The following is a 56537-nucleotide window of genomic DNA, read 5'->3' as shown; positions in this document are numbered from 1 at the left end:
CTGGATTACTCCAGTTCGCTCCAAGACATAGTCATGTTTCTCGCGCTCCAACGAAGGTTGGCTTTTGACGAATTCAATGATCACATTGCGCATCAAACGAGATAGTCCTTGAAGGGTCAAAAACGTTACCCGTTCGTGCAATGCGGTCTCACTATAGCCATGACCAAGGACTACAACGTCCGGAAGCCGCTTGAGTTGGTGCACATACTTGGATCGTGATTGATAGGCCATTGCCAAGACCTCAGTGAGGTCTGAGCGCGCGAGAGACAGATTCATTTCGAGTGAAGATTCACGAAAGTAACTGGACGGCGTGTGCGATATAGCGAACTCGCGAAACCGGCGCGCTAGAGCCGTATGCTCCACCTTCAGCAGCGCTTCTCTGACCCGCTTCGCGAGCTTTTCCTCTGCACCGGACAACGCCTCATCAACTGCAAGCCGCTTACGCTCGTCATAGGACTCCCAGTCACTTTCATGTCCATCGAAGTCCTGGGCTAGCGATTCAACTGACGCGACTAAAAGGGTGTACGCCAGCTCCAAGTCATCGGCAATACGGTGCATACCGTTGATGTAAGTCCGGATCGCCCGCATGACGCAAAGAAATGTATTGCGAGGCAATCCAATCAGTTGAGTAGTGAACTCCTGCAGGAATGCCACTTCTTCAGGCTTGCACCAGAGGTCGGCATCGAAGAAACGACGGACAAATTCTCTCGGAGCCGCACGTGTAGATAACCCTTTTTCGCCACTCGTCAGGCGTCGTGCCAGATCAATGTCCGGTGTGCATACGCAATTCAAAGCAAATGAGGCCACAACGGCAAAATCATTTAAATACGGTTCGACACCTGAGGATACGAGTACGCCTGGTGCGCTCTCTTCGGCCTCCATTTGCTCCAGCAGTTCATAGACCAGTACACGCGGATGCGAATAGCTAGTCGAGGGCAGTAATTTACCCGCACCCGTTTCTACTACGTCTTTTCTGCCAAGGGTGGCATTGGTGTACAGGGTTCCGCGCAGCAGGTTCTCCCAACCAACTGGGCGGCTAAACAGCTTTCCGGTGGCAATCTGAAGCATACGATTTCCTTTTCTTACTGCTGGCGGTTCAGTGATTATGTAGGCACCGATCATGCAGGCATTCCCAACATGCTCGCAAACTCCACATTCCCTCAGAATGTTGAGTTAAACGGTTTTTCAATAGCTGTATTTCCCTGAATTACCGCTGCTAAGGGTGGAATGCAGCCCTTAGTGATAGGCAGAAATCGGCCAAAAGCAGTCATCGGGTGTCTAGGAAAGACCTCGGAGACTCGCTTGATTTTCGGTCATGAAGAAGTGCTGCTCACCGGTTGCTAACAGGTTAGAAAGTCTTTCGTGTAGTGACGTTACTTTGCATATCCACCGCTACCAGTCGTGATTGCTGCCCTATATAGCCATTGAACACAGCAACGGACGGGGCGATAACACTTGAATCTGACCGCCCGTTTGAATCATTCGTCGGTTATTAGCTGACCTTAAAACATTTTTTACTGCACGACGGGGCAGTCACCAAAAGTCCTACCGGAAGCCTCACTGATTATGGCGGCCAGGCGTTTTACATTGTCTTGATGAGCTATCACCAAGTCATCGATAGTGGGGCCGGATGGCGAGCGAAGGGTCGTTCGGCAAGTCACCAACGAGTTAACGGCTTCGCCTGTTGTGCGCAGTCGCCATTTCACGTCGAGCAAGGTGTACTGGTCGGGAATCGAGTCAAAACGCTGCACGTCCAGGCGCACCGACAGTTTGCGCTGGGGCGTGTTGTTGGTCATTTGATCGACCAGCGCACTGCGCAACTCATCCACCAGGCTCGCGGCCCACCATTGGGTTTCCAGAATGGCCAGGCCGCTGTTGCCCTGGCGGATGACAATCTGCGGACGATCGACCTGAGGCGGTACGCTGAGGCCCTCGATGTGAATATCCGCAGCGCTGGACCTTGAATTGCCGCTCGGTTGGGCCGGCATCAGGGTGTGAAATTGAATCGGATCACTGCGGCAAGCGGCGAGTAGTAACAGCGCGGCAACCAAGGTGGTCTTCAGCGGAAAAGCCATGGGGTGGTGCTCCTGTGGTCAGTTGCGCGGTGGCGCCATCAAATCTATTGGCGCGGCAGTGTCGGGACGACCACGAAGCAGCGACTCCGGATGCCGGCCCAGGTAATCTGAGAGTTCACGCAAGGAGCGCGACATGCGCCCGAGTTCATCCAGGGTCTGGGTCAACTGTTCCCGTTGCGGCGAGTCTTCAGCGAGGGTCGAACTGGCCGATTGCAAAGTCTTGCTGACGTCCGTCAGGGTGGTCTGCACGCCGGGCAGGGTCTTGGCATTGAATTGTGTCAGGCCTTTGCGCAGTTCGACGAGGTTGCTGTCGAGGTTGCCGGCAATGCGTTCGATTGGCAGCTGGTTGATCTTGTTGACCATGCCCTCCAGTTTTTCCTGCAACTGCTCGAGGCTGCCAGGAATGGTCGGAATAGTGACGGGACGGGCAGTTGGATCAAAAGCGACTTTCTCTGCTTTGGGGTAGAAGTCGAGCGCGATGTAAAGCTGACCGGTCAACAGATTGCCGCTACGGGCCTGGGCTCGCAGGCCGTTTTCGATGAAGGTGCCCATCAGCCTTATGCCAGCGGTTTCGTCATTGGGATCATGCTTCAACACCTTAAGCATTTTGCTGTGGGCCTGGCCGAGGCGTTGTGGGTAGATCACGATGCCGACATTGACCGGAAAGCTGCGTTTTTTCGCGTCGAAATCCAGATTGACCGACACGACTTTGCCAATTTCCACGCCGAGGAATTCCACCGGTGCATCGATCTTGAGCCCGCGCAAGGCCTGATCGAAACGCAGGCTCAAGTACTGCCCCTTACCGTTGGGCGGGGCGAGCGCGGTTTGCTGATCTTCGAACAGGTCGAAGGCTTTATCTTCGCTGGCCAACAGATCATTGGGACTGTATTCCGGCGCGCGAAATGCGATGCCACCCACCAGCAACGAAGACAGGGATTCGGTCTTCACCGCAAAACCATTGGCACCGACACTTACATCGATACCACTGGCGTTCCAGAACCGGGTGTTTTCAGTGACGTAGGCGTCGTTGGGCGAATGCACGAAAATTTCGATGTTCACCCCTTTGCCCTCGGCATCCAAGGCATAGGCCACCACTTGGCCGACTGGAATCTTGCGGTAGTAAACCGGAGAACCGATGTCCAGCGAGCCCAAGTCTTGGGTGCGCAGGGTGAAGCGCTTGCCCGGCTCGCCATAGGTAATGGGCGGCGGGTTTTCCAGGCCTGTGAAGTGCTTGGAGCGGGCATCAGCCTGACCGATGTCGGCGCCAATGTAATCCCCGGACAGCAGGGTATCGATGCCCGAGACGCCGCCGGCACCAATGCGTGGCCGCACGACCCAGAATTGTGAATCTTCACGGGTGAAGCTTTCAGCCTGTTTGTCGAGTTTGATCGTGGCGTTAACGCTTTTTTGATCGTCGCTCAGCTTTACTTCCGAGACATGGCCGATGACCACATTGCGGTATTTGACTTCGGTCTTGCTGGCGGTCAGACCACTGCCGGTCTTGAACGTAATGGTAATGCTCGGCCCTTCCTGCATGAGGCTGTGCACCACCAGGGAAATCCCCACCAACACCGCGATAATTGGCACGATCCACACCAGCGAAACGCTGAAACGGCGGGTCTTGATTGGGGCTTGCCCGGGGACTTGCGGCCTGTCAGTGACTTGCAGCGTCATTCGTTTGCTCCTTTTTTTGTGGGTTATCCCAGATCAGACGCGGGTCGAAACTCATGGCAGACAGCATGGTAAATATCACCACCAGACCAAAAAACAGAATGCCTGCGCGCGGTTCGATATCGCCCAGGGCCTGGAATTTCACTAGCGCTGCGACCAGCGCGACAACAATCACGTCGAGCATCGACCAGTAACCGATCAGCTCGACGAACCGGTAAAGCTTCGAACGTTCCTTGCGCGCCCATTGGCTGCCGCGTTGCACGGTCACCAGCAGCATCGTCAGGGCGACGAACTTGATGCCTGGCACTGCGATGCTGGCGATGAAGATAATGAGGGCGATGTCCCAGGCGCCGTGCTGCCAGAACTCCAGCACACCGCTCATGATGGTGCTGTCGGACCCGGAGCCGAGCATGGTGGTATTCATCACCGGCAACAGATTGGCCGGGATATAAAACACCAGTGAGGCCAAAAGGTAGGCCCAGGTCCGTGTCAGCGAGTTGGCTTTGCGCTGGTGCAATGGCGCGTCACAGCGTTCGCATTCGTGAGCGTTGTCCGTTATGTCGCAGGCCATGCCGCAGCTATGGCACAGGCACAGGTCGAGTTCGCTGGCGATCGGTGCTGTCTTCATGAAATGTCCCACAGCTCGCGGATATCGCGCCCGGCGATGCGGATCATCATCAAGCTGAGCACAGCCAGGGCAAACAGGCCGATGCCGGGCAGTACATCGAGTAAACCGGCGAGTTTGAACACCGCCACCATGGACCCCAGCAGACAGACTTCCAGCATGCTCCAGGGCCTGAGGCTCTCCAGCCAGCGCATGCACCATTTGAAGGCTGGCGAACGTCGCTTCATGAGGGCGAAACTCAAGACCCACACTAATAACATCAGCTGAAAAATGGGCGCGATGATCATGGCAATCGCGGCCACCAGCGCGATGAAGGTGATGGGGCCCACGCTGAGTGCCAGCACCGAATCCCATAACGTGGCACTACTATTCAAACCTTGCAGACTGATGCTCATGACCGGATAGAAGTTGGCGAAAATCCACAGCACTGCCGCGGTAAAAGTTAACGCCAGGCGCTGTTCCACCGACAGACCGTTAAAGCGCTGAAGGACGCCATCGCAACGTGAACAATAAGAGGTCTGATAGTTGACGAGCGTAACTTTTTCATACACGCAGTCGCAGTGCTCACAGATGACCAATTGGTCACGATTTGCCATGGATCTTACTCGTCAAGAAGTCGAAGAATACCGAAGGTGAGCCAATATAGAGATGTTGAGGAAATGAGCAAATTTTATCGAAGAAAATGACTAAACCTGTGAGCCGATTCAACACAGGTACCAGAAATTTTAGTATACACCTTGGCGCTCTAGTGCCTGATCATTAAAAATCGGGAGTGAGAAATACCTGCTTGCTTTTCATTTTTCAGGTTGACTGAGCGGCCATTGCCTCGCGACAGTCAAGGAGATTCAAAGAATGAGATTCGCGTTTTTGTTGAGTTCGCTCTGTGTTGTTTCCCTAACGATGACGGGGTGCGCGAGCAAGTTGAGTGAGCCTGATGAGTATTCCGGTTTTCTGAAGGACTACAGTCGACTAACCGAAGCTCAATCTGCATCCGGTGTGCCGGTTATGCGTTGGATTGATCCCAAGCTCGACCTGAATCGTTTCACCAGCTTTTATGTTGAGCCAAGCCAACTTTACCCTAAGCCGAAAGCGACCGAAAAGATACCGCAAAGCACTTTGCAGGGCATCACTTCTTATTATGATCAGGCACTCAAGCGTGAACTAGGGAAGTCGTTACCTGTGACGACATCGCCGGGTCCGAAAACGCTTATAGTTCGACCTGCCATTACTGCACTTAGTAGCAAAACGCAAGGATTACAATTTTACGAAGTGCTTCCGATTACCTTGGTAGCAGCTGCCGTCAGCACAGCCTCTGGCATCCGCGATCAAGAAACCAATATTGCGACTGAGGCTGTATTCCTTGACGGGGCGTCGAATCAGATCGTTGCGCAGGTGGTGCGTAAGGGCACGGGGGCGCCACTGGAAAATTCCAGTCAAGTCATGAAAGCGACGGATATGAAAAAGGTGCTTGATGGCTGGGCGAGCGATTTGAACCAGACTTATGTAAAGCTCAAAGGAAATTGATCCAGTAAAAAGAGGGAGGCGAATTTTCCTTGAGTCAGCACGTTTTTTTGTGGACTGATTCCGCTTCTCGCGAAATCCAGGCAACTTTTACGAGTTGCCTGGCTTGGTAAGTGTCAAGCTGACCAGTACAGAAATTCCTATTGCCAAGTCAAATCGCTTCTGTATTGCTAACCCGGGCGGTTCGAATAAATAACGCGCGCATTTTTTCCCAGAAATTACCCCCTAGTACGAAGAAACTGCCAATCAACATGGCATCGCCAAGCGCTTGAAGTTGCCAAAGGTTGGGTCTAAGACCAGGCCAAATGGTATCGATGTAGGGTTCAAGAAATGCGGAAATCAACGGCAAACAGAACATGACGATACCCACTCGGTGACGAACAGGACCTACGTCAAAATCGGCTTTTGGTGCAAGGTTGGAGACGTAACCGAACGCACTGCGTTTCAGTTGTTGGAAACCTGACTTGCCCAGGATGGCGATGACTAGTATCAGCAGGATTTTGTTACTGATAAACAAGATGCCCGTGAATGCTGCGATCTTGGATCCTGGTACCCCGCTCGCTGCAAGAATGGGCACCATCAACCAGGAACCTGCCATTAAACAAATAATCGCAACACCCAATTTGAAACGCCAGCCGGCAGAGTGAGGAGTCGCCGTGATCGGTGTGGAATTCATTAATGTTTTACCTTATTTATCATTTTTAGCGGATTTTACAGTGCCGAAGAGTAGCAGCGGGCACTCTAAAAAGAGTGCCTGATTACGTTTTTTTAGTAGCGCAGATTGATAACTCCACGTGGTGATGGACATTACTACACGCCCCAAACGGGCGGCTATGCACCACTGAACTTTTTATGGAAAAACCAATGCTTTCACGTGCAGCCATGTTGATACGCCCAAGCCAATTTCTCTTGATGGGGGCTCTAGGCCTCAGCGGCTGCGTACAGCTTGGACCGGATTTCCAGGCACCTGGAGAAGCATGGGTCGAACACTGGAGCTCACCCGCCCTTGAGCAATCCAGCCAACGCAGCCTGAACCCGGATCTGCGTCAGTGGTGGCAAGTCTTCGCCGATCCGGTCCTCAATCATTTGATAGCCGAGTCGGATGCCCGCAACTCCAGCCTCAAAATCGCTGGCCTGCGCGTCATGGAAGCCCGTGCCCAACTCGGCATTGCTCAAAGTGGTCTTTACCCGCAACTGCAGCAAGCCAGTGTCGACAGCCTTTACTTTAACCGCAGGCAATCCGGCGGGACCAACCCGCAAGACAGCCACTTCTGGCAACACAGCGCGGGGTTCGACGTGGGTTGGGAACTGGACTTCTGGGGCCGCTTCAGTCGCGCCATCGAGTCGTCCGACGCCAGTTACTTCGCCGCTCAGGCCAACTATGAAGACGTACTCGTCCTGCTGCGCGCGCAAGTGGCCGATACCTATTTCTCACTGCGCACCACCGAAGCCCGTTTACGCGTCGCCCGGGAAAACGCCAAACAGCAAAAGCGCAATTTCGAGATCACCGAAAAGCTCTTCAACAGTGGCCAAACTGCCGAGCTCGACCTGCAACAAGCCAGAACCCAGTACCTGGGTACGTTGAGCACCATCCCCAATTTTGAAGATCAGCTCCAGCGCACTCGCAATGCGTTGGCGGTATTGGTTGGTCAGCCGCCCGGCGCACTGCCGCAACTGGTCGAGAACGTGGGACTGATCCCGCTGGTCGACCGTGCCGTTTTGCAAGATGTACCGGCCAACCTGCTGCTGCGTCGGCCCGACGTGCGCGCCGCCGAGCTGAATGTCGCCGCCCAGTCAGCGCTGATCGGCGTGGCCGAGAGCGATTTCTATCCATCGCTGACCTTGCTGGGCAGCATCGTCTGGTCCACCGACACGCTCAGTGGCACGCCTCGGAGTCTGGATTTGATCGGTGGCCCCAGTCTGCGCTGGAATCTGTTCGATCACGGCCAGATCAGCAACAACGTGCGCGTGCAGGATGCGCGGTTGCAGCAGCTGATCGAGGCTTACCGCGACAAGGTTCGCCAGGCGGCGCGCGAGGCGGACGATGCGGCCTATGGCTTGATCAAATCCCTGGAGCGCGAAGGCATCCTGCGTGAGGCCGAAGTGGCCGCCAAACGCTCGCTGGTGCTGGCCAGCGCGCAGTATCGCGAAGGTTATTCGGACTTCCAGCGGGTGCTGGATGCGCAGCGTGCCCTGCTCGAACAACAGGACAATTATCTGGTCGCCCGCAGCAATGCCGTCAGTAATGTCATTGCCTTGTACAAAGCCGTGGGCGGTGGCTGGTACAGCGCCCAGCCGAAAGTTGATCCGACCACCCGCCAGCAAATGGAAAAACGTACTGACTGGGGCGATCTGCTGGAAGAGCCCAGCACTGCACAGCCTGCCATTCCAATGTCTTACAAGGTAAAAGACCAATGAGTGAAACCGCCAAGCCCGCGTCCGAGCCCCCAGTCGCCCAGGCACCAGCGCCGGCTGCCGACCCGGCGAAAAAAGGCATCAAGTGGGTGCTGTTAGTGATCCTCCTGAGCCTGGCCTGGTACCTGTTGGCGGATCGTTTCACCCCCTATACGCAACAGGCCCGGGTAGGTGCTTTTGTGATTCCGGTCGCCTCGGAAGTGGCAGGCCGCGTGATCCGGGTGAACGTGCGCAACAACCAGGACGTCAAGGCCGGCGAAATCCTTTTCGAGGTGGACCCTCAGCCGTACCAGATTGCCGTCGACCGAGCGCGCGCCGACCTTGAATCAACCCGCCGACAGATCGGTGCGAGCACCGCCGGGATCGCGTCGGCGCAGGCCAATCTGCGGGCGGCCCAGGCCAATGAACTCAAGACGCGCCAGGACAATCAGCGTCTTGAGGGTTTGTATCGCGAAGACCCCGGCACCATTTCCGTGCGCCTGCTCGAGGTGTCTCGCGCCAACCGCGAACAGGCGGTCAGCCAAGTGGCGGCTGCCCGCGCCGAAGTGCAGCGCGCGCGTGAGCAGGAAGGTGGCAGCGAGGAAGACAACGCCTTGCTGCGCAGTGCCGCCACGGCCTTGTCCAAAGCCGAACTGGATCTGTCCAATACTCAGATTCGCGCTCGCTCGGCCGGGCTGATTACGGATCTGCGTACCGACGCAGGGCAATTCGCCGCGGCCGGCAGCCCGGTCATGACCCTGATTGCCATTCATGATGTGTGGGTCAGCGCGGACATGACCGAGAACAACCTCGGTTTGGTGAGGCTCGACACGCCGGTTTCGATCGTTCTGGATGCTCTGCCGGGCGAGGTTTTCAAGGGGCGCGTGCGCAGCGTCGGTTACGGCGTCAGCGGGGGGCAGGCACCCGCGCCCGGCACCTTGCCCAGCGTGCAGAACAGCCGCGATTGGTTGCGTCCGGCCCAGCGTTTTCCGGTGATTATCGAGTTTTCGCCAGACTCATTGAACACGTTGCGTGACAGTCGGGGGATCCGTGCCGGTGGGCAGGCCGAAGTGATGGCCTTCCCCACCGAGGGCAATCCGCTGAACCCACTCGGCCACGTGTTTGTGGGGTTCATGAGCTGGCTGAGCTATGCCTATTAAGGGGCTGTCGACTCGGCGCACGCCGCGGGCTCAACGCGCACTGCGCCTGGCCACCGGCACGGCGTTGAGCCTCACCGCCAGTTTTGGCTTCGGCTTGCCGATTCCTTTTATGGCGCCGGTGCTTTGCCTGCTGTTGCTGGCCTCGGTCAATCGCCCGCTGCCGTTCAAGGCCGCACTGGTGCTCGCACTCGCCGCCATGTTGACCACCGGCATCGGCCTGCTATTGATCCCGGTCCTGCGTTATTACCCCGTCAGCGGCGTGCTATTGATCAGCGTCGGTCTGTTCCTGGCGTTCCGCTTTGGCCTGCGCGGCGGCAACACCTTGATCATGACCTTCCTGGTGATTGGCCTGACCATGATCTCCTCGGCCGGTATCGCCGAATTCGATCTGGCGGCAATGGTCATCGGCGCACTGGTCAAGGGCTTGCTGCTTGCCGTTGTCGTCGTGGCGTTCAGTCATGGGTTATTCCCGGATCCACCCAATGCCCCTTCGCCGCCGGCTGCCCCACCCCTGCCGGCAGAAGAAGTCAGTCGGGTTGCGCTGCGTGCAACCCTGATCGTGCTGCCGACCTTCCTGTTGGCGCTGATCGACCCGGCCGGTTATCTGCCGATCATCCTGAAAGCCGTCGGCCTGGGTCAGCAAAGCTCCACGACAAACGCCCGCATCGCCGGTCGCGAACTGCTCGGCTCGACGTTACTCGCAGGTCTGTTGGCGATCCTCTTCTGGAGCGCCCTCAGCCTGTTTGTGCATCTGTGGATGTTCTTTCTGTGGATGCTGCTGTTCGGCCTGGTGATGGCGCGCAAGCTGTATGCCCTGAGCCCGACGCGGTTTACCCCGGGATTTTGGCTCAATACCCTGATCACGCTGATCATCCTATTGGGTCAGTCGGTACAGGACAGCGCAGCAGGCAAGGACGTGTACACCGCGTTCGCCATCCGCATGGGCTTGTTCATCCTCGTGACGCTGTATGCCTGCCTGATGGTTCATTTACTCGATCAGCGGCGCGAGTCGCAGACTTTACTGACGACTAACGAATGAACGCACTCAGATCAGCGCCCAATCCATTGATGGCCTGGGTGAAGTCCTCAGTCCTGATCTGCGTTGAAGCGTTTTCCAGTTTTTTCCCAAATACCTTGCGCACGGCTCTTGCTACCGGCTCATTGGTGGCGGGGTCGAGCAAGACGGCCTCTACATACAACTCGGTGTTTTGATCGCGATGTCCGGTGACGGCACCGACGCCTCCCACAACTGCCGCTACAGGAATGATTTCATACCACTTCATGCCTTCGTTGGAGGCATTGACTCCGGTAATCGCAGCTTTCATGACCAGAGGATGCGCATTGGGAGGCAAGGGCTGCAAGGTATTGGATACCCGGTATCGCTTGGACAGTGCTGTGACGACAGCCTGGTTGGCAGTCTGCTGAAGTTGCACGAATGTCTGCATATTGACGCGATCGGTTGCCCTGGGCGCTGGAAACAATTCCAACCCGTCGAAGTCGACCGTATCAAATGCTGCCGGATTAAAAGTCGGGGAAACCCATCGAAGTGTTGGTGCGCCCGTGGCAGAAACCGATGGCTGCAAAACGTCATAACGATCCAGGTAACCTGAGTACTGGTCTACTTTAGTGACTTTGGAAGCGCAACCGCCGAGCAACATTGCGCTCAGTACGACACCAGAAAGCCAATAGCGTGATTTATCCATGATGAATCCTTTATTAATAAAGAGCATCGACCCGTTAAACAGGTGAACAAATGCCCATCCTTGGTAGGAGCGAAAAATTGACCGCGGTACAGCATAGTTAGTCAGGAAGGAAAGCAATAGATCCAACGTATCAGTATTGCGGTCTCGGTGTCTCCGGGCTGAATGGTTGGCTGTGTAAAAACGTTTATTTCCTTGGTCAGTTCGGCCACTAGCCTGTCCATCGACCGCTTTTAGCCGACATCTGCCCGCCATAATAGGCGGCAGATGGACAGACGCTGACGCTCGCCGGTATCTGCTGACCCTTCACCACTTGAGGTCTCACCCCAGCGACGCTTTACAACAGAGTCCGGCCATCCTGATAGAATCGTTCAGGTTATAGATAACACCCTTCTGAGAAATGGCATGAATACAGAGATGGAAGATGAGATGCGCCGGGCGCTATTCGGTGATTCCGGGCCCTCTGCGCCGGTAAATAACTCAGACGTGCAAGACACAGTCCCGGATGTTGTGATCGTGCAACCAGTGAAGGCAGCGAAGAAAAAGACAGTCTCAAAGGGTTTCACACCTAGGTTGAGAGTCACGCTCCGTGTGGGAAATGAATTTGAAGGCGAGATGCACGAGATGGTACATGAGGCCGATACGCTGAGCTCCCTAGTTGCAGAACAAGAAGCTACTAAGACGGCCAGAAAAAAATTTAGGTTTGTGGAAGTGGTCTCGGTCAAGTCGATGTAAGTGGGTACTCTCACTTAGCTCGCCCGCCTGGCATTAAACCGCATTCGGTTACCATTGGTTACCCAACAGGTTTATGTCGATTGAAGCCTCAAACATTAGGGGGCGGTAGTCGTACCCTGGACTGGATTTAACACCATCACTTCATCCAACTCTCAATGTTTAACTGGTCGCCAGCCCCAAGCCACATAACTGAGGGTGGCGACGGGCAGCAATCGGCCATTAGTTGCCTGTGAGGCCTGCCCATGAATGGCAAGAGCTGTCGTTGAGGAGCTATAAGTTTAGAGGCGATTCACTCACCTGTGGTGTATTGATCAGCCGAAAACTCCTTTCTGGAATTCTTAGAGCCACGCACCGGGCAACTTGCTCAAAGCTCGCAGCTTCAGCGACGTGGGTGGCTCATTTACGCTTCGAATTCATGGTGAAGTCCCGGTCAAGTAGTGCTTTACTCCAATGGATAGCCGATGAGTGCACGACCACCGTCGCGCGCGTTTCCTAAAAATAAATCCTTACCGGTAAAACGTGCCCAATATTATCAAACTCAAGACTGATAATTATCCAATGTCCCTTCCAACTGCCTTCTTTCCTAAAGAAATCATTCTCTTCAATGGTATAGGCCGAACGATAGATATTCGAATCTAATAGCAATCTAATTGCTCTAAATAGATTGCTTTTCCCTGATCCATTTTCGCCAATTATGGTGTTGACACCCTTATTAAATACGAATTTAGCGCTCTCAAAATTTCTATAATTAACAAGCGTGACCTTAGATAGGTGCATGTACGCATTCCTTTGTCATTTTTCAGCTTCCGAAACAGGCAAACTATTTTGTCAGACAATATCAGAACGCTATGACTTGTGTCTTTAGACACTGGGCCCCATCCAGCAGCGAGAAGCCAAAAATTCCGATTTCTGACCTCACTGTGACTGATAGATTTGCAGGAACAATTTCTCCCCTTCGTTCAAGCTAGTGCGAGCCAGCTAAACTAGGAATAATCCGTCTAATTTTTAACACGTCAGAGCGGCAATATTGATGGTTAAGGGGTGGCAGCTTTGCCAACTAAGCCTAACTAAGGCTCTGAAATACAAAGCATTTATTTGGCGGCTTGGCTGCTTTCGCCTCCCCTCGGCCCCACTAAGTGCAAGTCCCATATGGCCGGAAGCCCCCAAGAAGCCCGCATCGTGCGGGCTTTCTTGCTTCTACATATCCCGATATGGCCACTCGGCTTCGGTTACCTCGGTAGTGAGTGCCCGCAACGGGTTGGAAACGGCCTTGCGCGTAAGTCCGCTTCTGGCCGATTGCTGCTGGTCGCGGAGGGCTGCATCCGACCCATAGCCGGTCGGCAGCCGCAGAGTTCGACCAAATGCAGCCGCTCACAATCGATTTCTGCCTACGGCGTTGGGTAGCGACAAAATAATATTGATACCTGGAAATGCGATTTTACGGGAGAAAGTAGGAACTTCAGTTTACGGATGGTCTTGACGTATGGGTGTAAGGACGATTACCCCATCCACCACTTCGATGTTCAACTCGTCCCCGAGGCTTAAGCCCATTTTTGAAAGCAACTCGGACGGTAAGTCGATGACAAGGTCGCCACTTCCGTCCCCAGCGTCTTGGCATGTCGAAAACCAGCGTTCGTCTTCGCGCATATCTATAAGCCCCGAGCCATCGTTGTCCGAAGTAATAACACTCATGCTGCGTTCGAATCGTACTTTTGGCAACCGCCGGCATTACTGGGAAAACCGTCCAGCAAAGGCAAGTCTGGTCGCGTTCATTATCAACAGTAGCAAGATTTAGCCGATAGCTGCCTGTCGCCACCGTCCGCTTTGGGTCCAGGCTGTGTGAAAACACCCGCAATTGTCTAATCTTCTGATCGTCGAGATCATAGCGGGGGCGATCATGAAGCGATTTATTGAAGGTTAGGCTCGGACGCAAGTCACCTTGCTACCGGAGTGCCTGGACGATTACGTGACCCAAAAAAATCCAGTCCGTGTGGTCGACGTTTTCGTCGATGAACTCGACCTGGGCGAACTTGGTTTTGAGGGCGTAGATCCTGCCGCAACTGGTCGTTCGGCCTATCACCCAGCGGTGTTGCTGAAGATCTATATCTACGGCTATCTCAATCGGATTCAGTCCAGCCGCCGGCTTGAGCGTGAGGCCGAGCGCAATGTCGAGTTGATGTGGTTAACGGGGCGTTTGGCTATCTGGTGCAGCGAGAGCTTGTCGCGGAAATACATCCGCCGGATTTTTCCCAACATTTCCATGCTGATCACCCTGTGTTCTCCTGCTCGAAAAGTGAGCAGAAGCAGTTAAACACCTGGGTCAGTTTTCGGTCAGCGGCAACACAGACTGTATGCTTATGGTTATACGAGGAGCACTTTGGTGAGAGGTAGAAATGAAAACTACCGGTAAGGTCGAAGTCGAAGCCGTCATGGACGTGGTGTGTGACGTCTGCCAACTCTCCACCCGTGTGGCAACCGGTGGGCTTCAGTTTGCGATGCTGCAAGCGCATTGGGGATACGGCACCAAACATGACGGTGAGCGCTACGAGCTGCACTTGTGTGAAGACTGCTTCTTTCAAACAATTGATAATTTGAAACAGGAGCGACGTACTCAGTGTCTGCTCAGCGATGACGGACGTGCGGATACGGCTATGGCCGGGGACGATTTCGGCCTGATCACTAAAGATGTTTTTTTCGGTGACGGCCGATGAGTTGAAGCAGCGAATACTCTCGCTCCGATGAGAACCTTATGGCCGATCTGCCACAAGCCTTTCTTGTGTATCAAAAATCGTGAGCGAAAAGGCGTGACTGTTGACTTCCGCTTAGCTAGTCAACGCGTGGACACTATTTAGGAAAAATGCGATGCGCAGGACTATAGTCGGCCCCCTCAACAAACAGCGTGCAAGAGCTCTGCTACGGGTGTTTGAGTCGATAGAACGCAGGCTCAGAAGGCCTAGCCGCACCGATCTTTGGCTGATCGCACATCTGCAGACAAACGAGCCATCGCTCGAGCCCTTAGGACCGTTAGCAGGCAAAAAGGTCATTCATCGCGTTAGCCCACACCGGGATCAACCGCGGGATTGTACTAATTAAAAAGGCCTGAGGCGTTCGCGGTGGCGGGGCGCCTCAAATTCCGGCATCGCAAACGGTCGCGCCCCACCCATCCTATATGAGCGGATTTTTTGTATGTCTGTTTTGGCGGCAATTTTTGATGCCTTCGGCACCTTGGTGAAAATCAGCGAAGGCTCCCACCCTTATCGAAAAATCCTCAAGCTTGGGATTGAACAAGGTCGCCGCCCCCAACCTACGGATGCGGAAGCGCTACTGTCGTTGCCATTAGACCTGCGTCAAGCCGCCAACTTGTTCGGCATCCAGGTGGATCCAGATGTGATGGCGCAATGGGAGTTAGACCTGTGCAGTGAATTGGCCGATATCCAAGCCTACCCGGACGGTCTGCGCGCGGTACAACAGCTGCAGGCCGCCGGCGTGAAAGTGGGGGTGTGCTCCAATCTGGCGAAACCCTATGCCGCCGCCGTCGAACGCCTATATCCGGGGTTAGACGGCTACAGCTACAGCTTTGCCGTGGGCGCTATCAAGCCCTCCTTTGACATCTACCGGCATGCGACGCAACAGGTCGCGGTTTCGGCGGCTGACGCCTGGATGGTTGGCGATTCAAAACGCTGTGACTGTGAGGGGCCCACCGCATTCGGTATGCACGGTTATTGGCTCGACCGACAGGGCCGCAGCACCTATGCCTCGTTGGATGACTTTGCCGAAGCAATTTTGCACGCACGCTGATCACTGGCCAACGCTTGGCACCGCCGCCCTCCTCCTCGGAATGCTGAACATCCCCCCCGACCGACTGGCCTAGATCGCACTTGCCACGACGCGCATCTGCGATTGGTCAACTCGTCGCAGTGCCCCCCCCATGATCCCCCGACTATCAAAAGGTTGAAGAGCACCAAGCCATCAGCGCCCTGGTAATTATTCTCCGCTAATTTTGCACTGTATCGTATTATTATACGTAACTTATGAGGGCTGTAGTTCAGGGACATCGACTCTTTGATCACTCAAGAAGTAGGAAAGGAAATCCTTATTAGAGGCGGCAGTTATAAGGACATTGGCCAGGACAAAAAATTAGCGCCGCTGCGGCAAAGTCGCTGACGAACGCTTCATTTGCAGGAAACTGCCCCGCCAAAGTCGATGAACGGTCATCACACGGGGTAACATTCAATTATCCCGCGTTATTAACCTGCGCAAACAAGCGTTCGATTACTGGGTTTGTACACTGTAATTACATGCAACGTAATACAGGGTGAAAAAGTAGGAAGACACCATGGCTCGCGACGGCATCACCAAGCAACTGGTGCAACAAGCGAAAACGGCGCTGCTGGCCCAAGGCAAGCGCCCGACCATCGACGCGGTGCGCATCGCACTGGGCAACACCGGATCCAACACCACGATTTCCCACTACCTCAAGGAACTCGAAGAAAAACCCAAACCCATGCTGGAGCGCCTCAGCGAGCCGCTGGCGCAGTTGGTTGCCGGTTTGACTGAACAACTGCGAGCCGAAAGCGAGGAGCAATTAATCAGGGCTCAAGCGCAATTTTCCCTGAAAAAAAGCCAACTGGAATCAGAGTTGCAAATGGCGCAGAAACGCTGGGATGAGCAACTGCACAACCTAGACAAAGTGGAAACACGACTACACGACGCACAGCAACAGCGACAAGAAGACATGGCACGGCTGAGCCAACAAACCGTAGAGTTAACCCAAGCGCAGCAGCGTATTGAGGAGTTAACCAGGTTGTTGCAGGAACAAAACATACAGATCGCGGTACTTAACAATGAACTGCGGCATGCCGCTGAAACCCTTGAACAGTTTCGCCAGGCGCAGCAGGAAACTCATGGCACCCTCGTGCGGCAGCACGTACAACAAGTGGCGTATCTATCCGAAGAGTCACGTCGAAATTCAGAACAACTCTCTTTCATGCAAAAAGAGTTGATGGAACTGCATCGTGAAAATGCCCGACTCCTTCAGCAACTTAGCTCGAAAGAAACTAATCAATGAGCAACAGCAGCAGCTTGCCCCCCCCTCATAAGACGCTCGAACAGCCTTGGACTGTTAAAAGCCCGTTAATTTAAACTCGAGCGTTTCGCATTCATAACTGAAGTTGTTCAGCAAGCAGAAAACAGTAAGTCATCTTGTGCAGTGCACAACTCTCGCCTAGGACTGCCGTGGCGTCACTCGGGCTCGGACTGCGCGCAATCTCCTCGGTACGTCATCGCCCCCCCGTCTGCGACCTTTATCAACATCGCCTCTAGCCGCCTAGCCACAACTGGATAAGGAAGCGAAACCCAGGGTTGGATCAGCGGCCGAGCCAGATTGACCTGGATCCCACCCCGCGTCAGAAGGCGGTGCCATCATCCACTCCAGAGGTGTCAACACTTCAGGAAGCTAGAAGGCCTACAGCAAAATCCTCTTTGAAAATTAAACCAGCCCCCCAGATATTTCCGTAACCCTTTGTATTTATTTAATTAATACCAATTGTCCGGTACCGAAGTCGCTCGATAATAAAGGCGTAACATTGAATGTAACCAGTCACTTTCACTCTTTTTAGGACCTCAAACGACCACCTTCCATGAATCGGATAATCCAGAGCTCAATAAATATCGAGCTCGTCGTCGGCCTAAAGATGGGGATTACTACATGGCAGGTCCGTTATAGCCGGAAACACTAAGGTCCTCACGTAGGAACGATTGAGGCGCTTCCACCAGCCTCCGCTACCGGTAGTGGAGCTGCCCGATGTACAACGGAGGTCGTAAGATGATTATTACGTCAAAGGCAATGAATCTCGACGAAGGGCCCGCTCGGCATTCCCCACGGCGGGGGCGGCAAAATTTCATTGTGTACTTTCCCTCCCTCAAAAATGGCCGTTCGATGGAGTGCGAGTCGGTATTGGAATCTGCGTACTGCATTTGGCTAGAGCATGCCCCACAAGTAGTGAAGTACTACACGCAACCCCACACCTTTACCTGGACGGACGATGGTCAACGCTATCGCTACACTCCAGACTTCCTCGTCGTGCTAACGCACGGGGAAAGCTACTTCACGGAGGTCAAGCTCGACTTCTCCAAACAACGCCTAAGTCGACTTGCCACGCTGGATAGCTTTCATGCGCTCTGTCTTCAGGAAGGGTGGACATTTAAGCGCCACGACCAGCAACACATCACGGGGTCAACCAGGTTTCATACCTTACAAGCGCTTTACAACCGCTCAAGCACTCACACCGAGCAACGGCAAGAGTACTTCTATCACTACGTACAGCAGCGTAAGTGGCCGACGACACTCGGTGATCTGATCCAGGACGACGCGGCACCAGACATTGGGACGATCTGCTACAACCTGTTCACGAGACGACTGAGGGCAGATTTGACCCACCGTTTGACGTTGGACCTCGTGGTTAGTTGGGAGCACTCGCATGCGTGAGCAACTGGAAACACCTATCGTGGGGAGCCAATACCTCGTGCATGGACGAATCATGGAGGTCATTCACGCTGATGAGGAATTGGTGACGCTAAGGGACTTAGAGTGCACGTATACCCGCTCCCTCGCCGTCGATGCAATGATGACCGAGTTGTCTCACCAAACCATTCTGCCATTTGCCCGTCCACCGGGAGCGGGCTCCAAAGCCTTGGCTTTTCTTAATCCACTAGACCCCCATGTGAAGGCAGCCGAACGTCAGTACCGATACGTCAGTACTGCCCTCCAGCAACTGGGCGGTTCATTGCCTGTAAAAGCCACAGAAGCATTGATCCAACAGTTGAGTCATGAAATAGGTGACCCCAAACCGCCCTGCTACAACTCCTTGTACAAATGGTCCAAGCACTACAAAAATCACAACTGCGATCGTTTCAGCCTACTAAAAGAACAGAGCATCGCACCGCGTGGCAAACATCTGGCTCCAGATGTTGAAACCGTCATTCAGGACATGATTGAGCAGGAATATTTAAGACCCCCCCCTTCCGGGCCGAAAGAGATACAAAGATATGTTCATGGTCAAATAGTAGAGATGAATCGCTTGCGCAAGGGATACTCAAGTCTTCTACTCAAGACCCCTTCACTTTCCACAATACAGAGAAGGATAAAAAAACTATGCGCTAGGACAAGCGACATGGCTCGCTTCGGCTCAAATTATGCGAAGAAAAAGCACGACTCAAGCAAACAAAGCGTGGAACCTCAAGAAATATTGGATCTAGCTGAAATTGATTCACATCTTATTGATATGGTCATCATTGATGAAAGTGGAAAGCCGCTAGGAAAAATCCTCTGGTGGACCGTCATCTTCGAAATTAAAACTCGATGCGTCATTGGTTGGGAACTCTCCACAACTTATCCTTGCGCGGAAAAAACGATTCGCGCATTAAAAAAGCCTTAACGGCAGTCCCAGGCGAAGAATACATTCGCGGAAAATGTATTTTTCTACACAGCGACAATGGTGCTGAATTCATAAATTCGATAATAAGACATTTCTTGGATAGATTGGGTATTCTTTTTGGCCTAGGCCCACCCGGCGTCCCGAATGCAAGGGCGCGCATTGAACGTTTTTTCGAAACGTTTGAAAAATGGCTCCACCAGCAGCCTGGCACCACGATGTCCAATCGATTCGAATGTGAGTTTTATGACGCCGAAGGCGAAGCGGCATTTACCGCGGCGACTATGAATCGGCACGTCGAGGATTGGATAGAGACCGTTTATCATAAAAGGAAACATCGCACACTAAACATGCCGCCAGCAGTGGCATGGCAGCGCGCGATGAAAAACAGACTGCCTCCCGAAAAATTTACCGCCGAAAGCCTGGATACTCTATGTCGATCTGTTCAATCAGCAAAAATCAGCGCTGCAGGGCGTGTGAATTTTTTATGTTTAAGTTGGTATGGCCCAAGTCTGCAGGAGATTCGATCTAAACTAAAAGAAGGGCAATCGGCGATTTGCTATTATACCCCGCTGGATCTAGGTGAAATATGGGTCGCCCACCCAGATACCCCACGTAACCCTGTACGCGCATACGCTACTAATCCCGAGTACCAAAACGGCCTCACCCTGACTGAGCATAAGTTACTGCATAAACAATATCTGGACGCGGGGCGAAAATTCGACGATAGCGATGCCGATGTAGCTTTATTACAGCTTCGACAGCGCATGGCCAAAGAATACGAAGAATCCAGACATTTACGCAAAAATGGGAAGTCGAGTAATACTACGAACTCCAGCGCTTCTGAAGTGGATAACCTAACGCATGCTACTGTTTGGGGAGAGGAATCGATTGGCGACTGTGAGATTCCCATCTTTAAGGTGGACCAATTATGACTATCACACCTTGCGGAATCAATATTGATGAAGCATTAGAAGCGTTTGCTGCCTGCACTGTCTGGTACCCGAGCTACCAAGAGGCCATGCGGCTCATCACCAAATGTATCGATACCACGCGAGACCGTAAAGACCCCTCTTCAGCCATGTTGATCGGTCCTACTGGCGTCGGGAAAACTAGACTATGTCGCATGCTTGAGAAGCAACTTGGCCCGAAACAATCGGTTCAGCGCCCCGAATGCGAAAAAACAATATGGCCTTGTGTTTACATTGAGCTGCCCGAGTCTACAACAATAAAAAGTTTATCCATGGTTATGGCGAAAATTCTTGGTGGGCAACCCAATGATTATCAAAGCATCACTACTTTGGAAGATCTTATCATCGGGAGACTTATTACAATGGAGGTAAGATTGGTAATCCTGGATGATTTTCACCATGCAGCAGAAAAAGGATTGTCAAAAACGAAAAACTCACTGTGTAACTGGATCATCAAACTTCTAAATAGATCGAGCATACCATTTTTGATTTCGGGATCACCCACTGCTGAGTCCACCATAACTATGGTTCAAGAGCTAAGCGACCGCTTCCCCTATCGCGCTCGATTGCAATCGATGTCAATGGCAGATGAATCATCGACACCTGTACTTCTGGGTGTATTGGCGGGCTTGCAACAAGAAATGATCAGACTGGGGCATTTGAAAGACTACATTCATTTAACCGACCCCACCCCCTATAAAGCCATCTACCTCGCCACCCAAGGAAACTTCAGACGATTAAGTAACCTGCTACATGATAGTTTTCGAATAGCTCTCCTCAGAGGAGACCACACCTTGAAAATTAGCGACTTCGCAGAGGCTTCTGCAGATCTGGCTTTTTGTTGTAGCCCCAACTATTTCCATATGAAGCCTCATCAGCTGAATAACGCATTGAAAGCTCAAACCAATAAGCTATATAAAACTCAAAAATGAACACTCTTTGTTATGTAGGCAAACCCCAACAATGGGAAAGCCCTAAAGGAATTATCTTACGAACTGCGTATCACAATGGATACTCTAATGTCGCCACCATGTGCTCGGCCTTGGGAGTTCCATATAGTGGAGACTCACTTGAATTATTGACCGAGCAATCATCGCTTTTCAACAGGTTAACTATGGAAGCGCCGGAACTGACACATTACCTCTTGGCAAATAGCTACACGGTAAATAATTCCGCACAGCCACTCTGGATTATCGATGAAGTCACCCTCTATCGCTCGCAGTTTGCATTCCACCTGCGGTACTGCCCCGAGTGTTTACGCAACGAACTCATTACTGTATTCCAAGATATACGGGATTTAGTAGTCTGCCCTCTCCATGGAACATTCATAGTCACACATTGTCCTGACTGCCATGCACATGAGCATTGGACCACTGCAAATCTTCTATTTTGCAAATGTGGTTCCGATAGGCGAAGAACCAAACCCCTGAGCGGTAGGCTGTTTGAAGCAGATCGACTTGAAACATTTGGCCCCTACGCTGACATTCGCGAACTATCGTACATGACCAACCTCGCACAAAAATGTGAGGACATCTGGACTTCGAGAAAGTCTAACGACGATTTAAATAAATGTCTTTTTGTTAGCGCCATTCTGAAACATGCAACGGAAATGATCACAATACAACTTTCAAAATACCCAGGATTTACACGCTCCATGCACCTTTCGCCATGGCAAACAAGCCATCCGTTGTTAATCAAACTCGCAAATGAGACCGTTAAAGAACCCTCCGCCTTGAATTCAAACTGCAAAAACGGACTATGTTGTGCGGACGTGAAACTGATGCGATGTGAAATCGCTTACTCCGTAGGTGATTGGAACGCCTGCTCAAAAACATCAACATTTATTTCTGAAAATTTTAAAATTATTCGCAACAACGGAGTCACGCCCTATTATCATTGCCAAACTCCTATTTGTAGACTAATCCGTCTCGCACGCGACAGCATACTCCATCATGAAGCCAAGAATGACGACTGCACGTACCATTATCAAGCCAAGAAAGATAACTACATGCTCCATCATGAAGCCAAGAATGATGACTACATGCTCCATCATAAAGCCTGGAATGACGTCTGCATGCTCCATCATAAAGCCAAAAACAAACCTACAGAATGTAACTATCTGTCAATGGAAAAAACCATCACACTACTTCACTGCACTAAAAATACTGTACTACAGCTAGTTGAATTAGGGTACTTGCAACGACCTTATCAACCCAGAGGCTTAGTACAGCTCCACCCAATTCTCATAGAAAAAACCTCCACCATGAGATTTAACAATAATTTTATTCTACCTGAAAAAATCTCTCAAACACTTAAAATAACAACAGTTCAAACAATCCGCCTACTCAATCAACTTGGCATTAATAGCACCCATAACAAACTAGGCCCACGCGTCTATGAAAAATCAAAAATTCTTTCAGTTTTTGACAAATTAACAGACACATCAAAAAATCCTCCACTTCTATATCCCATTGTGTTCCCGCCAACCCAGCAGCTAGATAATACAATCAGGATAGCTAATGCATATATAAAGCCATTCAAATATGGCACTTCCCTTCGCTGCTCAAACATCGCCAGCAAATCAATGGAAAATAATTCGTATCGCTTCACAACTAGTAAAGCAGCAAAAATTTTAAATATCTCCAGCCGCCTCCTATACCATCGATTTATTCTGACGGGACTAATCACACCAGAGGTCATGAAGGGAACCCCTTACTATTCTGAAGCAGACATTCGAGTCATGGATGCCCATCTCCAGAAACATTTATCAATCGAACAGACAACTAAACTTTTGCAATGCGGCTGTACCAAAGCCATCCGTCTGATTAACAATTCAAAAATTAAGCCTTCCCGCGCACTGGTTTATTCGAATGGAGATATACAATTGCTTTACAGGACAGCGGACATCCAAAACATCCTCCAACAAAAAAAACATACCACTTAGCTCCTAATACTCGTCACCATTACTTATTTATGCTCTCAACGACTCTAACGCTTACTGACTTCATGGATGGAGGGATATATTTCTAAAAAGCTCGCTACAGTAACGACATAAAATCTTAGCTATTTAAACTCTCCTACATGCTAAAACTCCAGCTTACAAAAAATTTCGCTCAATTTAACGCCGCAATTAGGGAATCACCTTTTTTGCATTTTTAGATTTACCTTTCCTGAGCCCCATCGAAGGGTTTCAGCAATTAAAATAGCAGCCTGCAAATCCGAAATCCAGCGCTCTCCTAATATTGAATTACTTGCGCAATCATCGTTCGCAATAGTAGAGTGATATCCTTTCATGTCAGATGACCGGGAAAATTCAAGCCTCAACCTTGAGCAACAATTCGCAGTTAATTAGCTCATCTAATTTTTGATAACTAAGTTAATGACAGTCGCTAAAATTTTTACCATCAATTGATCACCTACGCGATTTTTTACAATCTAATGAAATTTTGTTTTATTTTCACTCGACTCGCCACCCGCAAGCTGTTGATTTTCTTAAGGTGTGATTTTATTTTTTTTTGACTGACGAAGCAGCGTGTAATCCTCAATCAATACTAGGCTCCATCAACCGAGACATTCGCCTCGGGACTTCGGAGATCGATATGACTACTCAGAACCTCAGCGGTAAAGTGGCTTTGATTCAAGGCGGGTCCCGCGGCATCGGCGCCGCCATTGTCAAACGCCTGGCCGCTGAAGGCGCGACCGTTGCCTTCACCTACGTCAGCTCCACGGCCAAAGCCGAAGAATTGCAAAACAGCATCACCGGCAACGGCGGCAAAGCCCTCGCCATCAAGGCTGACAGCGCCGACGCCGAGGCCATTCGCAGCGCTGTGGCCGCTACCGTAAAAGCCTTTGGTCGCCTGGACATCCTGGTCAACAACGCTGGCGTACTGGCCGTTGCACCGCTGGAGGATTTCAAACTCGAAGATTTCGACCAGACACTGGCCATCAACGTGCGCAGCGTGTTCATTGCCACCCAGGCCGCCGCCAAACACATGACTGAAGGCGGTCGCATCATCAACATCGGCAGCACCAACGCCGACCGTATGCCCTTCGCCGGTGGCGGCCCGTACGCCATGAGCAAATCGGCGCTGGTCGGCCTGACCAAAGGCCTGGCCCGCGACCTCGGTCCACGCGGCATCACCATCAATAACGTGCAACCAGGCCCGGTCGACACCGACATGAACCCGGCCAGTGGTGACTTCGCCGAAAGCCTGATCCCGCTGATGGCGGTGGGCCGTTACGGCAAAGCCGAAGAAATCGCCAGCTTCGTTGCGTACCTGGTCGGACCGGAGGCCGGTTACATCACCGGGGCGAGCCTGACCATCGATGGTGGGTTTGGCGCCTGATACGGTCAATCAACGCAAAATAAAATGTGGGAGCGAGCTTGCTCCCACATTTCCTGTCGTCAAGCCCATTCAAGCGCCGGCAGGCCAAAGGCGCTCGGTTTAAACGCTGTCAGCGCACGAAGAATCCCATCGGCATGTGCATACTTTTCGTCAGCCATCGCCGCATCGGGAATCGCAATCGCCGTCATCCCCGCCGCTTTCGCCGCAGTGACACCGAACGGCGAATCTTCAAACACCAGGCAATCTTCAGGCGCAACGCCCAAGCGCCGCGCTGCCGTCAGGAAGATGTCCGGCGCCGGCTTGGCCGCGCCCACTTCAGGGTCATCGGCCGTCACAACAAAATCGAACAGCGCGAACCAGTCGCGGTGCAACGTGGTTTTCTGGCCGAACGACTGACGCGAAGAACTGGTACCGACCGCGATCGGGATGTTGTTGGCTTTCAAGTGCCGCACCAACTCCTCCGCGCCGGGCATCGCCAGCGCTTTTGGAAAACGTTCGCGCATGAGCGGTTCGCGAATCACTAGAAACTCTTCGGCGGTGATGGGCAACTCCAGCGCCTCGACCACATAGCGCGCCAGATCACCCGCGCCACGGCCGATGATGTTCTGTTTGATGCTCCAGTCGAAGACTCGACCGTAGCGCGCAGCAATCAGGGACGTGACCTCGGTGTAGATGCCCTCGGTGTCCAGCAATAAGCCGTCCATATCGAAAATAACGGCCTTGATCGGGCGGAGTTCTTTCAGCGCTGCAGTCATCGCATCTGATCCGTTTTCTAATGACATCCCAGAGGCGGCTCAGGTGCGGCCGGGTCCGTGATCGATTAAAGGTTTCAGCAGCATAGCGAGCGCGGCTGCCATCGAGCAACGGGCAATGCCTGACAGATACAAAAAGTGCTCGTCGTCATTTAGCGATTTTCCCTACATAAAACGCCTCTTTTCCCGACTTCTTTACCCGTTGATCCCAAGCAAAGTCTCGCGCTCAAACTTGATCTGCGCGAGCGAGGGACTGCGAATGTTCGTACCTGACAAGGTACTGGCCTTGAATAACGCCATCGGCCTGCTGGTGGTCGCCGCCATGGACCCCGAGCAGCCGAACGTCGAAGCGCTGCTCGGTGACTTTCGGCTTTGCCTCAATGACTACGACGCCTGGGCGGAAAGTTTCTGGACCGGCAAGGCGTTGGATATCGAGCAGGTGTTCAAGGTCGGTGACGACGTTCGCCTGGTCGCGCCGAAAAACGCCACCACGCCTGTCAGTTCGACTGTCGCCGCGTGCCCGGCAGCGGGTCCCCTGACGCTGGTGCACATGTTCGACGCGGCGCGCTTCGTGCCAATAGGCAACACCCCGGTGATGCTTGAGCCCTTGAACGCTGACGGTACGTTCGGCGAGCCGGTTCATGACGAGATCGGCCCCAGCGGCATCCTCGAAATCCTCGGGTGCGAGCGTAGCCGGCGTTACCGCATCACCTTTTTCCCGAACGTTTCTGCGGATCATGTCAAAGCGCTCTACACCTCTTATCAAGGCGTTATCAGCGACCTGGAAGGCTGGCTGCGTAATGAGTGGAGCACCGAATTCGAACCTTTGTGGGCCGAGTTCGCCGAGGCCGGTTTCATCAAGCGCTACGGCCTGCTGCAACAGGCCGACTGGCGTGGTTTCGAGAACGCGCTGAACGGGCTGTGGGATGACGTGAAGCAGATCTACGAGCTGATCGCGAACCTGCAGGCCAACAGTGAAAAGCTCCTTGAGTACCTGACCGAGACCGAACTTGAAACGCTGCTGAAGGCTTCGGCTGAATCTGTCGCCAATCTGTTGCTGGTGCTGAGTGATGAGCCATTGATGTTCATTCATCTGGCGGCGATCACCAGTTGGCTGCGAATGCTGCCACCGCAGTACATCGCCGAAGTCGTGGCAGAGATTCGCACAGGAATATTGATCGGCTTCCTGCTGGCGCGCTTCACTGGTCCTGCCGGGTTGAAGCTCGGCATCAGCGCCAGGGTGCTGGACAAGGTCAAATCCGACCGCGCGCGCAATTGGCTGGCCGCCGCGAGCCTGAGGCTGGCCGGGCTTCGTGCCAAATCCGACCTCACGATCCACGCGGGCGTACTCAAACCTCTCGCGGTCAGTGTCCGAAATGCTCCGCTTAACCCCGCACCCGCCGTGCCGTTGCAGATCACCACGGGCGCCGGGCCGGTTTTGCTGGCGCAGAATCCGGTCGCCATAGCTCGCGACAAATCCGTGGCCATGACCCGACTGAGCCGTCAGGAACGCCGTGACGACGTTCCCGATCAAGCGAAAAACCCTAACAGCGACAGCGCCGATTGCGGGCCGCTGACCTGTACCAACGGTTGCCCGGTGTCGATGGTCACCGGCGAGGAATTGCTGACCCTGGACGATGGTTCGTTGAACGGCTTGCTGCCGTTTGCATTTACCCGGTTGTACCGAACCAGCGCCGTGGAACTCGATTGCGGCTTGGGCCTGGGCTGGAGTCATTCACTGGCACATCGGCTGGAACTGGACGCAGAACAGGTCGTCTGGACCGACCATGAAAACCGTCGTACGACGTTTCCGCTACCCAGTCTTTTGCGTCCGGCGATTCATAACAGCCTGTCGCGGGCTGCGATTTACCTGGGTAACAAGCCTGAGGAATTGGTGCTCGCGCTGGCCGGTGCAGAGGCGCGGTTTTATCACTTTATGAATGGTCGGCTGACGACCATCAGTGATGCCTACGACAACCGGCTGCACATCACCCGCGACCGTCAGGATCGCATTCAACGTATCGACAACGGCGCAGGCCGTTCACTGCTGTTGCGTTACGAGCGCAGGCACATCGTGACGGTCGAGTATCAGTCGTTTCACCCAGCCGAGGGCTTGGTGGATGCCTGGCGTACAGAGCAAACGCTGATTGCCTACCGTTACGACGCCCGTCATCGCCTGATCGAAGCGACCAATGCTGCCGGCGAAAGCGAACGGTACGACTACGACGATCAACACGTAATTCTCCAGCGGCAACTGGCCGGTGGGGCCAGTTTCTTTTGGGAGTGGGAACGATCCGGCAAAGCCGCCAGATGCGTCAGGCACTGGGCGACTTTTCCGCAGATGGATACACGCTATGCCTGGGATGACGACGGCGGAGTTCTGGTTAAAAACGCCGATGGCAGTGAAGAGGTCTATGTCCATGACGATAAGGCGCGATTGGTGCGTCGGGTCGAGCCGGATGGCGGCGAGTATCTAAAGGCCTACGACCAAAAAGGCCAGTTGATTGCCGAACAGGGGCCGCTGGGGGCGATTACTCAATACCGCTACGACGAGATCGGTCGGCTGATTGCGCTGATTCCTCCTGAAGAAGAGCCAACGTCCTACGAATATCGCAACGGTTTCCTGCATGTGCGATATCACGGCAAATCGGTTTGGAAATATCTGCGTAATGCGCAGGGTGATGTCACCGAGGCCACCGATCCAGACGGCCACATCACTCACTACCACTACGATGCTCAAGGACGGTTGCTGTCTATCCGCTACCCGGATAACAGCCGTCATGTGTTCGAGTGGGATGCAATCGCGCAGTTGGTTGAAGAGACCTTGCCGAACGGCAGTCAGCGGCGTTTTTCCTACGATGTATTGGGCCGGCAGATTAGCCGTCAGGACGAACACGGCGCCATCACTCAACACCAATGGGACCCCGTTGGCCGGCTGATAAGGACGACTCTTCCCACAGGCGCCAGCCGCGCGTTCAGTTACAACGCCTACGGCAAGATCACCGCCGAACGCGATGAACTGGGGCGCGTCACCCGTTTTGAATACGACAATGATCTGCACCTGGTCAGTCGCCGGATCAACCCCGACGGCACGCAGCTGCGTTATCGCTACGACAGTGCACGGCTGCTACTGACTGAAATCGAAAACGAATCCGGCGAACACTATCGGCTGGACTACACGCCCGGTGGATTGATCCGACAGGAAACCGGCTTCGATGGCCGGCGCACAGCGTATGCCTACGACCTCAACGGTCATCTACTGGAAAAAACCGAATTCGGCGATGACGGGTCGCAGCTGTTTACGAGCTACCAACGGGATACGGCCGGACGCCTGTTGGTCAAAAACCTGCCCGATGGTGTCAACCTCGAATACCGGTATGACAACCTCGGCCAATTGGTCAGCGTCGATGACGGCCACGACCATCCGTTGGAATTCGAGTACGACAAACACAATCGCCTGATCACAGAGCATCAGGGTTGGGGCACGTTGCGTTATGGCTATGACGCCTGCGGCAGACTCAACTATTTGCGTCTGCCAGACAACAGCAAACTCGACTATCACCATGCCAAGGGCGGTGTGCTGACAGCCATCGACCTTAACGGCACACGACTTACAAACCACACGTATAAAGCCGGCCGCGAACTGCAGCGTCAGCAAGGCAAATTGTCGAGCCGGTACGACTACGATGAACAGGGTCGCCTGAAAGCCCATGCTGTCAGCCAAACCCGGCAACCGTTGTATCGCCGCGACTATGCCTACAGCGCCAACGGCAATCTCGAACACATCGCCGACACCCGTCATGGCCAACGCAGTTATCAATACGATCCGCTTGACTGCCTGATCCGCGTCCGTCACTCCCGTGACCAGCAGCCCGAAAGCTTCGCCCATGACCCCGCCGGCAACCTGTTGATGCAGGACCGGCCCGGACCGGCCGCCCTCAAAGGCAACCGCCTGCTGATGCAGGGCGATCGCCATTTCGACTACGACGCCTTCGGCAACCTGATCCGCGAACGCCGCGGCACCGCACAAAAACTCGTCACCGAATACCGCTACGACTGCCAGCATCGATTAATCGGCGCCATTCTTCCAAACGGCAGCAGCGCCAGCTACCGCTACGACGCCTTCGGCCGTCGCATCAGCAAAACCGTCGACGGCAAAACCACTGAATTCTTCTGGCAAGGCGACCACCTCGTCGCCGAACACAGCCAGGAGCACCACCGCAGCTACCTCTACGAGCCCGGAACCTTCCGCCCTCTGGCCATGCTCGACGGCAAAGGCCCTCGCCACGCCTGCCCGTTCTACTACCAACTCGACCACCTCGGGACACCGCAAGAACTCACCGACTACAGCGGCGACATTATTTGGGCCGCCCAGTACACGGCGTATGGCCGCCTGACTCGCCTCAATCGCGATACCCATCAGGTTCTGGACCAGCCGTTGAGGTTTCAGGGACAGTATTTCGATGCGGAGACGGGGCTGCACTACAACCGGCATCGGTATTACAACCCGGATATGGGACGGTATCTGACGCCGGATCCGAGCAAGTTGACGGGTGGGATCAACGGGTATCAGTACACGCGTAATCCGACGGGGTGGGTTGATCCGTTGGGGTTGAGTGATTGTCCGGGGGCGGATGGGTGTAAGAGGCCTTCGTTTGGGGATGAGGATCCGGCGGGGAAGGCCAAGATTAATGAGGGAGATCCTCATCTTCCATTTCCAGAGAAGGTCGACTGGACGCCGCACGGTTACAAGCACAGCCCGTCAAAAAACATGACATGGAAGGAAACGATAAACTCAACCAAGTCGGGGCCAGCCAAATACAAGCATGGAATCGATATTGAAAGCATGGAGCGAGACGCTTACAAAACTGGCTCCCCTGCCACCAATGGAAAATCTTGGAAAATCAAAGAGTACGAGACCGACATAGGTGCTAGCGAAGGAAAATCCAGCCGCTGGATTCGCATCGAGCTAAGTGCCAGAACGATTCATGGACATCCAATTTCAGAGATCGAATATAGGAGACTGACAAAGTGATTGACCTAACATTCATCACGGGAAAAATCACTTACGATGAGATTTCCGTATTGAAAAATATCGATCTTTCAAATCAGATCGACTTACTGAAAGAAGACATGCTCCAAGTGGATTATCAAGGAACACACTTGCTAGATGTCGGCTGGTATCCCTCATTCGATATAAACGGTTCTTTTCAAATCAGAGTTATCAAGGGTTACGACTGGGACGCGCCACTTGTGTACTCAAAGGCCGATACGATTCAATTACTTATCGAAGAGATAAGTGCTGCTCAGAATGTGATCGATAAGGAACAATAGCCAACTTCGCCCATCAATTTTTACAATCCGCTCGCCTGTTCAACAAAAAGCCCAGCTCGTTGCTGGGCTTTTTGTTGAATAACTACCGGGCTAACCTCCCGAACCACCAGTCCCGCCCCCAGCACTACCCGTCCCTCCTCCCGCACTCCCCGAACTCCCACCGCTCCCACCACCACTCATTCCAGATCCACCGGAACTACCGGATCCTCCAGATCCACCTCCAGAACCGCTCCCAGTCGAACTTCCACCGCTCATCGACCCGCTTCCCGCCCCCGGGCTGGTGCTACTCCCTTTTGCATCGCCCGCATTCCCACTGCCAATGGAACCAGGCGGCAGCGCCTTTCCATCTCCAGAACCTGCATTCATTTCAGTGGAGGGCGGCATCCCGCCCTTATCAACCGGCGCGCCGGAAGATTGAGCAAACGCCGCCATTGAACTGATCGACAACACGCTGCTCACCGTCAGGACCATCAATGTTGACCTGATCATGGTGCATCTCCTTAAAAGGTGCGTACCTGATTTCTGGCAGCGTTGGCTTTTTAAAGGTGCCGTTCAATCGACGAATGGTTTTTCAGCCGGGCTCACCGGAGCCATCGTTGCCGGCAATGTCCGGATCTTCGGGGGTGGCCTCGACATCGCCGCGCTTCACATCATCCGTCGGCACTTGCTCCACCCCGGTGTCGTCGTCAGGCGGACGCTGATCGCGACTCAAGGAATCGGTGGGCGAAGGCAGCGGGTATTCAGGGGTGTCGTCGACATCGTCGACTTTCGGATCAGCGTTCATAAAGCACCTCTCGAAGGGCCTGAAAAGCAGGCCCTGAAATTTCGAGGACTGGCGCATGCATGCGTTCGATCAGAGGGACGATCGGTCGATTGAGCCACCACGCAGATCAATCTTCGTCTTCTTCCTCTTCTTCATACTCGAGGTTTCCCACATCGCCAGCATCATCGGAATCGTTGAGCGGTACCGTTGCGTCATCCATCAGAGAACCTGGATCTTCGTTGCCAGGGTCATTGATGAACGGTAGCCCACTCGGGCCTTTTTCTTCCTTGCCTTCGGTTTCAGGTGTCATGGCAGTTCTCACAACGTTGGGGTGTATGACGTTCGAGGCGGCTTGCGACCAAACGTTCCGGAGTCCTGTGGGCAGATACGAAAAACCCGGCCTGGGCCGGGTTTCTGATTGACTGATGTCGAATTAGTGATGTTTATTCTTGTGCTTGTTTTTGTGCTTATGCTTGTGGCCGCCACCGGAATGGGAATTGCCGCTGTCGGTGCCCAGGTTGTTGCCTATCGCCCCACCCGCTGCGCCGCCCAGGCCTGCGCCAATGGTCGAGCCGGTGGAACCGCCGAGGCTATTGCCGATCACCGAGCCGCCCGCCGAGCCTAACCCACCGCCAATGGCCGCTTCTGTCCGGCTACCCTTGTTAGCACCCACTGCACTACCTGCGGCGCCGCCGACACCAGCGCCGATCGCTGCGCCTGTGCTGCCGCCCATTTGCTGACCCACTACGTTACCGAGTGCACCGCCAATACCACCGCCAACTGCCGCAGTGCCGTCACCGGCAGCCATTGCACCTTGAGCGACCAAAAGTCCCAGAAACAACGTGGACAATGTCAAACGCATGATATGAACCTCAAATTCCGCATCGGGGGTGAAAGTACGCCTTGCGGATGGGCGTGAGTCTAGCACCTGCACTCACTGAATCCGGCCAGCGATGAAGGTTGGACAGCTGTAAATTCGAAGTAGGTGAAAAAGAAACATCCAGATACGAAAAGCCCGGCATCTAGCCGGGCTTTTGGATTCGATTCGATCGATCAGGATCAGTGACGCTTGTGACCTTTGGCCAGATTGCTGCCCACGCCGCCGCCCAATGCGCCGCCCAAGCCTGCGCCGATGGTCGAACCGGTCTTGCCGCCCAGGCTGTTGCCGATCACCGAACCACCGGCCGCGCCGACACCGCCACCAATGGCCGCTTTGGTGCGGCTGCCTTTACGTGCAGCTACCGCGCTGCCGGCTGCACCCGCAACACCCGCGCCGATTGCCGCGCCGGTGCTGCCGCCCATGCTCTGACCGACCACGTTACCCAACGCACCACCCAGACCACCACCGATCGCAGCAGTGCCATCACCGGCAGCCATCGCACCTTGAGTCACCAGAAGTCCCAGAACCAGAGCAGGCAGTGTTAAACGCATGACGAAAAAACCTCAAAAATAGGGAATACCGAAAAGCCGGGGATTGAATGCTTTTGAAGAGGAAACGTCCACACAAAATCGCCCCCCTTCTCGCAATTGGCGACGGTTGGACAGCTTTTATGGAAAAGGTTTTATAACAGGCAAAAAAAAGCCCGCTGGGGAACGGGCTAGGGTACTGCTTTCTAACGGATGAGCTGAGACTACGTAGGCGGGTGTGAAAACTTTGTGAAAAAACATCAACAGAAAAATTAACGTTGGTCTGTGGGCCATTTCCGAGTAACGAGCCCCTCTAAAAATAAAAAACCCCACTCATTGGCGGGGTTCGTCCGGTTGATCATTACTTCGTGGGCGGCACCACTTTGGGCCTGAATTTCGACTTGAACACTTTGGTCGCTGCGGATTTCACTTTGCTGGTCTCGACCTGATCTTCACCAAAGCCCGCCACATACTCCGTCTGGCCACACTGCACGCAATTGTTGATTGGAAATTCTGCCCCGTCGTCTTCGATATACGGATCAGCCATAGCTCTTCCCCTCTCAAAGCGGGATCGATACCGGCAAGCCCTATTGCCTGAAAAATATCGACCACCAAGGCTTTTGAGACTAGCCGGTCATTACCGGACTTGTAATTCAGATTTCCGCGTGCCCGACGAATGGACCACGCCACGCCCTACAAAACCCACTGGCGATTAAACAGGCTTCTTGCCTCTCTCACCTCAGCTTGACCGCCGTCCCGGTCACAAACACCACCACCATCCCGCCCTTGCCGGCCGGCATGCTGATCTCAAAATCGAGCCCGACCACCGCGTCCGCCTGAAGCGCCCGCGCCCGCTCCTTGATCTCTTCCGTCGCCTGAATCCGCGCCTCCTTCAACGCCCGCTCCAACGTCTGAGAGCGGCCACCGAAAAAGTCCCGCATACCGGCGAACATGTCGCGGATGACGTTGACACCCTGCACCGACTCCGCGCTTACGATGTCCAGATAAGCAGTGATTTGCCGGCCTTCGATGGTGTGGGTGGTAGTCGTGATCATGGGGATTCCTTCTTAATCAATATTTGCTCAAGACTACATGGAGAGAAGCTCAGGCAACGCATCCAACGCCAGCAATGTCACAGACATTCCCACGCCGCTGTCATTCGTCCTACATCATTTTCAGAAACGCCTTCGCTGATTCACTTGGGACAATTGCAGACCCAAGATAGAAACTCAGACGACAGAAATCGTTGGTTTCTGTTGCCTTAAAAAGATCCGCTTCGTCTTTTGAATAATCATCTGCTGACCGCAACATTTGTTCCGCTGATCGGGCTGGTTGGCGGAAATTTGCGTCATGCACCTATTTAGGTACACTCCACCTATGACTGATGCAGCGCCAGTGCTGAATGTCCGCTTCTTTCGTACAAATGCTGGAAATGAACCTGTGCGCGAATGGCTAGCCGATCTCCCCCGGGACTATAGGCGAATGATCGGGATAGAGATCAAAACCGTTCAGCTTGGGTGGCCCATCGGAATGCCGGTCGTTCGGAAGCTTGAAATCGGCCTTTGGGAAGTCCGGGTCGACCTTGGCGACACCATCGCACGCATTATTTTTACGGTATCTGCAGCCGACATGGTGTTGCTGCATGGATTCATCAAGAAAAGCCAGAAAACACCTGCACCAGACCTGGCGACTGCCAAACAACGCAAAGCAAAACTATGAGGCACAGAAGATGAACAAGCATATAGGGTCGGACTTTGATGACTTTCTCGCCGAACAAGGTCTTACCGACGAGGTTTCCGCCGCAGCGCTCAAACGTGTCATTTCGTGGCAGATTGCTGAAGCGATGAAATTGCAGCGCGTCAGTAAGAAAACGCTGGCTGAACGGATGCATACAAGCCGCACCGCCGTGGATCGGGCACTGGACCAAAACGACTCTGGAATGACGCTAGCCACGTTGGCAAGTGCTGCCCGTGCATTGGGCCGGCGTGTAGAGGTACGTCTGATCCCTGAGGGCGAAGAGACTCACGCATGAGTCCGATCGTTGGATTGGCAACCCACAGCCTGCCCCCATGCCAGCGCTCGCTCACGCTTAGCGAAAGGTGGGAACTCCGATTTCAAGTCCGGCGTCCCCAGAAACCACAAAACCCCTGATTTCTCTCGAAATCAGGGGTTCTGGTTACATCGAATTTGGCGGTGAAGGAGAGATTCGAACTCTCGATACAATTTCTTGTATACACACTTTCCAGGCGTGCTCCTTAAGCCACTCGGACACTTCACCGTATCTCGTCAAACATGTTCTGTCTGTCGAGGCGCGCTAATGTAGTCGAAAGCATTTCTGATGGCAAACTTTTTTTGCAGAATTTTCATGCGCTTAGCGTTTTAGTCGTTCCCGTCGGTTCCGGGCGATGGCAAACCTGCCAATCTCCGGCTTCGCGCCCTCTTCCATAAGGAGAGGAATGCACGGTGGAAGTGGCGGGCTACGCTTGCCCGGCGGGGAAACGGTGACTGGCGGGTCAGTCACGGCGCTTTACCTGGCCTGCCGCGGTGGGTAACGTCTGCCCAACTTTCATATAAGGAATAGCGTCATGAGTGAGTTGATTTCCTACCACCTCGAAGACGGTATCGCGACCCTGACCTTGAGCAATGGCAAGGTCAATGCCATCTCCCCGGACGTGATTGCTGCGTTTAATGCTGCGCTGGATCAGGCGGTGACTGATCGTGCGGTGGTGATCATTACCGGCACGCCGGGGATTCTGTCCGGCGGTTATGACTTGAAGGTGATGACGTCCGGCCCCAAAGAAGCGGTCGCGCTGGTGACAGCCGGCTCGACGCTGGCCCGCCGCCTGTTGTCGCACCCGTTCCCGGTGATCGTGGCGTGCCCTGGGCACGCGGTGGCCAAGGGTGCTTTCCTGCTGTTGTCGGCGGATTACCGCATCGGTGTCGATGGGCCGTTCAGCATTGGCCTGAACGAAGTGCAGATCGGCATGACCATGCACCACGCCGGTATCGAGATCGCGCGTGATCGTCTGCGCAAGTCGGCGTTCCACCGCTCGGTCATCAACGGAGAGATGTTTAATCCACAGAGCGCCGTGGATGCCGGTTTCCTCGACGTGGTGGTGTCGGCCGAGGAGCTGCAAGGTGCAGCGCTGGCGGCGGCGCGTCAGTTGAAAAAGATCAACATGACCGCGCACAAGAACACCAAGCTGAAAGTGCGCAAGGCGCTGCTCGATACGCTCGACAACGCGATCATCCTGGATCAGGAACACATGGGTTAAGCCCAGCCTGGCTGCACCTAAAAGCCCGACCGTCGTGTCGGGCTTTTTCGTAGGTGCGCTGTTGAAAATCCCACAACCGCTCTAGAACGCGTCTGACCCACAAGTCGGAAACATGCGCACAAACATCGCCTATCTCCTACCTCTATAGCGGCAATTGCCGAAAACAGTGCACATCCGTACACTGCGCCACCTTTTGTCCCGGTGGGGCCTGTAAATGCTGTTTGTGTTTCGCATGTTATTGATGGGCCTGCACTTTATTCTGGCCGGTGTGCTGGGGGTGATTCTGGGCCTGTGCCGTCCGTTCAACCCGGACAACAGCCGTTTGTGCGCACGCCTGTATGCGTGGCCGGCGATGTGTATTTTGCGTTTGCGGGTGAAGGCCGACGTCGGGCCGTTGATGGATAAGCCTGACAGCTGCGTGATCATCGCCAATCACCAGTCCAACTACGATCTGTTTGTGTTCGGCAACGTGGTGCCCCGCCGTACCGTATGCATCGGCAAGAAGAGCCTGAAGTGGGTGCCGCTGTTCGGGCAGTTGTTCTGGCTGGCGGGTAATGTGTTGATCGATCGCGGCAATGCGCACAAGGCGCGCCAGTCGATGTTGACCACCACCCACACCTTGCAGCACGAAGACACATCGATCTGGGTCTTCCCCGAAGGCACGCGCAACCTCGGTGAAGAGTTGCTGCCGTTCAAGAAAGGCGCGTTCCAGATGGCGATCGCCGCCGGCGTGCCGATCGTGCCGGTGTGTGTCAGCAGTTACGTCAAACACATGCGATTGAACCGCTGGCGCAGTGGGAAAATTCTGATCCGCTCGCTGCCGGCGATTCCTACGGCGGGATTGAGCCTGGACGACATGCCCCTGCTGATAGCCCAGTGCCGCGAGCAGATGCGCGAGTGCATCGAGTCGATGGATCGGCAGCTGCAAGCCGCCTGACAACAAACCCGCCGAGTGCGGGTTTTTTTTCGCCTGCAGGCTTTTGCCGGCGAACTCGGCAGATTTCACTGACTCTCAAGCAGCAGACAAGGCTAAGCTGAGCACTGCCTGCCACTGCCACCTGCAAATAAGAAGTGAACCTGAATCATGGGTAGAGTTGTTGCTGCTGCGGTTTACAGCGCCGGTAAAAAAGTCACCAATATCACCCTCGACGAAGGCGCTGCCTGGGCTGCAAAGCCTGGCCACTTTGTCTGGATCGGCCTTGAAGAGCCGAACGCCCTGGAGCTGACCAACCTGCAACGTCAGTTCAACCTGCACGAACTGGCCATCGAAGACGCCCTGGAAAAACACAGCCGACCGAAGCTCGAAACCTTCGGCGACGCCTTGTTTATTGTCACGTATTCGCCGATCCGGCACGAAGGCAAACTGGAGTTCATCGAAACTCATATCTTTGCAGGCAACGGTTACATCATCACCGCCCGCAACGGTCACTCGGCGTCCTACGCTCTGGTCCGCCAGCGTTGTGAGGCGCGTCCGATCCTGCTGGAGCACGGGGAAGATTTTGTCCTCTATGCCATCCTTGATTTTGTGATTGAAAACTACCAGCCGGTGGGCGAAGCGATCCATGCCGAGATCGATGAGCTTGAGCGCAACGTGCTTTGCAGCGCGCTGAATGAACACGACATCCAGAAGCTCCACGGCTTGCGCCGGGACGTCTTGCGCCTGCGACGTTATGCGGCGCCGATGGTGGAGATTGGTGAGGAGCTACAGAAGCTGAACTTTCCGTTTATCGACAAGAACATGCGCCCGTATTTCCGCGATGTGCAGATTCATGTGACGCGGCAGATGGAAGACCTGACGACCCTGGCGGATATTGCCAGCCAGACCATTGAAGTCGGGGTATTGCTGGAGGCTTCACGGCAGAGCGTGGTGCAGCGCAAGTTTGCGGCGTGGGCGGCGATCCTGGCGTTCCCGACAGCGGTGGCGGGGATTTACGGCATGAACTTCCAGAACATGCCGGAGTTGACTTGGCACTATGGGTATTTCGGGGTATTGGGGTTTATTGCGGTGGGATGTGTGAGTTTGTGGGCGAGCTTCAAGAAATCGGGGTGGCTTTAACACGCTTTTGTGGCGAGGGAGCTTGCTCCCGCTGGGCAACGAAGTTAACCCAAAATGGGCCCGCTACGCAGTCCAGCGGGAGCAAGCTCCCTCGCCACATTATTCATTGCAAGGTTTTAAACTGCTTTTGCTTCTGGCTTGTGCGCCACAAACCGCATCATCCACTCTGCAACGGTCGCACCGTGGTGCTCCTGTTCAAGGCTCGCCACGCCTTTCGTATACACCTGCGGGCCCAGCGCCTCCTGTCGAATCTCGAGCAGCGCCCGGGAATAATCGTGAATGAATTCCGGGTGCCCCTGGAAGCACAGCACCTGATCGTTGATGTGGTACGCGGCGAACGGACAGAAATCGCTCGACGCGATGACCGTGGCGTTTTCCGGTAGCGATGTCACCTGGTCCTGATGGCTGATTAGCAACGTCAGCTCTTCCCGCACCGGGCTCATCCACGGCGCCTTGGCGGCGAGTTTGTATTTGTGAGTGCCAACGCCCCAACCCTGGGTCGCACGCTCACTCTTGCCGCCCAACAACAGCGCCAGCAACTGGTGACCGAAGCACACGCCCAGCAACTTGTCGCCACGCTCGTAGCGAGCCAGCAAATAAGCCCTGAGGGTTTCAATCCACGGATCGGTGCCGAAAGAATCGGCCTTGCTGCCGGTGACGAGGTAGGCATCGAATGTCAGATCGTCACTCGGATACTCGCCCTGCATCACGTTGTACACAGTGAACTCGGCAGCGATGGGTTGCTGCGAAAACAGATGCTGGAACATCTGCCCGTAACCCTGATATTGATCGATCAGCTCTGGACGCAGGATGTCGGTTTCCAGAATGCAGATGCGTAACGACATAAAAAATACCTGACACGTGATGGGAATAATGCACACCCCAGAGCCTGCCTCGAAACACCGTGACAAGGCAAGCCCCGGAAGGCGTCATACGTCCCTTAGAACGCCTCCCCTTTGGCGGCTTTCTCCAGCAATAACGCCGGCGGCGCAAAACGCTCGCCATATTGCTGGGCCAGGTATTGCGCGCGGGCGACAAAGTCTTTTACGCCGTACTGGTTGATGAATTGCAGCGCCCCGCCGGTCCAGGCCGCAAAGCCGATGCCGAAGACCGAGCCGACGTTGGCGTCTGCCGTCGAAGTCAGCACGCCCTCCTCCACGCAACGCACGGTTTCGATGGCTTGCACGAACAGCAGGCGATCGCGCACATCCTTTGGCGAAATCTGCCCATCGACTTTCTCGAAACGGGTTTTCAGCTCGGGCCACAGATGTTTCTGCCCACCGACCGGATATTCGTAGAAACCGCCACCTGCGGCTTTACCGGGCCGCTTGTATTCGTTGAGCAGCAAGTCAATCACGGCAAACGCCGGGTGCTCAATCAGCGGTTTCCCTTCTGCTTGCAGGTCTTTGGCCGTTTGTTGGCGGATATGGCTCATGAGGCTGAGGGAAACTTCGTCGGAGATCGCCAGAGGCCCGATCGGCATGCCGGCCTTGCGTGCTTCAGTCTCGATCATCGGCGCGCTCACGCCTTCGCCGAGCATGGCGATGCCTTCGTTGGTAAAGGTGCCGAACACCCGCGAGGTGAAGAAGCCACGGCTGTCATTGACCACAATCGGGGTTTTCTTGATTTGCAGGACGAAATCGAACCCGCGCGCCAGGGTTTCGTCGCTGGTGTTGGCGCCTTTGATGATTTCCACCAGGGGCATTTTTTCCACCGGACTGAAGAAATGCAGGCCGATAAACTTGGTTTGATCCGGTACGGCGGTGGCCAGGCCGCTGATCGGCAAGGTCGAGGTGTTGGAGGCGATCACGGCGGCCGGGCCGACGACTTTTTGCGCCGCCGAGGAGACTTTGGCCTTGAGCTCGCGGTCTTCGAATACCGCCTCAATGATCAGGTCGCAACCGGCCAGATCGGCATCACTTTCGCTGGTGCGGATCCGCGCCAGAATCGCCTCTCGCTGTTCCGGGAGCATCTGGCCGCGCGCGACTTTCTTGTCCAGCAGCGCCGCCGAGTGGGCCTTGCCCTTCTCCGCTGCCGCAAGGTTGATGTCCTTGAGCACCACGTCGATGCCGGCCGAGGCGCTGACAAAGGCGATGCCAGCGCCCATCATCCCGGCGCCGAGAACGCCGACTTTCTGCGTGACGTAAGGTGCAAAACCCTTGGGCCGCGAGCCGCCGGCGTTGATCTCGTTGAGCTGGAACCAGAAGGTGCCGATCAGGTTTTTCGAGATCTGGCCGGTGGTCAATTCCGTGAAGTAGCGGGTTTCGATCAGGTGCGCGGTGTCGAAATCCACCTGAGCACCTTCAACCGCCGCGCACAGAATCTTCTCCGGCGCGGGCATGCAACCTTGGGTTTTGCTGCGCAGGATCGACGGCGCGATGGCGAGCATTTGTGCGACTTTCGGATTCGACGGCGTGCCGCCGGGGATCTGATATCCCTTCACGTCCCAACGCTGTACGGCCGTCGGATTGGCGATAATCCAGGCCCGCGCCTTGCTCAACAATTCATTGCGATCCGCCGCCAACTCGTCGATCAAACCGGCTTGCAACGCCTGTTGCGGCCGCACTTTCTTGCCTTCGAGCAGGTACGGCAAGGCTTTTTCAATGCCCAGCATGCGCACCATGCGCACTACCCCACCGCCGCCCGGCAGCAAGCCGAGGGTCACTTCCGGCAGGCCGAGTTGCACGGATGGGTTGTCCAGCGCCACGCGATGATGACAGGCGAGGCAGATTTCCCAGCCGCCGCCCAGCGCTGCGCCGTTAATTGCGGCCACCACCGGTTTACCGAGGGTTTCCAGGGTACGCAACTGGCCCTTGAGCGTCAGGACCATGTCGTAAAAGGCCTTGGCTTCGGGTTTGCCGACCTTGATCAGTTCATTGAGGTCGCCGCCGGCAAAGAAGGTTTTCTTGCCCGAGGTGATGATCACGCCGGCAATGCTGTCCTTCTCGGCCACCAGCCGGGCGACGCAGGCGGCCATCGCCTCGCGATAGACCGCGTTCATGGTGTTGGCGCTCTGGCCCGGCATGTCGATGGTCAGGACGACGATCTGGTCCTGACCTTTTTCGTAACGAATGGCTTCGGTCATGTCACTTGTTCCTTAAAGTCGGGGCTCAGAGGCGTTCGATGATGGTGGCAATGCCCATGCCGCCGCCGACACACAAGGTCGCGAGGCCATAGCGCAGGCGCCGGGTTTCCAGCTCATCGAGCAGCGTGCCGAGAATCGCGCAGCCAGTGGCGCCCAGCGGATGGCCCATGGCGATGGAGCCGCCGTTGACGTTGACTTTGTCCGGATCGATGGCCATGTCCTTGATGAATTTCAGCACCACCGAGGCAAAGGCTTCGTTGACCTCGAACAGGTCGATGTCTTCGACCCGCAGCCCGGCCTTGGCCAGTGCTTTGCGGGTGGCCGGCGCCGGGCCGGTGAGCATAATGGTCGGATCGGTGCTGGTGACGGCAGTGGCGACAATTCGCGCCCGTGGTTGCAGACCCAGCGCCCGGCCCTTGGCCTCGGAACCGATCAACATCAGGGCGGCGCCATCGACAATGCCGGAGCTGTTGCCTGGGGTGTGGACGTGATTGATCCGCTCCACTTGGCTGTAAACCCGCAGTGCGGTGGCGTCAAAACCCATCAGCCCCATCATTTCGAAGCTCGGCTTGAGCTTGCCCAGGCCTTCCAGGGTGGATTCGGCGCGGATGAACTCATCGTGATCGAGCAGGATGATGCCGTTCTGGTCCTGCACCGGCACCAGCGACTTGTGGAACGAGCCGTTGGCCCGCGCCCGCGCTGCCTTTTGCTGGGAATGCAATGCGTAGGCATCGACGTCCTGGCGGCTGAAGCCCTCAATTGTGGCGATCAGGTCGGCGCCGACGCCTTGCGGGGTGAAATGACTGTGCAGGTTGGTTTCCGGATCCAGCGCCCAAGCGCCGCCATCGCTGCCCATGGGCACGCGGGACATGGACTCTACGCCGCCGACCACCACCAGGTCTTCGAAACCGGAGCGGACTTTCATCGCGCCGATGTTCACCGCTTCCAGCCCCGAAGCGCAGAAGCGGTTGATCTGCACGCCGGACACACTGACGTCCCAATCAGCGACTTGTGCCGCGGTCTTGGCGATGTCCGAGCCCTGATCGCCGATCGGCGTGACACAACCGAGCACCACGTCATCGACCTGACTTGTGTCCAGCGAAGTGCGCTGCTGCAACGCCGTGAGCAGCCCGGCCACCAGATTCACCGGTTTCACGCTGTGCAGGGCACCATCGGCCTTACCTTTGCCACGGGGCGTGCGTAACGCGTCGAAAATCAAAGCTTGGGTCATGACGTCCTCGAACCTGGGCGGTGAGTAAATACTGAGCTTCCACCTTAGGCCGAGCCGCCGTGGATTCAATGACCGCAGTGCTCACTGGCGTTGACGGACACGCTCAGACGGACGGTCGTTCGGGTGCGGATTAACCGATTCACGTCACCAAGCTGTCTAGCAAAAGGGCGCCCAAGAAGCTGGCAATAGGCCTCATGCCTTTTTTAAAGCTTTGAGTGAGCGAACCATACGAAATGGATCTAAACCAAGCGTGACGCGGGCTCTAAGGTGAACATGTACGAAGTTGTCGTCGGGTTTTGCCGAGGCACTCGTCTTACAGGAAGTTCAGCGCTCTGCCGTCATGGAGATATGCAGGCAGGCATCAGGAAATAACAAAAAAGGCGGTCAAGCCATGTTCAAGCATTCGAAAGTACGTCAAGCCGGGCTCATTCTTTTCGCCACTACGCTGTTGTTGATTTTGCCGAACCTGACCAAGGTGATCGGCTAGTCGGACATTAAATAATACGGCGCCAGGTTTTTATTTCGCCCTCTTAAAAATGTGACTGGCTCGCTACCCGGGCCAGCGTGGGTGTGCCAACCTTTGCGGCACTTCCACGACATGGACGGCGATCATTTGAAAACGCTCATTCTGTTCGGGGCCTTGCTGCTCTGCACGCCCTTGTATGCCGCACAGCTCAATCTTGAGTTGGGCGAGAGCAGTCGCACCTGGCAGACCGAGGAGCTGCTCAAGCACCCTCAGGTCCAGACCATCACCATCAACGACGACGTTTCCTACAAGCGGGCCATGAGTTATCGCGCGGTTCCGTTGGCGGCGTTGTTGACCGGCATCAAGCCTGAAGATCATCTGCAAGCCGTGGCGCTCGACGGGTTTGCCGCAGAACTGTCAGCGGCGCCGTTGCTGAACACCAAGGGCGCGCGCGCGTGGCTGGCGATTGAAGACCCGGCCAAGCCGTGGCCTGCGCTATCTGAAGGGAAACCGGGTGCCGGGCCGTTTTACCTGGTTTGGGTCGATCCGCAAGCCGGCAACATCAGCCCGGAACAATGGCCGTTTCAAGTGGCGAGTATCAAGCGCATGGCGCCCGTCGCCGAGCGCTTCCCTGCGCTGCTGCCTGATCCTGCCCTGAAGGCGGATGACCCGGTGAGTAAAGGCTTTGCGCTGTTTCAGAAGAATTGCCTGGCCTGTCATCGGCTCAATGGAGCCGGGGATGCGCAGTTCGGGCCGGATTTGAACATTCCGTTTAACCCGACCGAGTACTTTGGGGCGGACTTCCTGAAGCGCTACATTCGGGATCCGCAGAGTTTGCGGCAATGGCCTCAGGCGAAGATGCCGGGGTTTGCGGCGACGGTGTTGCCGGATGGGGATCTGGAAATGCTGGTGGGGTATTTGAAGCATATGGCCGGGCGCAAGGTTAAACCCTGACACTTATCCCCTGTGGGAGCGGGCTTGCTCGCGAAAGCGGTCTTTCAGTCAGCCAATTTGTGGCTGACACACCGCTTTCGCGAGCAAGCCCGCTCCCACAGGGGTTATGGGGTGTTGTGGTTACTGCTGCTGGACGGAGATAACCGCCGCGGGCATTGGCGTCGGTGAAACAAACACCTTCGCATGCATCTGCTCGCACCCACCGCCCCGACGCATGCCGCGTACCGGGCAGGCGTCCAGGTAATCCAGGCCCACGGCCAGTTTCAAATGCCGCTCCGGCCGGGCCAGTTCGTTGGTCACATCGAAGCTGTACCAGGCGTCATCCAGCCAGGCTTCCGCCCAGGCGTGACTGGCCAGGTGTTCGCTGTTCTCGCTGTACAAATACCCCGACACATAACGCGACGGAATGCCCAGGCTGCGGGCACACGCCAGGAACGCGTGCGTGTGGTCCTGACAGACGCCGGAACGCCCGGCGAAGGCTTGGGCGGCGCTGGTGTCGACTTCGGTGGAGCCCGGCGTGTAGGTCATGTGTGAGTTCAGGCCATGCATCAAGTCGATCAGCGCGGTGCGATCCCGGCGCTTTTTGCATTCCTTCTCGGCGAACGCACGCAACGCCTCGTCGGCTTCGGTCAGCCGGGTGAAACGCAAGAACGGCAGCGCCGACTGGCTCTCATGCTCGGCTTCGCGCAGCTCGTCGATGTCCACTTGGCCACGGGCGCCGATGATGATCGCCTCGTGAGGTTCGTCCATGGTCAGCACGTGCAGAATGTTGCCGAACGGATCGAGTTGCGCACGCACCGGGCGCGGCAGGTCGAGTTGCCAGCTGAGCACGTGCTGGCGCTCGCTGTCGTGGGGTGTCAGCCGCAGGTACTGGATGCTCGCCCGCACCTGATCTTCGTAGTGATAGGTGGTTTCGTGGCTAATGGAAAGTCTCATGCAGCCTCCAGGTAGGAACTGTGAATGGCGTTACCCAACTGGCGCACCAGCGGGATGAATTCGGTCAGCCAGGCGTGCAGCCCTTCGTCGAGAATTTCGTTGATGCCGGTGTAGCGCAGGCGCGCGTCCATCTCCGCCGCCAGACGTTGCGCGGGACGGCCATTGGCCCCTGGCAGTTGGGCAAGGATCTGGTCGATCTCTTCGGTGCAGGCCCTTAATGAACGGGGAACGTCAGCGCGTAGTAATAGCAACTCGGCCACATGCCGGGCGCCGGGTGCGTCGCGGTAGATCTCGGTGTAAGCCTCGAACGACGACAACGCCCGCAGCAACGCACTCCACTGGTAATACGCGTGAGCCGTGCCATCGCTGACCGCCTCCGCTTGATCGCCAGCCATTTCGTAACGGGCATCAAGCAGGCGCAACGTGTTGTCGGCCCGTTCGATAAATGTCCCCAGCCGTATGAAGCGGAACGCATCGTTACGCATGATCGTGCCGTAGGACGCGCCACGGAACAGGTGGGAGCGTTCCTTGATCCACTCGCAAAAGCGGCTCATGCCGTAGCGACTCAAGCCCTGCTCGGCGATCCCGCGGATTTCCAGCCACGTGGCGTTGATGTTTTCCCACATGTCGGCGGTGATTCGCCCACGCACCGCATGCGCACTGGCCCGCGCCGAGCCGAGGCAGCTGTAGATGCTCGCCGGATTGGCCGCGTCCAGGGCAAAGAAATGCAGCAGCCGTTCGGCGTGCAAATCACCGTGGCGCTCGAGGTAATCGTCCAGGGTGCCGGTGATCAGCAGCGGCATCGCCAGTTCGTGCAGACCGTCACCGCGACCATCCTGCGGCATCAGCGACAGCGAATAACTGATGTCGAGCATCCGTGCGAGGTTTTCCGCCCGCTCCAGGTAACGCGACATCCAATACAAATCCGAGGCAGTTCTACTTAACATGGCAAGCTTCCTTCAATCCTCGACCACCCAAGTGTCCTTGGTTCCGCCGCCCTGGGAGGAGTTCACCACCAGGGAGCCTTCACGCAGGGCGACACGGGTCAAACCGCCGGGCACAACCCGGGTTTCGCGGCCAGACAATACAAACGGACGCAGGTCGATGTGGCGTGGCGCGATGCCGTTTTCGACAAAGGTCGGACAGGTCGACAGGGACAACGTCGGTTGCGCGATGTACGCGTGAGGCTTGGCTTTGATCCGCGCGCGGAACGACTCGATTTCCGCCGCCGTCGCCGCCGGCCCCACCAGCATTCCGTAACCGCCGGAGCCCTGGGTTTCCTTGACCACCAGGTCTGGAAGATTGGCCAGCACGTGGGACAGTTCAGAAGGATTGCGACACTGGAACGTCGGCACGTTCTTCAGGATCGGTTCTTCGTCCAGGTAGAAACGGATCATGTCCGTGACAAACGGATACACCGACTTGTCGTCCGCAACCCCGGTGCCGATGGCATTGGCCAGCACCACGTTGCCGGAGCGATAAGACGACAGCAGCCCTGGAACGCCGAGCATCGAGTCCGGGTTGAACGCCAGCGGATCGAGGAACGCATCGTCGAGGCGACGGTAGATCACATCGACAGCTTTCGGTCCGTCCGTGGTGCGCATGAACACCTTGTCGTCACGCACGAACAGGTCCGCGCCCTCGACCAACTCGACGCCCATCTCACGCGCCAGGAAGGCATGCTCGAAAAACGCGCTATTGAAACGACCCGGGGTCAGCACCACCACGCTCGGGTTATCGATCGGGCTGGAGCTTTTCAGGGTGTCGAGCAACAGATTCGGATAATGGTCGATCGGCGCGATGCGCTGGGCCGAGAACAATTCGGGAAACAGCCGCATCATCATCTTGCGGTCTTCGAGCATGTAGCTCACGCCGCTGGGTGTACGAAGGTTGTCTTCGAGCACGTAGTACGTGCCGTCGCCATCGCGCACCAGGTCGACGCCGGAGATGTGCGAATAGATATCGCGGTGCAGATCCAGGCCTTGCATCGCCAGCTGGTATTGCTCGTTGGCCAGCACTTGCTCGGCCGGGATGATGCCGGCCTTGATGATGCGCTGCTCGTGGTAGAGGTCGGCGAGGAACATGTTCAGCGCCTTGACCCGCTGGATGCAGCCGCGCTCGACGATCCGCCATTCACTGGCAGGGATGCTGCGCGGGATGGTGTCGAAGGGAATCAGGCGCTCTGTGCCCTGCTCGTCCCCGTAGAGCGTGAAGGTAATCCCGGCGCGATGAAACAACAGATCGGCCTCACGTCGCCGTTGTGCCAAGAGCTCGTCAGGCGTCTCGGCAAGCCAACGGGCAAACTCCCGATAATGCGGGCGGACCTGGCCGCCGGCATCGTACATCTCATCAAAATAGGTGCGGATCATGCCGTACTCCTTGTCACCCGGACATCTAGGCTTCGCAAGGCCCGTGCCATCGGCAGAAACGCTTTGTTATCAACCGGTTGGATAATCACGCCGTTTACACCGCACCAATCCTGTGCAGCAAACGCCCCAACCTGATCGCCCCCGCTTCATTGCAAGGCGACGTTGTCGCCTATCACCAGCATAGTCAGAGTTGATTTCACTGCCCGGCCGGCGCTGTGGATAATCCGCGCATCCGCTGCAAAACCTGACCGAAACTTCCCTTTAGCCGCCTGCTCAGGCGGTTTTTTTTCGCGTCGGATTCTTGTTTCAGGGTTTTGCCGAGGGGATATTCCAAGCACCACAAACGAAAACGGCCAACCCGAAGGTCAGCCGTTGCTGAGCGTTGTCACTGTTCATAAGGTTATGCGAGTCGCCCTCGTACTTCCTGCTTGACGCCCCACCCTTCGATGATACCGCCCAGAGGCTCAACCACCGCCTCGAAACCCTGTTCGAAATCGCCGATGTCATCGTAGGTGGCGTACATGACTTTGCTCAGTTCGAGCGCCCATGCGCCGTCATCGCGCACACTGATTTGCGCGTTCAACGATTCACCCTTGTATTGCCCTGCCGCCCTGCGTGCCCGCTCCTCGTCCGGGAAAATGGCGTAGAACTCGATGGGATGGAATCGTGAAAAATCGAAACCGCCTTCTTTCATGCGGCGCAACACGCTGCTGCTGATGTCTTCTTGATAGGCTGTGCTCATGAAACGTCCCCCTCAATCATGATGGATAGACTTTCCGTATTCCCGGCACGCGCAACCGATTGGTGCGAGCGATGCGGCAACAACGTTGCCGGTGGGAAGCAAGCATGTAGCTGACAAGACCAGACCTTAGCGATCCGTTCGCTGATCTCGCTTGCAGAGTAGCCCCAAGACAGAGGCGCTGCCAAGGCCTGGATAAGAATGAGACAGGTGTTGTTCAGATTGGCGTGATGCCGAGGATTTCAATGCTGTTCTGGGTCTTGAGACTTTTGACGCTTGCGTCGGCGGTTCGCCCTTCCAGATCGTTCAGATCCAGTTCGGCGGCGACAGGAAGGAGCCGGGCCTTGATGAGTTTCGCGGCTTGCTCGTTGTCCGGGCATTCGTCGCACTCAAAGACTTCATCGACTGTTTCACCGTGATCATCCACGAAAGTGATTTTCCACTTTTGCATCAGTGCCTCCTCGAACAAACCCGCAAATGGGCTTACAACCATCTGGACTTTTGGCCTGAGTGATCGTTCCCACGGATTACCGTGTAGTGGCATGAAAAACATAAAACCTGTGGGAGCGGGCTTGCTCGCGAATGCGGTGTGTCAGGCAACATTGATGTCAACTGAACGACCCTTCGCGAGCAAGCCCGCTCCCACCGTTGGTTATGCGTACATCTTGAGTTTAGTCGTTGCTTGGCTTGTTCACCGCTTGCAGCACGTATTGCGGCAGGGCGAAGGCGCCGATGTGGATTTCCGGGTTGTAGTAGCGGGTGATGATGCCGCTGCCGGCGAAACGCTGTTGCAAGGTTTCACGGGACAACTTGCGGTAAGCGGTGTTGGTCGCGCCCCAGGCAAAGGTCATCGAACCGCCGATGTAGGTCGGCACCGCTGCCTGATAGAAGTGCCAGTCCGGGAACAGGCTGCGCAGGCGACCGGCAGTGGTTTTGACTTCTTCGATCTGCATGAACGGGGTGCCGTTCTGGGTCACAAGGATGCCGCCTTCGTTCAGGCAGCGACGGCAGGCCTGATAGAAGTTTTCCGAAAACAGCACTTCACCCGGACCGATCGGGTCGGTGGAGTCGGAAATGATCACGTCGAATTTTTCGGTGGTGGTGGCGACGAAACGCATGCCGTCGTCGATCACCAGGTTCAGGCGTGGATCATCGAACGCACCCTTGGAGTGGTTCGGCAGGAATGCCTTGCACATGTCGACCACGGTGCCGTCGATCTCGACCATGGTGATGTGCTCGATGCTGCGGTGCTTGGCCACTTCACGCAGCATGCCGCCGTCGCCGCCACCGATGATCAGCACGCGCTTGGCGGAGCCATGGGCGATGATCGGTACGTGGGTGAGCATCTCGTGGTAGATGAATTCGTCGGCTTCGGTGGTCTGGATCACACCGTCCAGCGCCATGACCCGGCCCATGCGCGGGTTTTCGAAGATCACCAGGTGCTGGTGTTCGGTGCGCACTTCGTGCAGCAGTTTTTCCATGCGAAAACGCTGGCCGTAGCCTTCGTAGAGGGTTTCCAGGTAGTCGCTGGGGGTGATGTTGCTCATGGGAAGTGCTCCGATGAATGCGGTGGCAACGGACGGTTACCCGCCCATGATGGCCAATCGATCGGCTCGATTAACCGGGAAAGGCGCGCATTCTACGTTGCGGAAGATGACAGGTCGAACCTCACTTGATGACACAACACAATCCTTGTGGGAGCTAGCCTGCTAGCGATAGCGGAGTGTCAGTCAGTAAAGTTGTGGCTGACACTCCGCTATCGCTAGCAGGCTAGCTCCCACAGGGGAAAAGTGATGGCTTTGGGTGCGTGTTCAGACCCGGACGTTGCCCCGTGGCCCGGCGATGGCCCAGATGATCAGGCCCAGGACCGGCAGCAGCAGGATCAGCAGCACCCAGATGATTTTCATCCCTGTGTCGGCGCCACTTTTGAGCACGTTGATGATTGCCCAGATATCCAGGGCAAGAATGATCAGGCCAATCAGACCGTTGAACGTGGAACCCATGGTGTCGCTCCCTAAGAGTGGTGTGCACTCTTAGGATAGCCGGGCCTTGCGAGGGTTCCGCTTTTTAAACGTGGACCGCAATTTTGAGGGCTTCGAGCGAGGGTGCGGCAGTGATGCCCACTTCGGCGCACAACTCGAGCACGCGCGGTACGTCGTTGCCGAAGACCAACACCACTTGCAGTTCGTCGTCGAGCAACTGGCTGAAGTTCATCAGCGTGTAACCGCCGTTTTCCTTGTTCATGCTGCCCATCTGCACCTGAATGCGATTTAGCGCGGTCAGGGCTTCGGTTTTGGCCAGTTGCTTGGGTTTGATGTTGAAATCAACACCGGGGCCGAACGAGGCGACGATCTGAGCGAACAGGTCCACGTAGGTGTCGGCCTGGAACAGCACGGTCTCCGGCAGGCTGCCGACAACCACCCATTCGCCCAGTGGAATCGGGAAGGTGTCGTCGTAGTTGATATCCGGATTGGCCGTCAGAAAAGCCTCGGGATCGGCGTAGGCCTGGGCCGCTTCATCAGCAACTTTCAGGATTTCGTCATCGCTCATGCACCCGGAGCTGATTTTAGTGATGAGTTCGACGAGTGCGGCTTTCATGGGGCGGATCCTGTAGCGAGTGAATTTTGAGGGCGCGAAGGATAGCGCATTCCGTATGAAATGCGGACTTGTGGCGAGCGCTTCCTGTGGCGAGGGGGCTTGCCCCCGTTCCAGTGCGCAGCACTGGCAAGATTTCGGAAACCCTCTAGATTTCTGGGGCCGCTTCGCGACCCAACGGGGGCAAGCCCCCTCGCCACAAAAGCACCTTCGCCACAAAAGCCCCCTCAACACAGGGAGCCGTGCGTAATCAGCCGAGCAATTTCTGCAGCTGCACAGTGGTGTCCACGGCACCGAGGGTCTTCGCAGCATCCAGCGCGGTAACGCCATTGGCATCCTTGGCTTTCGGATCGGCGCCCTCGCTGATCAGGTAATCAACGATTTCAACGCGGTTAAACATCGCCGCCATCATCAGCGCCGTACGACCATCAAAGGACGAACCTTCGACTTGCGCACCACCCTCGACCAACGCCTTGACCACAGCGAGGTCGCCCTTGAAGGCGGCGCCGGCAATCGGGCTTTGACCATTGTCGTTACGGATTTCCGGATCGGCCTTGTGTTCCAGCAGCACTTTTACCGTTTCCACATGGCCGTGGTAGGCGGCGAGCATCAGCAAAGTGTCGCCCTTGTGGTTGCGCAGGTTCGGTGGCAGGCCTTTGGTCAGCAACGCAGCCATCATGGCCGCATCGCCCTCGCGCGCTTTGTTGAATACCTGTTCGGCAAATTCAGCGGCTTCTTCGGGGGTCATCTGGCGGCTTTGGTCTGACATCGGGGACTCCACTTTCTGTCATTCGGGAAAGCCGACAGTTTCCCGAGCAGCCCCGAGGCTGTCACTTCTTTTTTCTCAAGAGTCGCCATAGCGACATTCAATAGCGCTGCTTTCAATAACGAAAAGCGCCGCCGTGAATATCCGCCAGCAACTGCGGAGTGACTTGCACGTAAGTCTGGGTGCCGGGCAACCAGGCGTAGATCGGGTCATCACCGGTTTTGCCGGGGTCGAAGGCTTCGTCCTTGAGCCGGGTCTTCTGATATTTGAAGGTCCCGGTGGTTTCCATTTTCACTTTCACCCGCAGGAAAAGCGGCACTGCGTACGCAGGCATTTGCTGGCGGGCAAAGTCCAGCAGTTCGCTGAAATCCAGGGTCGCCAGGGATTCCGCGGGCGTGATCGCGGCCATGCCGGCACGTCCGTTGGTGTTCCGGATTTCCACGCCATACGCCACGGCTTCAGAAATATTCGGATGCTGCAGGAGAATGTTCTCCACCTCAGTGGTCGAGACGTTTTCACCCTTCCAGCGGTAAGTGTCGCCCAACCGATCCACAAACTGCGCATGGCCAAAACCAATGTTGCGCAGCAGGTCGCCGGTATTGAAGTAGCGGTCGCCCTGGGTGAACACGTCGTGGAGCACGACTTTTTCGGTCTTCTGCGGATCGGTGTAACCGTCCAGCGGCGCTTTGTCGTCGATTCTCGCCAACAACAGGCCCTGCTCGCCTTTAGCAACTTTGCGCATGAAGCCTTTGGCATCCCGAATCGGCAGGCCGCTGTCGTGGTCGTAGGCCACCAGCTCCCAGGCCATGAGGGAAAAACCAATGGTGTTGTCGAAGTTCAGGATGTTGGTAAAGCCGATATTGCCGTCGCTGGCGGCGTACAGCTCACAGATGTGATCAACACCAAAACGCGTCTTGAACTCGCGCCAGGCACCGGGACGCAGGCCGTTGCCGATCATCTTGGTCACGCGGTGCTGGCTGTCGTCCGCCGAGGGCGGCTGATCCACCAGGTAGCGGCATAGTTCGCCGACGTAACCGAGGGTGGTCGCCTGGTATTTGCGCACGTCGTTCCAGAACTGGCTGGCGCTGAACTTGCGGCGGATGGCAAATCCTGCGGCGCCACTGATCGCCGAGCCCCAGCACACGCAGAGCCCGGTGGCGTGGTAGAGCGGCAAGGTGCAATAGACGACGTCCTGCGGCTGCATATTCAGGGCAATCTGGCCGAAACTCGCCGAGCTGCGCATCCAGCGACCGTGTTTGAACACACCCGCCTTGGGCAATCCTGTGGTGCCTGAGGTGTAGATATAGAAACAGGGATCGTCGAAAAAAACCTGCTGGCTACTGGCCGGATTCTCAATGGACGCCTGGGCGCTGGCGCACATCAGATTGATAAAACCGTCAGGCGTATTGCCGGGATGACGGTAGGTGTCTTGATCGGCGACGAACCAGGTGCGCGTGGGCTCGATCGACACCCGCTCGCGGACTCCGTTGAAGGCAGGGGCCAATTCTTCGCCGACAATGATCGCCGCAGGTGCCACAAGATTCAGGCTGTGGGCCAGGGTGTCGCGGGTTTGCGAGGTGTTGAGCAAGGCGCTGATCGCGCCGACTTTGGCCACGGCCAATATCGTCACCAGCAGTTCGGGACGGTTCTCGAGAAAAACCGCCACCACGTCGCCCTTTTGGATGCCTTGGGCAATCAGGTGATGGGCCATTCGATTGGCCCACTGGTTGACCTGTGAATAACTCAGCGTAACGTCGCCCTGCAGCAACGCGGGGCCGTCGGGATTGCGCAAGGTCGCTTGCTCGAACGTCCAGCCGAGGCCACACGGTTGGGTCGGGTCCTTGACGTTGGCGACTTTCATGCCCTTCACCACTCGCGGAATGGCTCTGGCAATGGAAGGCAGCTTGCGGAGCATCATGCCCCAGGTAATCGTGTCGCTCATGCTTGCTCCCGTTCGATCTTTTTATTGTCGGGTGGCGGTCTATGAACCCGAAAATACGTCAGCGGTTCTCGAGCTGTACACGCGGTTTTTGAAATGTTTTGTATCCGCGCTCCGTACGTTCGAGATCACGAACCTCAGCAGGTGCAATTGGTTCCATCGGATCGTGGCTGACCACGCAAAATGCAGGATGCACGATGGCCATTCATGCAGATTGCACGAAAACAAAAATATGCCTTAAATATAACTTATTGATTTATAACGATTTTAAAAAAATCAGGTGCTGGCACAATCACTGCAACTACCTCTCCATGCTTGCCAATCAAGTGCAAACGGAGCTGATAGACATGAGCCTGATCCAAGAAAAATTTACCTCCCTGTTCTCCAACTTCGAAGTGAACACCCAGTCGCGTCCAGACGGCGGAATTTTGCTGACCCTGCGCAGCGCCGAAGGCAAAGTGTTCAAGCGTTCGATTTCCTACCAGCAATTGCATGCCGGCGATCAACTGTCGTGGGTGATCAGTGCGATTCGCCGTGACCTGGCTGAACAGGCCAGCGAACTGCCGCAGATCTCCATGCTGCAAAGCCAGCAACGGTTTGCCCTGCCGACCTATCACTCGGCGTAAACCTTGCTGTTGTGTGAATAAATACGCTGCAAAACAAACAGGCCGTGAGAGCTTTCGCTCCACGGCCTGTTTTGATTTCCGGCATAGCACGATTCCCTGTGGGAGCGGGCTTGCTCGCGAAAGCGGTGTGTCAGTCGACAGATGTATAACCTGACACACCGCTTTCGCGAGCAAGCCCGCTCCCACAGGGTAAAGGTGTTGTGGCTTAGAAGGTGGAGGGATCAATCCGCGCAAAACTGTCGACAGTCACATGCCCCGCCAGCGCCCCACCCTCTCGGGCCAGCCCGCACGTTGCCATGCCGGCCGCGCGCGCCGCGTCCAGTTCCTCGACGATGTCGGACAGGAACACAATCTGCGCAGCTTCCACCCCAATGGCCTGGGTGATGTGTTCATAAGACTGCGCTTCACGCTTGGGCCCCGACGTGGTGTCGAAATAGCCGCTGAACAGCGGCGACAAGTCCCCCGCCTCCGAGCAGCCGAAGATCAGCTTTTGTGCCTGGATCGAGCCCGAGGAATAAACGAACAGTTTGAAACCGTCCTGATGCCAGCGCTTGAGCGCTTCAACGGCGTCCGGGTAAACGTGGCCTTTCAACTGCCCGGCCTGATAGCCCTGTTCCCAGACCATGCCCTGCAACGCTTTCAACGGCGTGGCCTTGCGGTCTTCGGCGATCCAGCCCAGCAGGATTTCGATCACCCGCTCAACGTCGGCACCCGGCTCGTTACTGTCGAGGCGCACGGCGGCTAGTTGTTCGGCAACATCCGCACGCTCGGCGTGCTGGCGAACAAAGTCCGGCAGGTGTTTGGCGGCGTACGGGAATAGCACGTCGAACACAAAACTCACCGCGCTGGTGGTGCCTTCGATGTCGGTGAGAATCGCTTTGATCGGCATTGGCTCAGTCCTCAAGACGCGGAAAGCGGCTGGCGATGTCTTCGCCGGTGAAGTTGGCCACCCAGCCTTCAGGATTGTTGAACAGACGGATCGCGACGAAGTGCGGATGCTCGCCCATGTCGAACCAGTGCGGCGTGCCGGCCGGAACCGAGATCAGGTCGTTCTTCTCGCAGAGCACGGCGTAGACGTAATCGTCGATGTGCAGGGTGAACAGCCCACGGCCGGCGACGAAAAATCGTACTTCGTCTTCGCCATGGCGGTGTTCGTCGAGGAACTTGGCACGCAGTTCGGCTTTTTGCGGGTGGTCGCTGTTGAGGCTGATCACGTCGACGGTGACGTAACCGCGCTCGGTCATCAGCTTGTCGATCTGTTCCTGGTACGCGGCGATCACTTCTTCCTGGCTGGCGCCGGGCTGGATTTTTGCCGTGGCTTGCCAGCGGTCGAAACGCACACCCTGCTCGGCCAGGGTCGAGGCGATGTCTTCGAAATGGGTCAGCACCTTGTTCGGAATGTCAGGGCTTGAGACGTGGTAAACGGACAGGCTGCTCATCAGGGCAACTCCTTAACGGTTCATGCTTTATGGTTCAAGAGTGAGCGCATCTTCAACTCGCACTCGAACAAAAATTCAAACGCCTCGATCTGCCGCAGTGCATCGCTCATGCGCGTGCCCCAGGTGTAGAGGCCGTGGCCGCGAATCAGGTAGCCGACGCAATCGGGATGGGCTTCAAGCCAAGGCTGCACCTTGGCGGCGAGACGCGCAATGTCCTGATCGTTGTCGAAAATCGGCACGCGCACCCGGGACTCATGAGTCGAGACGCCGCTGAAGGCTTTTTGCAGTTCGTAATCTTCGAACTCGATGAACGCTTCTGGCGTCAGGCGCGACAGCACCGTGGCGTTCACCGAATGGGTGTGCAGCACCGCGCCGATCTCCGGGCGCCAACTGTAGAGCTGGGTGTGCAGCAGGGTTTCGGCGGACGGTTTTTTGCCTGGTTCCAGGCTGTTGCCCGACAAGTCGGTGGCCAGCACATCATCAAGACCCAACTGGCCTTTGTGCTTGCCAGACACGGTCAGCAGCGCTTCGGTCGGCGACAGGCGGGTCGAATAGTTGCTGCTGGTGGCTGGCGACCAGCCGCGGCCATACAGAAAACGCCCGGCGTCGATGATTTCCTGGGCGAGGTGTTCACGGGTAAGGCTCATGGCCGGTCCTCTTGCATACGTGTGGCAATGATAACGGCAGCGGCGAAGGCTGCGAGACTGGCAATACTAAAGGTGAACGTAGCCCCGAGGGCGTTCCAGCTGTAGCCGGAATACAACGCGCCCAATGCGCCGCCGGTGCCGGCCAGCGCGGCATAAAGCGCCTGCCCCTGCCCTTGCTGGCGTGCACCGAAGCTACGTTGCACGAATTGGATGGCAGCGGCGTGAAAGCTGCCGAATGTTGCGGCGTGCAGCACCTGGGCAAACAACAAGATCCAGAGGAATTCGGCCAACGAACCCAGCAGCAACCAGCGCACGGCCGCCAGCAAAAAACTCACAAACAGTACCCGACGCACCGAAAAGCGCGCGAGGATCTTGCTCATGGCCAGGAACATCAGGACTTCAGCGACCACGCCGACCGCCCAGAGCATACCGATCACGCCCCGGCTGTAACCGAGCCGTTCAAGGTGCAGGGTCAAAAAGGTGTAATAAGGCCCGTGGCTCACCTGCATCAGCGCCACGCAGCCGTA

The 56537-nt window shown here is 55.7% G+C and carries 56 protein-coding genes, 1 tRNA gene and 2 pseudogenes (2 of these 59 only partly in view); 25 read left to right on the top strand and 34 right to left on the bottom strand.

The annotated features are described in order from the left end of the window. The 5 genes from ACA072_RS09025 to ACA072_RS09005 all read right to left on the bottom strand — a co-directional run. A protein-coding gene (locus tag ACA072_RS09025) for a hypothetical protein (RefSeq protein WP_497624029.1) crosses the window boundary here: on the bottom strand, window positions 1-1068 show its 5' portion. 648 nt of this gene lie to the left of the window's left edge; 1068 of the gene's 1716 nt are visible here — the first part of the coding sequence; the start codon lies at window positions 1066-1068; the stop codon falls past the left edge of the window. A 446-nt stretch (window positions 1069-1514) separates the two neighbouring features. Beyond that, window positions 1515-2075 carry a PqiC family protein gene (locus ACA072_RS09020; RefSeq protein ID WP_497624028.1) on the bottom strand — a complete coding sequence of 187 codons (561 nt, stop codon included), beginning with the start codon at window positions 2073-2075 and terminating at the stop codon, window positions 1515-1517. 18 nt (window positions 2076-2093) lie between these two features. Continuing rightward, window positions 2094-3749, bottom strand: coding sequence for a PqiB family protein (locus tag ACA072_RS09015; protein WP_497624027.1), 1656 nt, complete (start codon window positions 3747-3749; stop codon window positions 2094-2096). Next, window positions 3730-4374, bottom strand: coding sequence for a paraquat-inducible protein A (locus ACA072_RS09010; RefSeq protein ID WP_497624026.1), 645 nt, complete (start codon window positions 4372-4374; stop codon window positions 3730-3732). Before ACA072_RS09010 ends, ACA072_RS09015 begins: the two co-directional genes overlap by 20 nt. Continuing rightward, window positions 4371-4967: a paraquat-inducible protein A gene (locus ACA072_RS09005; RefSeq protein WP_497624025.1), complete on the bottom strand. Its 597-nt coding sequence runs from the start codon at window positions 4965-4967 to the stop codon at window positions 4371-4373. Before ACA072_RS09005 ends, ACA072_RS09010 begins: the two co-directional genes overlap by 4 nt. Window positions 4968-5223: 256 nt before the next feature. Between ACA072_RS09005 and ACA072_RS09000 the strand changes: the two genes are divergently transcribed. Continuing rightward, a complete protein-coding gene (locus ACA072_RS09000) occupies window positions 5224-5895 on the top strand; it encodes a DUF3313 domain-containing protein (protein ID WP_497624024.1) in 672 nt (223 codons plus the stop codon). A gap of 148 nt (window positions 5896-6043) precedes the next feature. Here ACA072_RS09000 and ACA072_RS08995 read toward each other — a convergent pair whose 3' ends face one another. After that, the gene (locus ACA072_RS08995) at window positions 6044-6568 is read right to left on the bottom strand and encodes a transporter suffix domain-containing protein (protein ID WP_497624023.1); all 525 of its coding nucleotides are present in this window, start codon (window positions 6566-6568) and stop codon (window positions 6044-6046) included. Window positions 6569-6774: 206 nt separating this feature from the next. Here ACA072_RS08995 and ACA072_RS08990 point away from each other — a divergent pair, with 206 nt between their 5' ends. From ACA072_RS08990 to ACA072_RS08980, 3 genes are read left to right on the top strand one after another with little or no spacing between them, the layout of a single operon-like run. Continuing rightward, complete coding sequence (locus ACA072_RS08990) at window positions 6775-8310, top strand: efflux transporter outer membrane subunit (RefSeq protein ID WP_497624960.1); 1536 nt, start codon at window positions 6775-6777, stop codon at window positions 8308-8310. Next, window positions 8307-9446 (top strand): HlyD family secretion protein, encoded by a 1140-nt coding sequence (locus tag ACA072_RS08985; protein WP_497624022.1) that lies wholly within the window; start codon window positions 8307-8309, stop codon window positions 9444-9446. Before ACA072_RS08990 ends, ACA072_RS08985 begins: the two co-directional genes overlap by 4 nt. Continuing rightward, window positions 9436-10485, top strand: a complete 1050-nt coding sequence (locus ACA072_RS08980; RefSeq protein WP_497624021.1) for a DUF2955 domain-containing protein — start codon at window positions 9436-9438, stop codon at window positions 10483-10485. The genes ACA072_RS08985 and ACA072_RS08980 overlap by 11 nt, the downstream gene beginning before the upstream one ends. Here ACA072_RS08980 and ACA072_RS08975 read toward each other — a convergent pair. Continuing rightward, window positions 10475-11149 carry a DUF3313 domain-containing protein gene (locus ACA072_RS08975; RefSeq protein ID WP_497624020.1) on the bottom strand — a complete coding sequence of 225 codons (675 nt, stop codon included), beginning with the start codon at window positions 11147-11149 and terminating at the stop codon, window positions 10475-10477. The two genes, ACA072_RS08980 and ACA072_RS08975, sit on opposite strands and share 11 nt — an antisense overlap. A 402-nt stretch (window positions 11150-11551) precedes the next feature. On the opposite strand from ACA072_RS08975, the gene ACA072_RS08970 reads away from it, so the two are divergent. Then, window positions 11552-11881, top strand: coding sequence for a hypothetical protein (locus ACA072_RS08970; protein ID WP_497624019.1), 330 nt, complete (start codon window positions 11552-11554; stop codon window positions 11879-11881). 492 nt (window positions 11882-12373) lie between these two features. On the opposite strand, the gene ACA072_RS08965 is transcribed toward ACA072_RS08970, so the two are convergent. Both ACA072_RS08965 and ACA072_RS08960 read right to left on the bottom strand, forming a co-directional pair. After that, window positions 12374-12658, bottom strand: a complete 285-nt coding sequence (locus ACA072_RS08965) for an ATP-dependent nuclease (RefSeq protein WP_497624018.1) — start codon at window positions 12656-12658, stop codon at window positions 12374-12376. A gap of 687 nt (window positions 12659-13345) precedes the next feature. Then, window positions 13346-13573 (bottom strand): AbrB/MazE/SpoVT family DNA-binding domain-containing protein, encoded by a 228-nt coding sequence (locus ACA072_RS08960; protein WP_497624017.1) that lies wholly within the window; start codon window positions 13571-13573, stop codon window positions 13346-13348. Between the two features lie 247 nt (window positions 13574-13820). On the opposite strand from ACA072_RS08960, the pseudogene ACA072_RS08955 reads away from it, so the two are divergent. The 11 genes and pseudogenes from ACA072_RS08955 to ACA072_RS08905 form a co-directional block, all read left to right on the top strand. Next, a pseudogene (locus ACA072_RS08955) lies at window positions 13821-14078 on the top strand (transposase); the annotation flags it as partial. Between the two features lie 196 nt (window positions 14079-14274). Then, entirely contained in the window at window positions 14275-14592 is a 318-nt protein-coding gene (locus ACA072_RS08950; RefSeq protein ID WP_497624016.1) for a hypothetical protein, read from the top strand. A 475-nt stretch (window positions 14593-15067) separates the two neighbouring features. After that, on the top strand, window positions 15068-15679 hold the full coding sequence (locus tag ACA072_RS08945) for an HAD family hydrolase (RefSeq protein WP_201255868.1): 612 nt from the start codon (window positions 15068-15070) through the stop codon (window positions 15677-15679). Between the two features lie 538 nt (window positions 15680-16217). Next, on the top strand, window positions 16218-16949 hold the full coding sequence (locus ACA072_RS08940; protein WP_497624015.1) for a DNA-binding protein: 732 nt from the start codon (window positions 16218-16220) through the stop codon (window positions 16947-16949). A 756-nt stretch (window positions 16950-17705) separates the two neighbouring features. Next, window positions 17706-18368 (top strand): TnsA endonuclease N-terminal domain-containing protein, encoded by a 663-nt coding sequence (locus ACA072_RS08935; protein WP_497624014.1) that lies wholly within the window; start codon window positions 17706-17708, stop codon window positions 18366-18368. Then, window positions 18361-19317: a hypothetical protein gene (locus tag ACA072_RS08930; RefSeq protein ID WP_497624013.1), complete on the top strand. Its 957-nt coding sequence runs from the start codon at window positions 18361-18363 to the stop codon at window positions 19315-19317. The genes ACA072_RS08935 and ACA072_RS08930 overlap by 8 nt, the downstream gene beginning before the upstream one ends. After that, window positions 19278-20249: a transposase family protein gene (locus ACA072_RS08925; protein ID WP_497624012.1), complete on the top strand. Its 972-nt coding sequence runs from the start codon at window positions 19278-19280 to the stop codon at window positions 20247-20249. Before ACA072_RS08930 ends, ACA072_RS08925 begins: the two co-directional genes overlap by 40 nt. Continuing rightward, window positions 20246-21217 carry a TniB family NTP-binding protein gene (locus ACA072_RS08920; RefSeq protein ID WP_497624011.1) on the top strand — a complete coding sequence of 324 codons (972 nt, stop codon included), beginning with the start codon at window positions 20246-20248 and terminating at the stop codon, window positions 21215-21217. The genes ACA072_RS08925 and ACA072_RS08920 overlap by 4 nt, the downstream gene beginning before the upstream one ends. Then, window positions 21214-21597 (top strand): annotated as a pseudogene (locus ACA072_RS08915) (TniQ family protein); the annotation flags it as partial. The gene ACA072_RS08920 and the pseudogene ACA072_RS08915, both read left to right, overlap by 4 nt. A gap of 189 nt (window positions 21598-21786) precedes the next feature. Continuing rightward, the gene (locus tag ACA072_RS08910) at window positions 21787-23229 is read left to right on the top strand and encodes a hypothetical protein (RefSeq protein WP_497625060.1); all 1443 of its coding nucleotides are present in this window, start codon (window positions 21787-21789) and stop codon (window positions 23227-23229) included. Between the two features lie 655 nt (window positions 23230-23884). Continuing rightward, complete coding sequence (locus tag ACA072_RS08905) at window positions 23885-24631, top strand: 3-oxoacyl-ACP reductase family protein (protein WP_497624010.1); 747 nt, start codon at window positions 23885-23887, stop codon at window positions 24629-24631. 59 nt (window positions 24632-24690) lie between these two features. Here the strand turns inward: ACA072_RS08905 and ACA072_RS08900 are convergent, their stop codons facing one another. Then, the gene (locus ACA072_RS08900; protein ID WP_497624009.1) at window positions 24691-25386 is read right to left on the bottom strand and encodes an HAD-IA family hydrolase; all 696 of its coding nucleotides are present in this window, start codon (window positions 25384-25386) and stop codon (window positions 24691-24693) included. A 256-nt stretch (window positions 25387-25642) separates the two neighbouring features. Here ACA072_RS08900 and ACA072_RS08895 point away from each other — a divergent pair, with 256 nt between their 5' ends. Both ACA072_RS08895 and ACA072_RS08890 read left to right on the top strand, forming a co-directional pair. Beyond that, window positions 25643-30418 (top strand): RHS repeat-associated core domain-containing protein, encoded by a 4776-nt coding sequence (locus tag ACA072_RS08895; RefSeq protein ID WP_497624008.1) that lies wholly within the window; start codon window positions 25643-25645, stop codon window positions 30416-30418. After that, window positions 30415-30717: a hypothetical protein gene (locus tag ACA072_RS08890; RefSeq protein WP_497624007.1), complete on the top strand. Its 303-nt coding sequence runs from the start codon at window positions 30415-30417 to the stop codon at window positions 30715-30717. The genes ACA072_RS08895 and ACA072_RS08890 overlap by 4 nt, the downstream gene beginning before the upstream one ends. A gap of 571 nt (window positions 30718-31288) precedes the next feature. Here the strand turns inward: ACA072_RS08890 and ACA072_RS08885 are convergent. The 6 genes from ACA072_RS08885 to ACA072_RS08860 form a co-directional block, all read right to left on the bottom strand. Beyond that, window positions 31289-31501 carry a hypothetical protein gene (locus ACA072_RS08885; protein WP_497624006.1) on the bottom strand — a complete coding sequence of 71 codons (213 nt, stop codon included), beginning with the start codon at window positions 31499-31501 and terminating at the stop codon, window positions 31289-31291. Between the two features lie 106 nt (window positions 31502-31607). Then, a complete protein-coding gene (locus ACA072_RS08880) occupies window positions 31608-31790 on the bottom strand; it encodes a hypothetical protein (protein ID WP_438660683.1) in 183 nt (60 codons plus the stop codon). 123 nt (window positions 31791-31913) lie between these two features. Next, on the bottom strand, window positions 31914-32342 hold the full coding sequence (locus ACA072_RS08875; RefSeq protein ID WP_497624005.1) for a glycine zipper domain-containing protein: 429 nt from the start codon (window positions 32340-32342) through the stop codon (window positions 31914-31916). Between the two features lie 197 nt (window positions 32343-32539). Beyond that, a complete protein-coding gene (locus ACA072_RS08870; RefSeq protein WP_010456583.1) occupies window positions 32540-32911 on the bottom strand; it encodes a hypothetical protein in 372 nt (123 codons plus the stop codon). Window positions 32912-33248: 337 nt separating this feature from the next. Next, entirely contained in the window at window positions 33249-33434 is a 186-nt protein-coding gene (locus ACA072_RS08865; protein WP_497624004.1) for a hypothetical protein, read from the bottom strand. A gap of 187 nt (window positions 33435-33621) precedes the next feature. Further along, the gene (locus ACA072_RS08860; protein WP_497334905.1) at window positions 33622-33942 is read right to left on the bottom strand and encodes a YbjQ family protein; all 321 of its coding nucleotides are present in this window, start codon (window positions 33940-33942) and stop codon (window positions 33622-33624) included. A 322-nt stretch (window positions 33943-34264) separates the two neighbouring features. Here ACA072_RS08860 and ACA072_RS08855 point away from each other — a divergent pair, with 322 nt between their 5' ends. Together ACA072_RS08855 and ACA072_RS08850 are read left to right on the top strand one after the other, a co-directional pair. Continuing rightward, on the top strand, window positions 34265-34606 hold the full coding sequence (locus tag ACA072_RS08855; RefSeq protein ID WP_497624003.1) for a type II toxin-antitoxin system RelE/ParE family toxin: 342 nt from the start codon (window positions 34265-34267) through the stop codon (window positions 34604-34606). Between the two features lie 10 nt (window positions 34607-34616). Further along, window positions 34617-34919 (top strand): Fis family transcriptional regulator, encoded by a 303-nt coding sequence (locus tag ACA072_RS08850; RefSeq protein ID WP_497309450.1) that lies wholly within the window; start codon window positions 34617-34619, stop codon window positions 34917-34919. A gap of 156 nt (window positions 34920-35075) precedes the next feature. On the opposite strand, the gene ACA072_RS08845 is transcribed toward ACA072_RS08850, so the two are convergent. Then, a tRNA-Ser gene (locus tag ACA072_RS08845) sits at window positions 35076-35165 on the bottom strand. 307 nt (window positions 35166-35472) lie between these two features. On the opposite strand from ACA072_RS08845, the gene ACA072_RS08840 reads away from it, so the two are divergent. The 3 genes from ACA072_RS08840 (at window position 35473) to ACA072_RS08830 (ending at window position 38218) form a co-directional block, all read left to right on the top strand. After that, the gene (locus ACA072_RS08840; RefSeq protein ID WP_131062465.1) at window positions 35473-36162 is read left to right on the top strand and encodes a crotonase/enoyl-CoA hydratase family protein; all 690 of its coding nucleotides are present in this window, start codon (window positions 35473-35475) and stop codon (window positions 36160-36162) included. Between the two features lie 214 nt (window positions 36163-36376). Continuing rightward, a complete protein-coding gene (locus tag ACA072_RS08835; RefSeq protein WP_497624002.1) occupies window positions 36377-37099 on the top strand; it encodes a 1-acylglycerol-3-phosphate O-acyltransferase in 723 nt (240 codons plus the stop codon). 147 nt (window positions 37100-37246) lie between these two features. Further along, a complete protein-coding gene (locus tag ACA072_RS08830) occupies window positions 37247-38218 on the top strand; it encodes a magnesium and cobalt transport protein CorA (RefSeq protein ID WP_497624001.1) in 972 nt (323 codons plus the stop codon). A 116-nt stretch (window positions 38219-38334) separates the two neighbouring features. Here the strand turns inward: ACA072_RS08830 and ACA072_RS08825 are convergent, their stop codons facing one another. The 3 genes from ACA072_RS08825 to ACA072_RS08815 all read right to left on the bottom strand — a co-directional run bounded on the left by ACA072_RS08825 (window position 38335) and on the right by ACA072_RS08815 (window position 42534). Further along, the gene (locus ACA072_RS08825; RefSeq protein ID WP_497624000.1) at window positions 38335-39063 is read right to left on the bottom strand and encodes an amidotransferase; all 729 of its coding nucleotides are present in this window, start codon (window positions 39061-39063) and stop codon (window positions 38335-38337) included. 95 nt (window positions 39064-39158) lie between these two features. Next, window positions 39159-41303 carry a 3-hydroxyacyl-CoA dehydrogenase NAD-binding domain-containing protein gene (locus ACA072_RS08820; RefSeq protein WP_497623999.1) on the bottom strand — a complete coding sequence of 715 codons (2145 nt, stop codon included), beginning with the start codon at window positions 41301-41303 and terminating at the stop codon, window positions 39159-39161. Between the two features lie 25 nt (window positions 41304-41328). Further along, entirely contained in the window at window positions 41329-42534 is a 1206-nt protein-coding gene (locus tag ACA072_RS08815) for an acetyl-CoA C-acetyltransferase (protein WP_497623998.1), read from the bottom strand. Between the two features lie 598 nt (window positions 42535-43132). On the opposite strand from ACA072_RS08815, the gene ACA072_RS08810 reads away from it, so the two are divergent. Beyond that, window positions 43133-43954, top strand: a complete 822-nt coding sequence (locus ACA072_RS08810; RefSeq protein ID WP_497624959.1) for a c-type cytochrome — start codon at window positions 43133-43135, stop codon at window positions 43952-43954. A gap of 120 nt (window positions 43955-44074) precedes the next feature. Here the strand turns inward: ACA072_RS08810 and ACA072_RS08805 are convergent, their stop codons facing one another. The 10 genes from ACA072_RS08805 to ACA072_RS08760 all read right to left on the bottom strand — a co-directional run bounded on the left by ACA072_RS08805 (window position 44075) and on the right by ACA072_RS08760 (window position 53301). Beyond that, window positions 44075-44890, bottom strand: a complete 816-nt coding sequence (locus ACA072_RS08805) for a transglutaminase family protein (protein ID WP_497623997.1) — start codon at window positions 44888-44890, stop codon at window positions 44075-44077. After that, window positions 44887-45837, bottom strand: coding sequence for an alpha-E domain-containing protein (locus ACA072_RS08800; protein WP_131062458.1), 951 nt, complete (start codon window positions 45835-45837; stop codon window positions 44887-44889). The genes ACA072_RS08805 and ACA072_RS08800 overlap by 4 nt, the downstream gene beginning before the upstream one ends. A gap of 12 nt (window positions 45838-45849) precedes the next feature. Continuing rightward, window positions 45850-47259 carry a circularly permuted type 2 ATP-grasp protein gene (locus ACA072_RS08795; RefSeq protein ID WP_017337349.1) on the bottom strand — a complete coding sequence of 470 codons (1410 nt, stop codon included), beginning with the start codon at window positions 47257-47259 and terminating at the stop codon, window positions 45850-45852. A 400-nt stretch (window positions 47260-47659) separates the two neighbouring features. Next, window positions 47660-48001 (bottom strand): ribonuclease E inhibitor RraB, encoded by a 342-nt coding sequence (locus ACA072_RS08790; protein WP_109628776.1) that lies wholly within the window; start codon window positions 47999-48001, stop codon window positions 47660-47662. Window positions 48002-48215: 214 nt separating this feature from the next. Further along, the gene (locus ACA072_RS08785; RefSeq protein WP_497623996.1) at window positions 48216-48449 is read right to left on the bottom strand and encodes a hypothetical protein; all 234 of its coding nucleotides are present in this window, start codon (window positions 48447-48449) and stop codon (window positions 48216-48218) included. Between the two features lie 220 nt (window positions 48450-48669). Further along, window positions 48670-49545, bottom strand: coding sequence for a polyamine aminopropyltransferase (speE, locus tag ACA072_RS08780; protein WP_497623995.1), 876 nt, complete (start codon window positions 49543-49545; stop codon window positions 48670-48672). A 264-nt stretch (window positions 49546-49809) separates the two neighbouring features. Then, complete coding sequence (locus ACA072_RS08775; RefSeq protein ID WP_059404672.1) at window positions 49810-50001, bottom strand: PLDc N-terminal domain-containing protein; 192 nt, start codon at window positions 49999-50001, stop codon at window positions 49810-49812. Window positions 50002-50065: 64 nt separating this feature from the next. Next, a complete protein-coding gene (locus ACA072_RS08770) occupies window positions 50066-50596 on the bottom strand; it encodes a hypothetical protein (RefSeq protein WP_109628771.1) in 531 nt (176 codons plus the stop codon). Between the two features lie 247 nt (window positions 50597-50843). Next, window positions 50844-51362 carry an ankyrin repeat domain-containing protein gene (locus tag ACA072_RS08765; RefSeq protein WP_497623994.1) on the bottom strand — a complete coding sequence of 173 codons (519 nt, stop codon included), beginning with the start codon at window positions 51360-51362 and terminating at the stop codon, window positions 50844-50846. Window positions 51363-51474: 112 nt separating this feature from the next. Continuing rightward, window positions 51475-53301: a long-chain-acyl-CoA synthetase gene (locus ACA072_RS08760; RefSeq protein WP_497623993.1), complete on the bottom strand. Its 1827-nt coding sequence runs from the start codon at window positions 53299-53301 to the stop codon at window positions 51475-51477. Window positions 53302-53645: 344 nt separating this feature from the next. Between ACA072_RS08760 and ACA072_RS08755 the strand changes: the two genes are divergently transcribed. Beyond that, a complete protein-coding gene (locus tag ACA072_RS08755; protein WP_497334807.1) occupies window positions 53646-53924 on the top strand; it encodes a DUF3509 domain-containing protein in 279 nt (92 codons plus the stop codon). A 205-nt stretch (window positions 53925-54129) separates the two neighbouring features. Here the strand turns inward: ACA072_RS08755 and mtnC are convergent, their stop codons facing one another. The 4 genes in view from mtnC to ACA072_RS08735 are tightly spaced (at most 20 nt apart) and all read right to left on the bottom strand, a layout consistent with a single transcriptional unit that may run on beyond the window. Then, window positions 54130-54813, bottom strand: coding sequence for an acireductone synthase (gene mtnC, locus ACA072_RS08750; protein ID WP_497623992.1), 684 nt, complete (start codon window positions 54811-54813; stop codon window positions 54130-54132). Window positions 54814-54817: 4 nt separating this feature from the next. After that, a complete protein-coding gene (locus tag ACA072_RS08745) occupies window positions 54818-55363 on the bottom strand; it encodes a 1,2-dihydroxy-3-keto-5-methylthiopentene dioxygenase (RefSeq protein ID WP_259150911.1) in 546 nt (181 codons plus the stop codon). A gap of 20 nt (window positions 55364-55383) precedes the next feature. Then, entirely contained in the window at window positions 55384-56010 is a 627-nt protein-coding gene (locus ACA072_RS08740; protein ID WP_497623991.1) for a methylthioribulose 1-phosphate dehydratase, read from the bottom strand. Beyond that, window positions 56007-56537: the final stretch of an MFS transporter gene (locus ACA072_RS08735; RefSeq protein ID WP_497623990.1), read on the bottom strand. It continues 615 nt past the right edge of the window; only the last 531 of its 1146 coding nucleotides appear in the window; its start codon lies off the right edge, out of view; the stop codon is at window positions 56007-56009. Before ACA072_RS08735 ends, ACA072_RS08740 begins: the two co-directional genes overlap by 4 nt.

It is taken from the genome of Pseudomonas sp. LBUM1656 (assembly GCF_059716065.1).
The sequence above is the reverse complement of the archived record's forward strand: the minus strand, read 5'-3'. Positions and strand labels throughout refer to the sequence as shown.

Bases quoted from the DNA above. Each gene is read 5' to 3' on its own strand.
- ACA072_RS08995 (WP_497624023.1), bottom strand. From the start codon at position 6,568: ATGAATTCCACACCGATCACGGCGACTCCTCACTCTGCCGGCTGGCGT.
- ACA072_RS08945 (WP_201255868.1), top strand. From the start codon at position 15,068: ATGTCTGTTTTGGCGGCAATTTTTGATGCCTTCGGCACCTTGGTGAAA.
- ACA072_RS08930 (WP_497624013.1), top strand. From the start codon at position 18,361: ATGCGTGAGCAACTGGAAACACCTATCGTGGGGAGCCAATACCTCGTG.
- ACA072_RS08985 (WP_497624022.1), top strand. From the start codon at position 8,307: ATGAGTGAAACCGCCAAGCCCGCGTCCGAGCCCCCAGTCGCCCAGGCA.
- ACA072_RS08920 (WP_497624011.1), top strand. From the start codon at position 20,246: ATGACTATCACACCTTGCGGAATCAATATTGATGAAGCATTAGAAGCG.
- ACA072_RS09000 (WP_497624024.1), top strand. From the start codon at position 5,224: ATGAGATTCGCGTTTTTGTTGAGTTCGCTCTGTGTTGTTTCCCTAACG.
- ACA072_RS08965 (WP_497624018.1), bottom strand. From the start codon at position 12,658: ATGCACCTATCTAAGGTCACGCTTGTTAATTATAGAAATTTTGAGAGC.
- ACA072_RS08840 (WP_131062465.1), top strand. From the start codon at position 35,473: ATGAGTGAGTTGATTTCCTACCACCTCGAAGACGGTATCGCGACCCTG.
- ACA072_RS08880 (WP_438660683.1), bottom strand. From the start codon at position 31,790: ATGACACCTGAAACCGAAGGCAAGGAAGAAAAAGGCCCGAGTGGGCTA.
- ACA072_RS08765 (WP_497623994.1), bottom strand. From the start codon at position 51,362: ATGTCAGACCAAAGCCGCCAGATGACCCCCGAAGAAGCCGCTGAATTT.
- ACA072_RS08850 (WP_497309450.1), top strand. From the start codon at position 34,617: ATGAACAAGCATATAGGGTCGGACTTTGATGACTTTCTCGCCGAACAA.
- ACA072_RS08760 (WP_497623993.1), bottom strand. From the start codon at position 53,301: ATGAGCGACACGATTACCTGGGGCATGATGCTCCGCAAGCTGCCTTCC.
- ACA072_RS08835 (WP_497624002.1), top strand. From the start codon at position 36,377: ATGCTGTTTGTGTTTCGCATGTTATTGATGGGCCTGCACTTTATTCTG.
- ACA072_RS08740 (WP_497623991.1), bottom strand. From the start codon at position 56,010: ATGAGCCTTACCCGTGAACACCTCGCCCAGGAAATCATCGACGCCGGG.
- ACA072_RS08885 (WP_497624006.1), bottom strand. From the start codon at position 31,501: ATGAACGCTGATCCGAAAGTCGACGATGTCGACGACACCCCTGAATAC.
- ACA072_RS08970 (WP_497624019.1), top strand. From the start codon at position 11,552: ATGAATACAGAGATGGAAGATGAGATGCGCCGGGCGCTATTCGGTGAT.
- ACA072_RS09020 (WP_497624028.1), bottom strand. From the start codon at position 2,075: ATGGCTTTTCCGCTGAAGACCACCTTGGTTGCCGCGCTGTTACTACTC.
- ACA072_RS08870 (WP_010456583.1), bottom strand. From the start codon at position 32,911: ATGCGTTTAACACTGCCTGCTCTGGTTCTGGGACTTCTGGTGACTCAA.
- ACA072_RS08855 (WP_497624003.1), top strand. From the start codon at position 34,265: ATGACTGATGCAGCGCCAGTGCTGAATGTCCGCTTCTTTCGTACAAAT.
- ACA072_RS08860 (WP_497334905.1), bottom strand. From the start codon at position 33,942: ATGATCACGACTACCACCCACACCATCGAAGGCCGGCAAATCACTGCT.
- ACA072_RS08785 (WP_497623996.1), bottom strand. From the start codon at position 48,449: ATGCAAAAGTGGAAAATCACTTTCGTGGATGATCACGGTGAAACAGTC.
- ACA072_RS08815 (WP_497623998.1), bottom strand. From the start codon at position 42,534: ATGACCCAAGCTTTGATTTTCGACGCGTTACGCACGCCCCGTGGCAAA.
- ACA072_RS09010 (WP_497624026.1), bottom strand. From the start codon at position 4,374: ATGAAGACAGCACCGATCGCCAGCGAACTCGACCTGTGCCTGTGCCAT.
- ACA072_RS08910 (WP_497625060.1), top strand. From the start codon at position 21,787: ATGACCAACCTCGCACAAAAATGTGAGGACATCTGGACTTCGAGAAAG.
- ACA072_RS08830 (WP_497624001.1), top strand. From the start codon at position 37,247: ATGGGTAGAGTTGTTGCTGCTGCGGTTTACAGCGCCGGTAAAAAAGTC.
- ACA072_RS08950 (WP_497624016.1), top strand. From the start codon at position 14,275: ATGAAAACTACCGGTAAGGTCGAAGTCGAAGCCGTCATGGACGTGGTG.
- ACA072_RS08875 (WP_497624005.1), bottom strand. From the start codon at position 32,342: ATGCGTTTGACATTGTCCACGTTGTTTCTGGGACTTTTGGTCGCTCAA.
- ACA072_RS08825 (WP_497624000.1), bottom strand. From the start codon at position 39,063: ATGTCGTTACGCATCTGCATTCTGGAAACCGACATCCTGCGTCCAGAG.
- ACA072_RS08810 (WP_497624959.1), top strand. From the start codon at position 43,133: ATGGACGGCGATCATTTGAAAACGCTCATTCTGTTCGGGGCCTTGCTG.
- speE (WP_497623995.1), bottom strand. From the start codon at position 49,545: ATGAGCAACATCACCCCCAGCGACTACCTGGAAACCCTCTACGAAGGC.
- ACA072_RS08940 (WP_497624015.1), top strand. From the start codon at position 16,218: ATGGCTCGCGACGGCATCACCAAGCAACTGGTGCAACAAGCGAAAACG.
- ACA072_RS08980 (WP_497624021.1), top strand. From the start codon at position 9,436: ATGCCTATTAAGGGGCTGTCGACTCGGCGCACGCCGCGGGCTCAACGC.
- ACA072_RS08865 (WP_497624004.1), bottom strand. From the start codon at position 33,434: ATGGCTGATCCGTATATCGAAGACGACGGGGCAGAATTTCCAATCAAC.
- ACA072_RS08745 (WP_259150911.1), bottom strand. From the start codon at position 55,363: ATGAGCAGCCTGTCCGTTTACCACGTCTCAAGCCCTGACATTCCGAAC.
- ACA072_RS08775 (WP_059404672.1), bottom strand. From the start codon at position 50,001: ATGGGTTCCACGTTCAACGGTCTGATTGGCCTGATCATTCTTGCCCTG.
- ACA072_RS08935 (WP_497624014.1), top strand. From the start codon at position 17,706: ATGATTATTACGTCAAAGGCAATGAATCTCGACGAAGGGCCCGCTCGG.
- ACA072_RS08895 (WP_497624008.1), top strand. From the start codon at position 25,643: ATGTTCGTACCTGACAAGGTACTGGCCTTGAATAACGCCATCGGCCTG.
- ACA072_RS08960 (WP_497624017.1), bottom strand. From the start codon at position 13,573: ATGAGTGTTATTACTTCGGACAACGATGGCTCGGGGCTTATAGATATG.
- ACA072_RS08990 (WP_497624960.1), top strand. From the start codon at position 6,775: ATGTTGATACGCCCAAGCCAATTTCTCTTGATGGGGGCTCTAGGCCTC.
- ACA072_RS08900 (WP_497624009.1), bottom strand. From the start codon at position 25,386: ATGACTGCAGCGCTGAAAGAACTCCGCCCGATCAAGGCCGTTATTTTC.
- ACA072_RS08790 (WP_109628776.1), bottom strand. From the start codon at position 48,001: ATGAGCACAGCCTATCAAGAAGACATCAGCAGCAGCGTGTTGCGCCGC.
- ACA072_RS08800 (WP_131062458.1), bottom strand. From the start codon at position 45,837: ATGTTAAGTAGAACTGCCTCGGATTTGTATTGGATGTCGCGTTACCTG.
- ACA072_RS08820 (WP_497623999.1), bottom strand. From the start codon at position 41,303: ATGACCGAAGCCATTCGTTACGAAAAAGGTCAGGACCAGATCGTCGTC.
- ACA072_RS09005 (WP_497624025.1), bottom strand. From the start codon at position 4,967: ATGGCAAATCGTGACCAATTGGTCATCTGTGAGCACTGCGACTGCGTG.
- ACA072_RS08795 (WP_017337349.1), bottom strand. From the start codon at position 47,259: ATGATCCGCACCTATTTTGATGAGATGTACGATGCCGGCGGCCAGGTC.
- ACA072_RS08755 (WP_497334807.1), top strand. From the start codon at position 53,646: ATGAGCCTGATCCAAGAAAAATTTACCTCCCTGTTCTCCAACTTCGAA.
- mtnC (WP_497623992.1), bottom strand. From the start codon at position 54,813: ATGCCGATCAAAGCGATTCTCACCGACATCGAAGGCACCACCAGCGCG.
- ACA072_RS08805 (WP_497623997.1), bottom strand. From the start codon at position 44,890: ATGAGACTTTCCATTAGCCACGAAACCACCTATCACTACGAAGATCAG.
- ACA072_RS08905 (WP_497624010.1), top strand. From the start codon at position 23,885: ATGACTACTCAGAACCTCAGCGGTAAAGTGGCTTTGATTCAAGGCGGG.
- ACA072_RS08975 (WP_497624020.1), bottom strand. From the start codon at position 11,149: ATGGATAAATCACGCTATTGGCTTTCTGGTGTCGTACTGAGCGCAATG.
- ACA072_RS09015 (WP_497624027.1), bottom strand. From the start codon at position 3,749: ATGACGCTGCAAGTCACTGACAGGCCGCAAGTCCCCGGGCAAGCCCCA.
- ACA072_RS08770 (WP_109628771.1), bottom strand. From the start codon at position 50,596: ATGAAAGCCGCACTCGTCGAACTCATCACTAAAATCAGCTCCGGGTGC.